General features: G+C 71.4%; 38 protein-coding genes and 3 tRNA genes. 29 read left to right on the top strand and 12 right to left on the bottom strand.

What is annotated here, in order from left to right:
• Window positions 1-43: 43 nt before the first annotated feature.
• The 8 genes from MHY49_RS03655 (at window position 44) to MHY49_RS03620 (ending at window position 9,750) form a co-directional block, all read left to right on the top strand.
• Window positions 44-814: a response regulator transcription factor gene (locus tag MHY49_RS03655; protein ID WP_239202663.1), complete on the top strand. Its 771-nt coding sequence runs from the start codon at window positions 44-46 to the stop codon at window positions 812-814.
• 261 nt (window positions 815-1,075) lie between these two features.
• A complete protein-coding gene (locus MHY49_RS03650) occupies window positions 1,076-2,833 on the top strand; it encodes an acetolactate synthase large subunit (protein ID WP_239202662.1) in 1,758 nt (585 codons plus the stop codon).
• 3 nt (window positions 2,834-2,836) lie between these two features.
• Window positions 2,837-3,418, top strand: a complete 582-nt coding sequence (ilvN, locus tag MHY49_RS03645) for an acetolactate synthase small subunit (protein WP_239202661.1) — start codon at window positions 2,837-2,839, stop codon at window positions 3,416-3,418.
• 120 nt (window positions 3,419-3,538) lie between these two features.
• Window positions 3,539-4,570, top strand: a complete 1,032-nt coding sequence (gene ilvC / locus MHY49_RS03640) for a ketol-acid reductoisomerase (RefSeq protein WP_239202660.1) — start codon at window positions 3,539-3,541, stop codon at window positions 4,568-4,570.
• Between the two features lie 220 nt (window positions 4,571-4,790).
• Entirely contained in the window at window positions 4,791-6,398 is a 1,608-nt protein-coding gene (gene serA / locus MHY49_RS03635) for a phosphoglycerate dehydrogenase (RefSeq protein WP_239202659.1), read from the top strand.
• Between the two features lie 76 nt (window positions 6,399-6,474).
• Window positions 6,475-7,545, top strand: a complete 1,071-nt coding sequence (locus MHY49_RS03630; RefSeq protein ID WP_239202658.1) for a 3-isopropylmalate dehydrogenase — start codon at window positions 6,475-6,477, stop codon at window positions 7,543-7,545.
• Between the two features lie 176 nt (window positions 7,546-7,721).
• Window positions 7,722-8,813 carry a branched-chain amino acid aminotransferase gene (locus MHY49_RS03625; RefSeq protein ID WP_239202657.1) on the top strand — a complete coding sequence of 364 codons (1,092 nt, stop codon included), beginning with the start codon at window positions 7,722-7,724 and terminating at the stop codon, window positions 8,811-8,813.
• A 40-nt stretch (window positions 8,814-8,853) separates the two neighbouring features.
• Window positions 8,854-9,750 (top strand): NAD-dependent epimerase/dehydratase family protein, encoded by an 897-nt coding sequence (locus MHY49_RS03620; RefSeq protein ID WP_239202656.1) that lies wholly within the window; start codon window positions 8,854-8,856, stop codon window positions 9,748-9,750.
• A gap of 28 nt (window positions 9,751-9,778) precedes the next feature.
• Here MHY49_RS03620 and MHY49_RS03615 read toward each other — a convergent pair whose 3' ends face one another.
• The 5 genes from MHY49_RS03615 to MHY49_RS03595 form a co-directional block, all read right to left on the bottom strand.
• A complete protein-coding gene (locus MHY49_RS03615; protein WP_239202655.1) occupies window positions 9,779-11,392 on the bottom strand; it encodes a cation:proton antiporter family protein in 1,614 nt (537 codons plus the stop codon).
• A 104-nt stretch (window positions 11,393-11,496) separates the two neighbouring features.
• On the bottom strand, window positions 11,497-12,414 hold the full coding sequence (locus MHY49_RS03610; RefSeq protein WP_239202653.1) for a patatin-like phospholipase family protein: 918 nt from the start codon (window positions 12,412-12,414) through the stop codon (window positions 11,497-11,499).
• An 89-nt stretch (window positions 12,415-12,503) separates the two neighbouring features.
• Window positions 12,504-13,151: a hypothetical protein gene (locus MHY49_RS03605; protein WP_239202651.1), complete on the bottom strand. Its 648-nt coding sequence runs from the start codon at window positions 13,149-13,151 to the stop codon at window positions 12,504-12,506.
• Window positions 13,148-14,248 (bottom strand): CPBP family intramembrane glutamic endopeptidase, encoded by a 1,101-nt coding sequence (locus MHY49_RS03600; protein ID WP_239202649.1) that lies wholly within the window; start codon window positions 14,246-14,248, stop codon window positions 13,148-13,150. The genes MHY49_RS03605 and MHY49_RS03600 overlap by 4 nt, the downstream gene beginning before the upstream one ends.
• A 93-nt stretch (window positions 14,249-14,341) precedes the next feature.
• Complete coding sequence (locus tag MHY49_RS03595) at window positions 14,342-15,289, bottom strand: GNAT family N-acetyltransferase (protein ID WP_239202648.1); 948 nt, start codon at window positions 15,287-15,289, stop codon at window positions 14,342-14,344.
• Window positions 15,290-15,401: 112 nt separating this feature from the next.
• Here MHY49_RS03595 and MHY49_RS03590 point away from each other — a divergent pair, with 112 nt between their 5' ends.
• Genes MHY49_RS03590 through MHY49_RS03575 form a run of 4 tightly spaced genes read left to right on the top strand, consistent with a single transcriptional unit; the run spans window position 15,402 to window position 18,527 of the window.
• Entirely contained in the window at window positions 15,402-16,214 is an 813-nt protein-coding gene (locus MHY49_RS03590) for a class I SAM-dependent methyltransferase (protein WP_239202647.1), read from the top strand.
• A gap of 40 nt (window positions 16,215-16,254) precedes the next feature.
• On the top strand, window positions 16,255-16,662 hold the full coding sequence (locus MHY49_RS03585) for a YciI family protein (RefSeq protein ID WP_239202646.1): 408 nt from the start codon (window positions 16,255-16,257) through the stop codon (window positions 16,660-16,662).
• A 40-nt stretch (window positions 16,663-16,702) separates the two neighbouring features.
• The gene (locus MHY49_RS03580) at window positions 16,703-17,935 is read left to right on the top strand and encodes an RNA polymerase sigma factor (RefSeq protein WP_370645963.1); all 1,233 of its coding nucleotides are present in this window, start codon (window positions 16,703-16,705) and stop codon (window positions 17,933-17,935) included.
• 10 nt (window positions 17,936-17,945) lie between these two features.
• Window positions 17,946-18,527: a glycine cleavage system protein R gene (locus MHY49_RS03575; protein ID WP_239202642.1), complete on the top strand. Its 582-nt coding sequence runs from the start codon at window positions 17,946-17,948 to the stop codon at window positions 18,525-18,527.
• Between the two features lie 47 nt (window positions 18,528-18,574).
• Here MHY49_RS03575 and MHY49_RS03570 read toward each other — a convergent pair whose 3' ends face one another.
• Window positions 18,575-18,823 (bottom strand): MoaD/ThiS family protein, encoded by a 249-nt coding sequence (locus MHY49_RS03570; protein ID WP_239202640.1) that lies wholly within the window; start codon window positions 18,821-18,823, stop codon window positions 18,575-18,577.
• A 119-nt stretch (window positions 18,824-18,942) separates the two neighbouring features.
• Between MHY49_RS03570 and MHY49_RS03565 the strand changes: the two genes are divergently transcribed.
• Complete coding sequence (locus MHY49_RS03565; RefSeq protein ID WP_239202638.1) at window positions 18,943-20,232, top strand: ThiF family adenylyltransferase; 1,290 nt, start codon at window positions 18,943-18,945, stop codon at window positions 20,230-20,232.
• Window positions 20,229-20,963 carry a molybdenum cofactor guanylyltransferase gene (locus tag MHY49_RS03560; protein ID WP_239202637.1) on the top strand — a complete coding sequence of 245 codons (735 nt, stop codon included), beginning with the start codon at window positions 20,229-20,231 and terminating at the stop codon, window positions 20,961-20,963. Before MHY49_RS03565 ends, MHY49_RS03560 begins: the two co-directional genes overlap by 4 nt.
• Before the next feature lie 22 nt (window positions 20,964-20,985).
• Here the strand turns inward: MHY49_RS03560 and MHY49_RS03555 are convergent, their stop codons facing one another.
• The 3 genes from MHY49_RS03555 to MHY49_RS03545 all read right to left on the bottom strand — a co-directional run bounded on the left by MHY49_RS03555 (window position 20,986) and on the right by MHY49_RS03545 (window position 25,093).
• On the bottom strand, window positions 20,986-23,541 hold the full coding sequence (locus MHY49_RS03555) for an RNA helicase (RefSeq protein ID WP_239202635.1): 2,556 nt from the start codon (window positions 23,539-23,541) through the stop codon (window positions 20,986-20,988).
• A 75-nt stretch (window positions 23,542-23,616) separates the two neighbouring features.
• Window positions 23,617-24,510, bottom strand: a complete 894-nt coding sequence (locus tag MHY49_RS03550) for a hypothetical protein (RefSeq protein ID WP_239202630.1) — start codon at window positions 24,508-24,510, stop codon at window positions 23,617-23,619.
• Complete coding sequence (locus MHY49_RS03545) at window positions 24,497-25,093, bottom strand: hypothetical protein (protein ID WP_239202628.1); 597 nt, start codon at window positions 25,091-25,093, stop codon at window positions 24,497-24,499. The genes MHY49_RS03550 and MHY49_RS03545 overlap by 14 nt, the downstream gene beginning before the upstream one ends.
• 190 nt (window positions 25,094-25,283) lie before the next feature.
• Between MHY49_RS03545 and MHY49_RS03540 the strand changes: the two genes are divergently transcribed.
• The 3 genes from MHY49_RS03540 to MHY49_RS03530 all read left to right on the top strand — a co-directional run bounded on the left by MHY49_RS03540 (window position 25,284) and on the right by MHY49_RS03530 (window position 27,808).
• Entirely contained in the window at window positions 25,284-26,288 is a 1,005-nt protein-coding gene (locus MHY49_RS03540; RefSeq protein ID WP_239202627.1) for a WXG100 family type VII secretion target, read from the top strand.
• Between the two features lie 102 nt (window positions 26,289-26,390).
• On the top strand, window positions 26,391-26,627 hold the full coding sequence (locus MHY49_RS03535; RefSeq protein ID WP_239202625.1) for a hypothetical protein: 237 nt from the start codon (window positions 26,391-26,393) through the stop codon (window positions 26,625-26,627).
• A 146-nt stretch (window positions 26,628-26,773) separates the two neighbouring features.
• A complete protein-coding gene (locus tag MHY49_RS03530) occupies window positions 26,774-27,808 on the top strand; it encodes a hypothetical protein (protein ID WP_239202623.1) in 1,035 nt (344 codons plus the stop codon).
• 148 nt (window positions 27,809-27,956) lie between these two features.
• Here MHY49_RS03530 and MHY49_RS03525 read toward each other — a convergent pair whose 3' ends face one another.
• Complete coding sequence (locus MHY49_RS03525; RefSeq protein WP_255719280.1) at window positions 27,957-28,901, bottom strand: 3-methyladenine DNA glycosylase; 945 nt, start codon at window positions 28,899-28,901, stop codon at window positions 27,957-27,959.
• A 227-nt stretch (window positions 28,902-29,128) separates the two neighbouring features.
• Here MHY49_RS03525 and MHY49_RS03520 point away from each other — a divergent pair, with 227 nt between their 5' ends.
• The 6 genes from MHY49_RS03520 (at window position 29,129) to MHY49_RS03495 (ending at window position 33,044) form a co-directional block, all read left to right on the top strand.
• Complete coding sequence (locus MHY49_RS03520) at window positions 29,129-29,905, top strand: fumarylacetoacetate hydrolase family protein (RefSeq protein WP_239202620.1); 777 nt, start codon at window positions 29,129-29,131, stop codon at window positions 29,903-29,905.
• 72 nt (window positions 29,906-29,977) lie between these two features.
• Window positions 29,978-31,507, top strand: coding sequence for a glutamate--tRNA ligase (gene gltX / locus MHY49_RS03515; RefSeq protein ID WP_370645962.1), 1,530 nt, complete (start codon window positions 29,978-29,980; stop codon window positions 31,505-31,507).
• 117 nt (window positions 31,508-31,624) lie between these two features.
• Window positions 31,625-32,584 carry an HAD family hydrolase gene (locus tag MHY49_RS03510; RefSeq protein ID WP_239202618.1) on the top strand — a complete coding sequence of 320 codons (960 nt, stop codon included), beginning with the start codon at window positions 31,625-31,627 and terminating at the stop codon, window positions 32,582-32,584.
• 62 nt (window positions 32,585-32,646) lie between these two features.
• A tRNA-Gln gene (locus MHY49_RS03505) sits at window positions 32,647-32,718 on the top strand.
• Between the two features lie 38 nt (window positions 32,719-32,756).
• Window positions 32,757-32,832, top strand: a tRNA-Glu gene (locus MHY49_RS03500).
• Window positions 32,833-32,971: 139 nt separating this feature from the next.
• Window positions 32,972-33,044: transfer RNA gene (locus tag MHY49_RS03495), tRNA-Glu, on the top strand.
• 327 nt (window positions 33,045-33,371) lie between these two features.
• Here the strand turns inward: MHY49_RS03495 and MHY49_RS03490 are convergent.
• Complete coding sequence (locus MHY49_RS03490) at window positions 33,372-34,106, bottom strand: IclR family transcriptional regulator (protein WP_152352762.1); 735 nt, start codon at window positions 34,104-34,106, stop codon at window positions 33,372-33,374.
• Between the two features lie 226 nt (window positions 34,107-34,332).
• On the opposite strand from MHY49_RS03490, the gene leuC reads away from it, so the two are divergent.
• From leuC to MHY49_RS03460, 6 genes are all read left to right on the top strand, one after another.
• Complete coding sequence (leuC, locus tag MHY49_RS03485; RefSeq protein WP_239202616.1) at window positions 34,333-35,805, top strand: 3-isopropylmalate dehydratase large subunit; 1,473 nt, start codon at window positions 34,333-34,335, stop codon at window positions 35,803-35,805.
• A 48-nt stretch (window positions 35,806-35,853) separates the two neighbouring features.
• Entirely contained in the window at window positions 35,854-36,459 is a 606-nt protein-coding gene (gene leuD, locus MHY49_RS03480) for a 3-isopropylmalate dehydratase small subunit (RefSeq protein WP_228358270.1), read from the top strand.
• Between the two features lie 101 nt (window positions 36,460-36,560).
• Window positions 36,561-37,877 (top strand): UDP-N-acetylglucosamine 1-carboxyvinyltransferase, encoded by a 1,317-nt coding sequence (gene murA / locus MHY49_RS03475; RefSeq protein WP_200500905.1) that lies wholly within the window; start codon window positions 36,561-36,563, stop codon window positions 37,875-37,877.
• An 8-nt stretch (window positions 37,878-37,885) separates the two neighbouring features.
• Window positions 37,886-38,533: a DUF2867 domain-containing protein gene (locus MHY49_RS03470; RefSeq protein ID WP_228358271.1), complete on the top strand. Its 648-nt coding sequence runs from the start codon at window positions 37,886-37,888 to the stop codon at window positions 38,531-38,533.
• The gene (locus MHY49_RS03465) at window positions 38,530-39,531 is read left to right on the top strand and encodes an NAD(P)H-dependent glycerol-3-phosphate dehydrogenase (RefSeq protein ID WP_239202614.1); all 1,002 of its coding nucleotides are present in this window, start codon (window positions 38,530-38,532) and stop codon (window positions 39,529-39,531) included. Before MHY49_RS03470 ends, MHY49_RS03465 begins: the two co-directional genes overlap by 4 nt.
• 14 nt (window positions 39,532-39,545) lie before the next feature.
• The gene (locus tag MHY49_RS03460) at window positions 39,546-40,661 is read left to right on the top strand and encodes a D-alanine--D-alanine ligase family protein (protein WP_239202612.1); all 1,116 of its coding nucleotides are present in this window, start codon (window positions 39,546-39,548) and stop codon (window positions 40,659-40,661) included.
• A 34-nt stretch (window positions 40,662-40,695) separates the two neighbouring features.
• Here MHY49_RS03460 and MHY49_RS03455 read toward each other — a convergent pair whose 3' ends face one another.
• The gene (locus tag MHY49_RS03455) at window positions 40,696-41,190 is read right to left on the bottom strand and encodes a DUF3515 family protein (RefSeq protein WP_239202610.1); all 495 of its coding nucleotides are present in this window, start codon (window positions 41,188-41,190) and stop codon (window positions 40,696-40,698) included.
• Window position 41,191 lies beyond the last annotated feature (1 nt).

Below are 41,191 nucleotides of genomic sequence, written 5' to 3'. Positions count from 1 at the left end.
CCTCCGCAGAGTCGACCCCCGCCCCGCCGCACCAGGAGCACCGATGAGCACCACGTCCAGCACCCCCGCGGCCGAGCGCCTGACCACTCTCATCGTCGACGACCATTCGATCTTCCGCTCCGGGCTCCGGGCGGAGCTGTCCGCGGACATCGACGTGCTGGGCGAGGCCGGAACGGTCGAGGAGGCGGTCGAGGCGATCCGGGAGCTTCGTCCGGTGACCGTGCTGCTGGACGTCCATCTGCCCGGTGGGCGCGGAGGCGGCGGCGCGGAGGTGATCGCCCGCACCACGGGCGTCGAGCGGTCGGCGCCCGGTGCGTCCCCCGCTCCCGGTGCGTCCGTCGCGCCCGGGGTGACTGCGGCGCCCGGGGCGGATCCGACGACGGCGGGACGCCCGCCGGTGTTCCTCGCCCTCAGCGTCTCCGACGCGGCCGACGACGTGGTGCGCGTGATCCGCGCCGGGGCGCGCGGGTACCTCACCAAGAGCACCTCGGGCGCCGAGGTCTCCACGGCCCTGCACCGGGTGGTGGCCGGCGACGCGGTGTTCTCGCCGCTGCTCGCGGGCTTCGTCCTCGACGCCTTCGGGGCCGCCGGGGGAGAGGAGGCCGCGAGCGACGAGGAGCTGGACCGTCTCACCCGTCGAGAGCAGGAGGTGATGCGTCTGATCGCCCAGGGGTACGCCTACAAGGAGGTCGCCTCCGAGCTGTTCATCTCCATCAAGACCGTGGAGACGCACGTGTCGAGCGTGCTGCGCAAGCTGCAGCTGTCCTCGCGGCACGAGCTCACGGCGTGGGCGCTCTCGCGGCGACTGCTCTGAGCGGCCGTCCCACAGGATGGACGGTTTGCCGCGCGGGTGTGGGGCGCACTACTGTCGCCAGCATGCAGACGATCATTCTCGTACTTCCAGAGCGCGGCTGACGCCACCGTTCGACGACGAGACGTCCCGCGCGCCCCTCGAGAGCCCCAGGCCGAGGGGCTTTTTGATGCCCACGCGGGGCCCAGTCCCCGCCATGGGTGGAGCGGGGGACATCGGCCGAGGATCTGCACAGCCCCATCCGCGAAGACCGAAGGAGTTCCGATGACAGGCACGAGAGTCACCGGCGCCGCATCACTGATCATGTCGCTCGAGCACGCGGGGGCCGACGTCGTCTTCGGCCTTCCCGGCGGGGCCATCCTGCCCACCTACGACCCGCTCATGGATGCGGAGACCCTGCAGCACATCCTGGTCCGCCACGAGCAGGGCGCGGGGCACGCGGCCAGCGGCTACGCGCACGCGACCGGGAAGGTCGGCGTGTGCATGGCGACCTCCGGTCCCGGCGCCACGAACCTCATCACGGCGATCGCCGACGCCCAGATGGACTCGATCCCGATGGTCGCGATCACCGGTCAGGTCGGCTCGATGTTCATCGGCACCGACGCCTTCCAGGAGGCGGACATCGTCGGCATGACGATGCCCGTCACCAAGCACAACTTCCTGGTCAAGGACCCCGCGGAGATCCCCCGCGTCATCAAGCAGGCCTTCCACATCGCCTCGACGGGCCGGCCCGGCGTCGTGCTCGTGGACGTCACCAAGGACGCCCAGCAGGGCATCACCGACTTCGTGTGGCCCGAGGACGAGGAGCTGCCCGGGTACCGCCCCCACACCGAGCCCTCCACGCGCTCGGTGCGCGAGGCGGCCGAGCTCATCATGGCCAGCGAGCGCCCCGCCTTCCTCGTGGGCGGCGGCGTGATCCGCGCCGGCGCGAGCGATGCCGTGCGCGAGCTCGTGGACGTCACCGACGGCCCGATCACCACCACCCTCATGGGTCGCGGCGCGCTGCCGGACTCCCATCCCCATCACCTGGGGATGCCCGGCATGCACGGCAGCGTCGCGGCGGTCTCCGCCCTGCAGCGCGCCGATCTCATCATCGCCATCGGCGCCCGCTTCGACGATCGCGTCACCGGGCGGCTGGACTCCTTCGCCCCGCGCGCCAAGGTCGTGCACATCGACATCGACCCCGCGGAGATCGACAAGAACCGCCACGCCGACGTCTCGATCATCGCGGACGCGGGCGCCGCGGCCACCGCGCTGACGGGAGAGCTGCGCGAGCGCATCGAGCGCGAGGGCCACCCGGACCTGGACGCCTGGTGGCGCGTGCTCGACAACCTGCGCGAGACCTACCCGCTGGGATGGACCGCGACCGACGACGGCTTCACCGCGCCGCAGAAGGTGATCTCCCGGATCGGCGAGATCTCCGGGCCGGAGTCGATCTTCGTCTCCGGCGTGGGACAGCACCAGATGTGGTCCAGCCAGTTCATCCACTATGAGCGCCCGAACTCCTGGATCAACTCCGGCGGCCTGGGCACCATGGGCTACTCGGTGCCCGCGGCGATGGGCGCGAAGGTCGGCGCGCCCGATCGCGTCGTGTGGGCGATCGACGGCGACGGCTGCTTCCAGATGACCAACCAGGAGCTCGCGACCTGCGTCATCAACGACATCCCGATCAAGGTCGCGATCATCAACAACAGCTCGCTGGGCATGGTGCGCCAGTGGCAGAACCTGTTCTACGACCGCCGCTACTCCAACACGGACCTGAACACGGGGCACGGCACGCGCCGCGTCCCGGACTTCGTGAAGCTCGCCGAGGCGTACGGGGCCGCGGGCCTGCGCTGCGAGCGGGACGAGGACATCGACGCGACCATCCAGCAGGCCATGGAGATCAACGACCGGCCCGTCGTCATCGACTTCACGGTCAGCGCGGACGCCATGGTGTGGCCGATGGTGCCCTCCGGCGTCTCCAACGACGAGATCCAGATCGCCCAGGGCATGAGCCCCGAGTGGGAGAGGGACATCTGAGCCATGGACACCACCACGAACGACACCCGTCCCGACAGCACGCAGAGCGGCTCCCGCGCGGACGCCGCGGCGCTGCACGACACCCAGACCCTCTCGGTGCTCGTCGAGAACAAGCCGGGCGTGCTCACCCGCGTCTCGGCGCTGTTCGCGCGCCGCGGGTTCAACATCTCCTCCCTCGCCGTCGGCCCGACGGAGCACCCGGAGATCTCCCGGATCACCGTGGTCGTCGACGTCGCCGAGCAGCCGCTCGAGCAGATCGTGCGCCAGCTCGACAAGCTCGTGAACGTGCTGCGCATCGTGCACCTCGAGCCCCGTCGCACCGTGCAGCGCGAGCTGGTGCTCGTGAAGGTCGGGGCCGACAACGCGACCCGCACCTCGGTCCTCGAGATCGTGCAGATGTTCCGCGCGAAGGTCGTCAACGCCGGCGCGGAGGCCGTGACCATCGAGGCCACCGGCACCGAGGACAAACTCGTCGCGCTGCTGGACATGCTCGAGCCCTTCGGGATCCGCGAGATCGTGAAGTCCGGCGCCGTCGCGATCAGCCGCGGGCCCGAGTCGCTCGTCGAGGAGTTCCTGCCCGACTGAGCGTCCGGACGGTCTCAGAATCCGAAGTCCACTTCTCAACACGTAAGACACGCCAGGCTGTCCCCGGACTACGATGAGAGCGTCGCCCGAACAGCCGACACACCAACGAAGGAGCACATTGTGGCCGAGATCTTCTACGACGACGACGCCGACCTGTCCATCATCCAGGGCAAGAAGGTCGCGATCGTCGGCTTCGGCTCCCAGGGGCACGCGCACGCCCTGAACCTCCGCGACAGCGGCGTCGAGGTCGTCATCGCCCTGCGTGACGGCTCGAGCTCGACCCAGAAGGCCCAGGAGCTCGGCTTCGAGGTCAAGAACGTCGCCGACGCGACCGCGTGGGCCGACGTCATCATGGTCCTGGCGCCCGACCAGACCCAGCGCTCCATCTACGCCGAGTCGATCGAGCCGAACCTGTCGGCGGGCAAGGCCCTCGCCTTCGCGCACGGCTTCAACATCCGCTACGACCTCATCAAGCCCCCGGCCGATGTGGACGTCATCCTCATCGCCCCCAAGGCTCCCGGCCACACCGTGCGCCGCGAGTTCGAGGGCGGCCGCGGCATCCCGGACATCGTCGGCGTCGAGCAGGATGCGACCGGCCAGGCCTGGGACCTCGCGCTCAGCTACGCCAAGGGCATCGGCGGCACCCGCGCGGGCGTCATCAAGACCTCCTTCACCGAGGAGACCGAGACCGACCTGTTCGGCGAGCAGTCCGTGCTCTGCGGCGGCGTGAGCCACCTGGTCCAGGCGGGCTTCGAGACGCTCACCGAGGCCGGCTACCAGCCGGAGATCGCCTACTTCGAGGTGCTCCACGAGCTCAAGCTGATCGTCGACCTCATGAACGAGGGCGGCATCACCAAGCAGCGCTGGTCCTGCTCGGACACCGCCGAGTACGGCGACTACGTCTCCGGTCCCCGCGTCGTCACCTCCGAGACCAAGCAGGCCATGAAGGACGTCCTCTCCGACATCCAGGACGGCGCCTTCGCCAAGCGCTTCATCGACGACCAGGACAAGGGCGCGCCCGAGTTCAAGGAGCTGCGCGAGAAGGAGGCCGCCCACCCGATCGAGAAGGTCGGCAAGGAGCTGCGCGGCATGTTCTCCTGGAACAACGACCAGCTGGACTCCGACTACGTCGAGGGCAGCGCGGCGCGCTGATCCCCGATGATCGGCTGATCCGCTGACGGCGGGCTCTCCCTGAGGGGAGGGCCCGCCGTTCGCACGTGTTGGCCGGGTGCCCGGAGCGATCGCGTGCCCGCCGGCCCGTCTCACCCGATGACCCTCCCGCCCGCATGGCGGACAGCGGTCTAGGCTGTCCCTGTACCCGTCGCTCTCGAGGATGCGTGCGACGACCGCCATCCGCACCGGAGGAGATTCCGTGACGCGTCCCGTCGTGCTCATCGCAGAGGAGCTGTCGCCCGCGACCCTCGAGGTCCTGGGGTCCGACGTCGAGATCCAGACCGTGGACGGCACCGACCGTCCCTCGCTGCTGTCGGCCGTCAAGGACGCCGACGCGATCCTGGTGCGCTCGGCCACCCAGGTCGACGCCGAGGTGTTCGCCGCCGCCGACCACCTCAAGGTCGTCGCCCGTGCGGGCGTGGGCCTGGACAACGTGGACGTGCCCGCCGCGACCGCCGCCGGTGTCATGGTCATCAACGCCCCCACCTCGAACATCGTCTCCGCCGCCGAGCTCGCGATCACCCTGATCCTCGCCTCGCTGCGCAACCTCGGCCGTGCCGACGCCTCCGTGAAGGCCGGCACGTGGGAGCGCAAGCAGCTCACCGGCGTCGAGCTCCTCGAGAAGACCGTCGGCATCGTCGGCTTCGGGCGCATCGGCCAGCTCGTCGCCGAGCGCCTGCGCCCCTTCGGCGTGAACCTGCTCGCCTACGACCCGTACATCAACCACGCGCGTGCGGCCGACCTCGGCGCCCGCGTCGTCGAGCTCGACGAGCTCATGCGCACGGCGGACGTCGTCACCGTGCACATGCCGCGCACCCCGGAGACCGTCGGCCTCATCGGCGCCGAGCAGTTCGCGATCGCCAAGCCCAACCTCCACGTCGTCAACGCCGCCCGCGGCGGCCTCATCGACGAGGAGGCGCTCTTCGACGCCCTGAGCACCGGCCGGATCGCCGGCGCCGGCCTCGACGTCTACTCGAGCGAGCCCCCGGCCTCGTCCGAGACCGCCGCGAAGCTGCTCGGCCTCCCGAACATCACCCTCACCCCGCACCTGGGAGCCTCCACCGCAGAGGCCCAGGAGAAGGCCGGCGTCGCCGTCGCCCGCTCCGTGCGGCTGGCGCTGGCCGGGGAGCTCGTGCCCGACGCCGTGAACGTCGCCGGCGGCGCGATCGACGACCTCGTGCGGCCCGGCATCGCCCTCGCCGACCGCCTGGGCCAGCTGTTCACCGCGATCGCCGCCGAGGGCCCCGAGCTGCTCGAGGTCGTGGTGCGCGGGGAGATCGCCACCCGCGACGTCACCGCACTCAAGCTCTCCGCCCTGCGCGGCGTGTTCCGCCAGGTCGTCACCGAGCAGGTCAGCTACGTCAACGCGCCGGTCCTCGCCGAGGAGCGCGGCATCCGCGTGGACCTCGTGACCAGCGAGGACTCCGAGCGCTTCCGCAACGTGGTGCAGATCCGCGGAACCCTGCGCGACGGCCGCGTGGTCTCGGTCTCCGGCACGCTCTCGGGCACCGAGCAGTCGCAGAAGCTCACCGAGGTCGACGGGCTCGAGCTCGACGTCCAGCTCAGCGACCACCTCCTGCTCATCACCTATCAGGACCGTCCCGGCCTCGTGGGCGCCTACGGCGCGCTCCTGGGCGACGCCGACGTGAACATCGCCGGCATGCAGGTCTCCCGCCGCGGCGAGGAGCGCGGGGGAGAGGTCCTCGTGGTCCTCAACCTCGACCAGAGCGTCGACCAGGGCCTCGCCGACCGCATCGGCGAGGCCGTCGGCGCGAGCGCCTCGCTCGCGGTCGACATCACCTACTGAACCCGCCCGGCGGGGCGTCGAGCGCCGACGCCCCGCCGGCACCACCGCAGATCCGACGAAGGAGAACGCAGGAGCCATGAGCAGCACGAAGAGCATCCGACTCGCCGTCATCGAGGGCGACGGGATCGGCCACGAGGTCGTCCCCGAGGGGCTCAAGGTGCTGCGCGCCGCCCTCGCGCCCGAGGGCGTCGAGGTCGAGACCACCGACTTCGACCTCGGCGCGGGCCGCTGGCACCGCACCGGTGAGACCCTCACCGACGAGGACATGGAGCAGCTCGCCCAGCACGACGCGATCCTGCTGGGAGCCGTCGGCGATCCCGACATCCCCTCCGGGATCCTCGAGCGCGGGATGCTGCTGAAGCTCCGCTTCGGCTTCGACCACTTCGTGAACCTGCGCCCCACGCGCCTCGCTCCCGGCGTCACCTCGCCGCTCGCCGACCCCGGCGACGTCGACTTCGTCGTGGTGCGCGAGGGCACCGAGGGCCCGTACGTGGGCAACGGCGGCACCATGCGCGAGGGCACGGACCTCGAGGTCGCCACCGAGGTCTCGCTGAACACCGCCGTGGGCGTCGAGCGCGTGGTCCGCTTCGCCTTCGACCAGGCCGAGGCGCGCCGCCAGAAGCTCACCCTCGTCCACAAGCACAACGTGCTCGTGAACGCCGGGCACCTGTGGCGCCGGATCGTCGAGAAGGTCGGCGCCGAGCACCCCGATGTGGCCGTCGACTACCTGCACGTGGACGCCGCGACGATCTTCCTGGTCACCGACCCCGCGCGCTTCGACGTGATCGTCACCGACAACCTCTTCGGCGACATCCTCACCGACCTCGCCGGCGCGATCAGCGGCGGCATCGGGCTCGCCGCGAGCGGCAACATCAACCCCACGGGCGCCTTCCCCTCGATGTTCGAGCCCGTGCACGGCTCCGCGCCGGACATCGCCGGTCAGCAGAAGGCCGACCCCACGGCGACGGTGCTCTCCGTCGCCCTCCTGCTCGAGCAGCAGGGATACGCCGACGCCGCCGCCCGCGTGCGCGCAGCCGTCGACGAGGACCTCTCCCGCCGCGCCGAGCTCGGCGCGCGCACGACCACGCAGATCGGCGATGCCCTGGTCGCGGGCGTATCCGGCGACGCGGCCGTACGCGAGGGCTGACGAGGGCACCCGCCCCCGTCGGCCCGCCCCGTCGGCCACCTCGGTGTCGTCGGCCAGCCGGCCGTCGACCCGTCGCCCGCCGGCCGCACCCGTGCCGCCCGCGCATCGGCCGCACCCGCGCCGCATCGCCCCCGCCTCGCCGTATCCTGCACACGTCGCCCCGAAGGAGTCCTTCCATGTCCCATCTCGAGTTCCCGCTCACCGAGACCACCCGCAGCCAGTCCGCCGAGGACCGCGCGACGGTCCTCGCCAAGCCCGGCTTCGGCGAGCACTTCACCGACTTCATGACCCACGCGCGCTGGACGGCCGGGGACGGCTGGACCGGCGGCGAGGTCGTGCCCTTCGGCCCGCTCACGCTGAGCCCGGCCGCGGCCGTCTTCCACTACGCCCAGGAGATCTTCGAGGGCCTCAAGGCGTTCCGTCACGCCGACGGCTCCGTGTGGACCTTCCGTCCCGAGAAGAACGCCGAGCGCATGCAGCGCTCCGCCCGCCGCCTCGCCCTGCCCGAGCTGCCCACCGAGGACTTCCTCGCGTCGCTCACGGCCCAGGTCTCGGCCGACGAGCCGTGGGTGCCCGCCGCCGGCGGCGAGGACTCGCTGTACATCCGGCCGTTCATGTTCGCCTCCGAGGCGTTCCTGGGCGTGCGCGCCGCGCAGCAGGTCGACTACTACGTGATCACCTCTCCCGCGGGCGCCTACTTCCCGCGCGGCGTGCAGCCCCTCGTGGTCTGGGTCTCCGACACCTACGCCCGCGCGGGCGCCGGCGGCACCGGCGACGCCAAGTGCGGCGGCAACTACGCCTCCTCGCTGCTGGGCAAGAAGGAGGCCGCCGAGCACGGGTCCGACGAGGTCCTGTTCCTGGACTCCGAGACCCACACGACCATCGACGAGCTCTCCGGCATGAACGTCATGGCGATCACGAACGACGGGCGCATCCTCACGCCCGAGCTCACCGGCTCGATCCTGGAGGGCGTCACCCGTGACTCGATCCTGCAGCTCGCTCGTGACCGCGGCCTCGAGCCCGCCGAGCAGAAGATGAGCATGGACTGGGTGACGGACAGGATCGCCAGCGGCGAGATCGTCGAGATGTTCGCCTGCGGCACCGCGGCGGTGATCAACCCGATCGGCGAGTTCCGCTCCCCGCAGGGGTCGTGGACCGTCGGTGACGGCGGCTCCGGTGAGATCACCCTGTCCCTGCGCGAGGAGCTCACCGGCATCCAGACGGGCACGGTCGAGGACCGCCACGGCTGGCTGCACCGCCTGGCGTGACGACGACGCGCCGAGCGTGGGGCACTCAGAAACAGTCGGCATGAAGGTCCTGGTCACCGGCGGCACCGGGTTCATCGGAGCCGCCGTGGTGCACGAGCTGCGCGAGGCCGGGCACCAGGTGCTCGGCCTCGCGCACTCGCAGCGCTCGGCCGACGCCCTCGCGGCCGCCGGGGCTGAGCCGGTGCGGGGGAGCCTCGAGGATCCGGCCGCCCTGCACGCGGCCGCGGGGCGGGCCGACGCCGCGATCCATACGGCCTTCGACAACGCGAGCCCGCTGCGCATGCGCCGCGCCGCACGCGCCGAGCGCACGGCGCTCGAGGCGATCGCCGCCGCGTTCTCCGGGAGCCGGCGCCCCCTCGTCGCGGCGGGCGGCTTCGCGCCCGTGCGGCCCGTCGGCCCCGTGATCACCGAGGACGACAGCGTCGCCGACCGAGCGGGTCTGCTGGGCAGGAACGTCGAGCGCACGCTCATGTGCCTCGCCGCGGCCGGGACGAACGCCTCCGTGGTGCGGCTGCCGTGCGTGCACGGCGAGGGCGACCGCTTCACGCTGCCGCATCTCATCGCGCTCGCCCGCCGACACGGGCGCTCGTCCTTCGCGTGCGACGGCGCGAACCGGATCCCCGCTGTGCACCACGTCGATGCCGCGCGGGTCTTCGTCGGCGCCGTCGAGCGCGCCGTCCCCGGCTCGCGCTACGACGCCGTCGCCGAGGAGGGCGTTCCCTTCCGCGCCATCGCGGAGGCCATCGGCGCCGGGCTGGACGTCCCGACCGTGAGCACGCGGGGCCTGGACACGCTGCGGGCCTTCGGTGCGTATACGCCCTATGCGACTGGGGACCGGCCGGCCTCCAGCGCGATCACCCGGGAGCGGCTGGGCTGGGAACCGGCGGGGCCCGGGGTGCTCGAGGACCTGGCGCGGCCGGAGTACTTCACGAGCTGACGGGATGCTGGGGGACAGAGGCCCGCGCTCACCCGTCGGACCTCGGCATGCCGTCGGACCATTCCGCCCGCGCCTCGGCGGCGCGGTCGGCGAGGGTCTCCCCGGCGCCCGCGTAGAGGTGGACGACGGTCGAGAGGCCCGCGCGCTCGAACTCGTCGACGTCCTCCGTGTACTTCGCGATGGCCGCGATCACGCGACCCGGTCGTTCGCCGCCCACCAGGCGCAGTTCGCCGAGCGCCCCGAGGTTCGCGGTCTGCGTGGGCATCGCGAGGACCACCACGACCACGCCGGCGTCCTCCCGCACCCGCAGCCAGAAGTCGCGGTCCGTCGCATCGCCCTCGACCACACGGAAGCCGTGGGAACGCAGCGTGGTCACGAGCGCCGCGTCGTGCTCGACGCCGAGCACTCGGTAGCCGTGCACATCGCGCAGCTGGAGGTAGGCCATCCGGCCCACCCGCCCCATGCCGAGCACCACGGCCTCCGCGTTGGCCAGATCGATCGGCCGGTCGTCCCGGTGGAGACGCTCGGGGGCGTGCTTGGGCAGGCGCATCGCCAGGCGCGTGCCGAACGTGGTGGCCAGCGGGTTGCTCAGCGAGGACAGGATGAATCCACCGGTCACCGCGACCACCAGGGCATTGAGCCACTGCGTGGAGAGCCACCCGGCCTGCACGCCGACCGCGGCGAGGATCAGCGCGAACTCGGAGTAGTTCGCCAGCAGCAGCGACGCGAGCACGCTCGTGCGATTGCGCAGCCCCAGCAGCCACAGCAGCAGCCAGTACATGGCCGCCTGCACGGGCAGCAGGAGCAGCAGGGAGAGCCCGTCGATCACGTCCCGCAGCGTCGGCACGCCCTCGAAGCCGATCTCCACGAAGAAGCAGACCAGTAGCAGCTCCTTGAGCGTGAACATGGTGCGGGCGAGCTTGTCGGCGCCCGTGTGCTTGGAGAGGATCACGCCCATCAGCAGCGATCCCAGCCCGCCGGAGAGCCCCAGGTACTCGAAGAGGGCGTACCCGGGCACGAGCGCCATGGCGAGTCCGAACAGCGCCCCCAGATCGCCGTCGCCCAGGCGGTGCCAGCGTCTGGTGACGACCACCAGCGCCGGCACGACCACGAGCAGACCCAGCGACCACGGGCTCGGCGCGCTGCCGGTGGACACGGCGATCAGCACCACGGCGATCACGTCCTGCATGATCAGCACGCCGATGCAGATGCGCCCGTACAGAGACTGCTCGTCGTCGCGGTCGGCGAGGACCTTCAGCACCATGATCGTGGAGGAGAAGGAGAGCACCAGCGCGAGCTCGAGCAGCTTGTGCAGGGGCTCCGGGCCGGCGAGGCCGACGAGGCCCAGGACGGCGAGGAACACGGCGCCGATCACGGTCATGGCGAGCATGTGCGCGCCCGCCGTCAGCCACACCTCGATGCGTAGCAGCACGCGCAGGTCCAGGTGGAGTCCGATCGCGAACAGCATGAGGGCGACGCCCAGGTCCGCGAGCATCGGCAGTGCGGAGAGCTCGGCGACGCCGATCGCATGCAGCAGGAAGCCCGCGCCGAGGTATCCGATGAGGGGCGGGAGCCGCAGCAGGCGTGCCAGCAGGCCGAGTCCGAAGACCACGACCAGGTAGGTCACCAGCAGCTCGCCCATGCCTCCATCTTCCCTTACGCGAGCGCTCCGCAGGAGACGAACCGCACACCGATCTCAGGGCGCAGGCACGGCGGCCACGAGGTGGGGACGGCGGCGGATCCCCGTCATCCGGCGTGCTGCAGCCCCGTGCGGTGACCGGCGCGCGCCGTCTCCGAACGCTTGGAGAGATCCATGGCGCCCGCCCCGATGAGGGGCTGCGTCCGGGGATCAGGCACGATCACCTGCACCTCGGCTCCGGCCGCGCGCAGCTCCTCGACCTGTGCCGAGAGCTGCATGTTCCAGGCGAGGGGATGGCGGGTGCGCCCGCCGAAGGGGGAGAGCACCAGCACGCGCTCCATGCCGCGGGCGAGGTCGGCGTTCTCGTTGCGCCGGTAGCCGCCGTCGAGGAACCAGCGGTCCCCGATCCGGTAGGGGAGTCCGCTCGAGCAGCTCGCCGCGACCGCATCCACGAGCGGGACGCCCGCTTCGCGATCGAAGACGGCGCCCTCGCCGGTCTCGGCGTCGAGCGCCGTGATCCGCAGTGGGATCTCCGGCCATCGGGACGTGGGCAGCCGCCCGCCGACGATGCTCCGCCAGCGCTCGGTCCAGGCGTCGGAGCGAGCCTCCGGGAGGTCCAGCGCCGCGGCGCCCAGGAGTCGCCGCATGTGCGGGGCGTCCTCGGCGGCATCGATGATCCGCTGCGTGCGGGTCAGGTGGTCCACGGGCGGAGCAGCCCGCGGCGCATCCGGCGCGCCGTCGGCGCGTGGGGACGCGGCGCGCGGGCCGGCGGCAGGTGCAGCGGGCGGCGCCTCGAGGGCGGCCGCATAGAGCGCGGCGAGATCTCCGGAAGCCGCTTGAGCCGCGGCCGTCGCTCCTGCGGAGGTGCCGACGAGGAGGTCGGCGTCGGCCGCGTCGAGGCCGCCGTCGCGCAGGCCCGCGAGGAGGCCGATCAGCCAGGCGTTGCCCGTGGCGCCTCCGCCGCCGAGCACGACGGCCCAGCCGCTCGCTGCCGAGTGATGGGGGAGGGAGGACTCGGGTGCCATCTGATGCTCCTTCGGATCGTCGCCGTCCCTGCCGGGGCCGGACCGACGGCACATGCGTCGTCCCGTGCCTGCGCTCCGAGCGCCCCGGCTCAGGGCTCCGGGACGACGTCGAGGGTATCCGGCTCGGCGACGTCGTAGTACAGGCCGAGCAGTCGGCCCTCGGCGGTGAGGCTGACACGGACCATGGCGTCGGCGCGCTCCCGATGCTCCCGCGCGCTGACCAGCGTGACCTGTGCGATCACGCGTGCCTCCGGCCTCCCACGGCCGAGGCAGGCGCCGAAGACCGGCTCGACGCCCGCCAGCACCGGAGCGGCACCGGCCTCGCCCAGCGCGCGACGCATGCGAGGACTCGCGATCGCATCGAGGAGGTCGGCCTCGCCCGCCGCCGCGTGCTCCATCACCTCGACGGCGCGCGACACCAGCGCGGGGTCGGGGCTCTCCGCCTCGGCGAGCACCCGCTGGGGCGGGGAGGAGAAGCGCTTCTGCGCGGCCTGTCGGGAGATGCCCAGGACGCTGCCGATGTGCGCCCACGAGATCCCCTCGGCTCGCGCGGCGGCGACGAACCGGTGCAGGGTGCGGTCGGCGGAGGAGACCAGCTGCGCAGCGGCTGCGAGGGACTCCTCCCCGCCCATCTCCCCGCTCCCCAGGGCGCTCGTGCACAGAGACGCGGAGAAGCGCAGCTCCTCGAGGAGCTGCGCCTCCGCATCGGCCCGTCGGCCCGGTCTCTCGGTGCTCACCCCTCGATCCTGCCGGATCCGGGCGCCGACGGGGCGGGGGCCGACGCGAGGGGCGCGGAATCGGAGACGCCCGACGGGACGGGCGCGGACGGCAGCCCGCGCACGATCGGCCGCCGCGCCCTCCACGGGACCAGGACTGCAGCGGCGATCAGCAGCAGCACGACCCCGACGATCCCGGCCTGCGTGTCGATCAGCGGATTCAGGGCGGCGCCGGTCGCCATGGTGCTGACGATGCCGATGAGCGTGGAGCCGAGCGAGTTCACCGCCGAGTGCGCCCAGGCCGAGGGGATGGGGCTGCCGCCCGCGCGGTCGGCCAGGCCGCAGAACAGCAGCGACATCGCGATGCACGGGAGGATGAAGAACGGGATCGCGATGAAGCGGGCGACGCCCGGGTAGTTGTACCCGATCGCCATCACCGGCGTGTGCCAGAGCGCCCAGATCACGCCCATCACGAGCGCACCGCGCACCCGCCCCAGCGGGCGCAGGGCCGGCCACAGCCAGCCCCTCCAGCCGATCTCCTCACCGAGCGCGGCGACGGCCGTGATGACCAGGCCGAAGACCAGGTTGACCGCCATGATCAGGACGAAGGCGATCGGAGGGATGTCGGTGCCCGTGAGGTCGGAGATCTGCTGGGTGCCGACGGTCAGCCAGGTGCCGCCGGTGAGATCGCCCGGGACGCCGCGCAGCACCATGACCACCGAGGACAGCAGGATCACGGCCGCGATGGCGACGACGCCGATCACCGACCACGCGAGGATCCCGCGCCAGCGTCCGCGGAAGCGCAGACCCACTCGGGTGCGCCAGTTCGTCCTCTCCACGCCTTTCGCCATGATGATCGAGGCGAGCGCGGGCGCCCACATGCCCACCGCGATGACCAGGGTGAAGAACGGGTTCGCGATGCCGCCGGGCAGGAACCAGAAGGGCGCGGCGAACACGGCGAAGATGACATAGGCGAGCAGGACGAACAGGCCCACGCGCTTCCACGGCACGCGGTCGAGGACGACCGGCGGGACGATCCGCGGCGCCGGACGCTGCGGCGCTGCGGAGCTCGGAGGGACGGGATGCTCGGGTGCGGGGTTCTGGGCTGCGGTGCTCATGTCCTCGAGGCTCCGCCGCCGTCGACGGGGTGTCAACGTTTGGTGGACGCCTCTGGCCGATGGTCGGCGCGGGTCGAGACCAAAGACGGAGGGTCAGCTCTCGCCGGCCTGCCCCAGATCCCGCACCCGCCACACGGTGTCCTGCGCAACGTCGCCCGACGGGTGCGGCTCGATGTGGTCTTCGACGAATCCCTCTCGCGCATAGAAGGCGGCGGCGCGGGTGTTGCCGGCGAAGTGCTCCGTGAGGAGGCGCTCGGTGCCCACCGGCAGTTGCTCGATGATGCTGTCGACGAGGCGGGGTCCGAGCCCGTGGCCGCGGGCCTCGGGTGCGAGATAGAGCTTGTAGAGCACATGGTCCCTGCCGTGACGGCCGCGCTCGGCGACGCCCACGATCCGGCCGGCGGCGATCGCGACCACGTGATGCCCCTGGAAGACCGATCGCTCGATGGCATCGCGCGTCCACCAGCGGTCGACCTGGCCCTGCGCGGCGTCCTCGCCGATGATCGGTCCGTAATGGGCGGGGATCACGTCGGCCCCGAAATCGCGGATCGCCTCGACATCGCCTGGAGACGCGGGGCGGATCTCGATCCGATCGGTGGCGACTCCGTCGTGGACGCGTGCGGACCCTGCATCGTGTCCGGCCTCCCCCTGGGGAGGGGTCGCGTCGAGGGAACCGGGCGACGGGGTGATCGGGTGCGAGAAGTCGAGGGTGACTCCGGGGAGCGCCGTGAGGGCGACCGAGGCGGAGCGCTCGCCGAAGTCCATGTCCTGTGGGGCTCGCACCGCTCGCGCCCCGCGGTCGACGGCGGCGGTGAAGGCCCGGTCGACGTCGTCGGGCGTGAGGTGCAGGACGATGCCCGAGGATGTCGCTTCGCCGTCCGCGGGAGCGTTGAGCCACAGCGGTATCCCCGTGGCGGGCGTGAGGGACGCGAACGTGCCGAAGTCGGCCTCGATCTCCCAGTCGAGAATCGAGTGCAGTGCGGCGGCTGCGGCCGAGGGGTCGGTGACGATCAGGGTCAGGGCGCGGATGTCATCGGCCATGGGGTCGCTCTCTGTCTCGTCTGCGGGGTCTCTGATCGGATGCTAGCAATCTATAAGACCGACCGGAAGGAAACCCGTGGCGCCGCCGCCCCGTCGGCCCTAGCGTTGCGCCATGACCACTTCGTTCGACGAGCTGCTGCGGATCGGCGCGGAGGCCGACGTCTCCGGCTGGGACTTCTCCTGGCTCGACGGCCGCGCGACCGAGGAGCGCCCTCCATGGGGTTACGCACGACGGCTCGGCGAGCGCCTCGAGAGGGCGTCGGCCTCGCTCGACATCCAGACCGGCGGGGGAGAGGTGCTCGCCGGCGCATCGAGGTTCCCGCCGCTCGCGGTCGCCACGGAGTCCTGGCCGCCGAACATCGCGCGCGCCACCGCGCTGCTGCATCCGCGCGGGGTCGCCGTGGTCGCCGACCCCGATGAACCGCCGCTGCCCTTCGCCGACAGAGCCTTCGACCTGGTCACCAGCCGCCACCCGGCCACGATCCACTGGGACGAGATCGCCCGCGTGCTGCGACCCGGAGGGAGCTACTTCGCCCAGCACGTCGGCCCCGCGAGCGCCTTCGAGCTCATCGAGTTCTTCCTCGGCCCCCTGCCGGAGCAGCGCCGCGGGCGCGATCCCCAGGTCGAGGCCGACCAGGCCCGAGCCGCCGGTCTCGAGGTCGTCGACCTGCGCACCGCGCGGCTGCGCATCGAGATCTTCGACGTCGCCGCCGTCGTCTATCTGCTGCGCAAGGTGATCTGGTGGGTCCCGGGCTTCACCGTCGACGCCCACCGCGACCGCCTGCGCGATCTGCACGAGCAGATCCGGTCCGACGGCCCCTTCATCGCCCACTCGAGTCGTCACCTCATCGAGGCCCGGAAGCCCTCGCGATCCTCCTCGGAGGTTGATGTCGAGAACCGCCCGGCGGCTCCGACCCACGCATGACGACGGCGGCAGCCCGCCGCCCCGCACAAGGAGGAACCTCATGGCCCGATACCTGCTCCTCAAGCACTACCGCGGCGCTCCCCGGGGCGTGAACGACCATCCGATGGACACGTGGACGCCCGACGAGGTCACGGCGCACGTGCGCTACATGGAGGACTTCATGGACCGGCTGCGCGAGAGCGGCGAGTTCGTCGCCACCGGGGCGCTCGCCGAGGAGGGACTGTGGGTCCGCTACGGCGGCGAGGGGAAGCCGCCCGTCACCGACGGCCCCTTCCCCGAGTCCAAGGACCTCATCGCCGGGGGCATGGTCATCGACGTCGAGAGCCGCGAGCGCGCCATCGAACTCGCCGCCGAGCTCTCGGCCGAGCCCGGCAAGGACGGGCTGCCGATCCACGAATGGCTCGAGGTGCGTCCCTTCCTCGGCGAGGGCATGCCCTCCGAGGATTGAAGCATCCGCCGTGGGTCCCGAGGGAGGGACGCGCCCGCCGATCGACGACCGGCGAGTCCGAGAGCTGGTCCCCGCGACGATCGCAGCGATGCGTCGTCGCGGGGCCGACTTCGCCGACGCCGAGGACGCCGTCCAGGAGGCACTCGTCCAGGCGCTCGAGCGCTGGCCACGGGAACCGCCGCGCGACCCTGCCGCTTGGCTCGTCACCGTCGCGTGGCGACGCCATGTGGACGCCGTGCGCTCCGCCTCCTCCCGCCGCAGGAGGGAGGAGGCGGACCACGCGCTCAGCACGAGGCAGGCGGAGGACCGAGCGCACACGTATCCCGGTGTGACGACGCCCGGTGCCCAGGGCCTCGACGACACCCTCGAGCTCTTCTTCCTGTGCGCCCACCGAGCGCTCAGTCCGTCCGCCGCCGCCGCACTCACCCTCCGCGCGGTCGGCGGACTGACCACGAGACAGATCGCTGCCGCCCACATGGTTCCCGAAGCCACGATGGCCCAGCGCATCAGCCGCGCCAAGCGCACGATCGCCGGACGTCGCCTCGTTGAGCCCGGCGACGTCGCCACCGTGGCGCAGGTGCTGTACCTGATCTTCAACGAGGGATACCGGGGAGAGGTCGACCTCGCGTCGGAGGCGATCCGTCTGGCCCGCCAGCTGCATCGCGCCGTGGACCATCCCGAGGCGGCCGGACTGCTTGCGCTCATGCTCCTGCACCATGCGCGGCGTCCCGCCCGGTTCGCCGCGGACGGGGCCCTCGTCCCGCTCGCGGACCAGGACCGCTCGCTGTGGGACGCCCACGGCATCGCCGAGGGCGTGGAAATCCTCCAGTGCGCCCTCTCGCTCGGCTCGCTGGGGCCGTTCCAGGCCCAGGCGGCCATCGCCGCGCTGCACGCGGACGCCCGCACCGTCGAGGAGACCGACTGGGTGCAGATCGTCGGCTGGTACGACGACCTGCTGGCACTCACCGAGAGCCCCGTGGTGGCGCTGAACCGCGCGATCGCCGTGGGGGAGGCCGATGGCGCGCTCGCCGGCCTGGCCGCACTCGCCGAGGTCGCCGAGGACGTGCCCCGCCGCACGGCCGCCGCCGCATACCTGCACGAGAAGGCGGGGCGGACCGAGCTCGCCGCAGAGCTCTACGCTCGTGCCGCGCGGAATGCGGGCAGCCTGCCTGAGCGCGAGCACCTGCTGCGCCAGGCCGCCCGCCTCGGCGGCGGTGATGCTCGGGCGATGTCCGACCGACGCACCGCGACGCGCCCTGACGGCGTCGTCTAGGCTCGGCCGCATGACGCAACTCGTGCTGACCGCGATCGGTGAGGATCGCGAAGGACTCGTCTCCGCCCTGGCCCGCGTGGTCGAGACACAGGGAGGGAACTGGCTCGACAGCCAGTTCGCCCGTCTCGCCGGAACCTTCGCGGGCATCGTCCTCGTGGAGATCCAGGAGGAGCGCGCCACGGCGCTCGAGGCCGCCGTGGCGGACCTGCTCTCCGAGGTCGGTTGGAGCATCGAGGTGACCCGCGCGCCGGAGGGCGCGGACGGTGCACGTGATCGTGCGCCCGGTTCCGCCATGCCCCACGAGCAGCCGCTGCGCGTCCACCTCCTCGGTCAGGACCGACCCGGGATGGTCCATCAGGTCAGCCGCGCGCTGGCCGAGCAGGGCGTGAGCATCGAATCCTTCCGCTCCTGGACGCTGGACGCCCCTGAAGGCGGCGGGGTGCTGTTCGAGGCCGAGGCGCTCGTCCGCCTGCCGGGCGCCGACGGGGAGGCGGGCGACATCGAGATGGTGCGCCGCGTGCTCGAGCCGATCGCGAACGACCTCATGGTCGACCTGGATCTCGAGGACGCCGCCGCGCCGACGGGCACCTGACCTCGGCGTCGCGCCAGCCGCCCACTCGCGTCAGACGCCCGCTCGCGTCAGCCGCCCGCGAAGGGCGGCAGCACGTCCACGCGATCGCCGTCCACGGGGCCGTCGTCCCGTCGCACCACGCCGTCGACGAGGAACGACCCGGTGGCGAGCACGCGCCGCATGGGCTCACCGAAGCGCTCGACCAGCCGGGTGCGCAGAGCACCCAGCGTGGGGGCATCGCCCGGATCCCAGGTCTCCTGCTCGGTGCCGGCGGCGTCGGCCGCGGCGGCGAAGAAGCGAACGGTGAGCGTGGACATGCGCCCAGTCTAGGAGCCCGAGGGAGAGCAGACGGCGGCCCTCGGCAGCGGACCCGACCGGACACACCTCCTGCACCCGCGCGACCTCCGCGCATCCCTCGCGCCTACCATGGGCAGCTATGGACCCTCTCGCTCATCCTGCTGTGGAGCCGCTGGTCGCGCCGGGGCCGCCGCTCACCGCCGAGCAGGCCGAGCGCGCCCGACGCCAGCTCTCGCTGCCGGGCTTCGACGAGACCGCGCAGCGTCGCCTCGCCGCGGCCCGTGTGCTCGTGATCGGCGCGGGAGGGCTCGGCAGCGCGAGCGTCCCCTACCTCGTGGGCGCAGGCGTCGGCACGATCGGCATCGTCGACGACGACGTCGTGGACCTCGTGAACCTGCATCGGCAGGTCGCCCATCGCACGGCGGACGTCGGCCGACCCAAGACCGCGTCGCTCGCCGACGCCGCGCACGCCCTGGATCCGGCGGTGAGAGTCCACGAGCATCGTGTGCGGCTCACCGCCCTCAACGCGCTCGAGGTGCTCTCCGGCTACGACCTCGTGCTCGACGGGAGCGACAACTATCCCACGCGCTATCTCGTCGATGATGCCGCGCGGCTGAGCGGCATCCCGCTCGTGTGGGGAGCGATCCTCCAGCACCACGGGCAGGTCTCCGTCGCCTGGCACGAGCAGGGCCCCGGATACCGCGACCTGTTCCCCGCGCCCCCTGCTCCCGAGGACGTGGTCAGCTGCAGCACGGGCGGCGTGCTGCCCGGCCTGTGCGGCACCGTCGGGACGCTGATGGCGACCGAGGCGCTCAAGCTGATCTGCGGGGTGGGCCGTCCCCTGATCGGCCGCGTCCTCGTCTACGACGCGCTCAGTGCCCGCACCCGCGAGATCCCCTTCGCCCGTGATCCGCAGGCCGAGCCGGTGACCGGACTCGTCGACTACGAACTGTTCTGCGCCGGCCCCGACGCGCCGCCCTCGATCGGGGCCGAGGAGCTCGCCGCGCTGCTACGCGATATGCGGGATGCCCAGGGCGCGGGAGGCGACGCGTCCGAGGACGGCGACCGGGCCGCCGCGGCGCCGCTGATCCTCGACGTGCGCGATCCCGAGGAGGCGGCCCGCCTGCGGATCCCCGGTGCCCGACTGCTGCCGCTCGCCGAGCTCGAGGCCCGCGCCGAGGGCAAATCCGAGGGCGACCTCCTGGCGGGCCTCGCCCCGGCCCCGGGCGCGCGGCGGTCGCTCATCGTGCACTGCGAGCGCGACCCGCGCTCGGTGCGCGCTGCGCGCCTGCTCTCCGCTCACGGGGCCGACGACGTCCGCTACGTGCGCGGCGGCATCCAGGAGCTCGCGCGCCTCGCCCCCGAGGTGCTCGAAGGCACCTCGTCGGTCACGAGCGCCTCCTCGGTCCTCGAAGGCGACAGGACATGAGGACTGCGGCGGCGATGATCGTGCTCGGCGGCGGCGAGGGCCGGCGTCTGGGCGGCGTCTCCAAGCCCGATCTCGTGCTCGGCGGCCGACGACTCCTGGACCTGGTGCTCGACGCGGGCTCCGGCTGCGCGCCACGGGTGGTCGTCGCCCCGGACAGCGTGGAGGTGCCGAGCGGCGTGCTGCGCACCCTGGAGGACCCGCCCGCCGGAGGCCCCGTCGCAGGCATCGCCGCCGGACTGGCGCTGCTGCGCGCCCACGAGGAGGAGCAGTCCGGTCGCGATCCCGAGGCCGGCGAGCCCGAGGACGGCGCCGCCGACGGACCGAACGACGTGCTCGTCGTCGCGTGCGATCTTCCCGGTGCCGCGGGTTTCATCGGCCCGCTGCAGGCTGCGCGGGCCGAGCAGGTCGGGCATCGGAACCCCGGCGGACCGGACGGGCCGACCGGATCGGAAGAAGCGGCTGGTGAGGCAGGGGCGGACGTGCGGACCGATGCGCACGCCGCCTGCGACGGGGTGATCGCCGCGCACGCCGATGGCCGCCGCGAGCTGCTCGCGGTCCTCGCCGATCGCGCCGCGCTCGACGCGTCGATCCGCGAGGGAGGCGCCCGCGACCGGTCGGTGCGCTCGCTGCTCGCCCCGCTCTCGCTCGAGCCCGTCGTGGTCCCGGAGGTCGCGATGGAGGACGTGGACACCTGGGAGCAGCACGCCGCGTGGGAGCGCCGGGCGCTCTAGGACGCAGGGGAGCGGGGCGCCCTCAGACCGGCTCGGCCCCGAACTCGCCGACGTGGGTGATTGCGAGGACGGGCTCGCCGGCCTCGTCGGTCGCCTCGAGATCGAGCTCGGCCTCGATGCCCCAGTCGTGGTTGCCGTCGGGATCGTCGATCACCTGACGGATGGTCCAGCGCTTGGACTCCTCGCGGATCTGCAGGAGCTGCGGGGAGCGTGCGGGAGCGTCGATGCCCACGTGGTCGTAGGTGTCGTAGTACTCGTCCAGGGCGTTCGCCCATGCCCTGCGATCCCAGCCGGAGGCGCCGTCGAGCTCGCCCAGGCGCTCCTCGCGCTCGAAGGCGAAGTGCTCCACACGCTGCCAGAGGGCGGCGCGGACCATCTGGCGCAGCACCTTGGTCTGGGCGGAGAGACCCCGCGGGGACGTCGGCCGCACCTCGCTCGCGGCATCGGCCTCGTCCTCGGGATGGGTGAGCGCCTCCCACTCGTCGAGCAGGGAGGAGTCGATGCCGCGTACGAGCACGCCCAGCCACTCGATGACGTCCTCGAGCTCGTCGGTGCGGAGGTCCTGGGGGATCGTGCGGCTGAGGGCCCGGAAGGCGTCGGAGAGGTAGCGCAGCACGATGCCCTCGGAGCGCTGCAGGCCGTAGCGCTGCACGAACTCGCTGAAGGTCTGGCCCGTCTCGTACATCTCGCGCACGATCGACTTCGGCGAGAGGTCGCCCTCGCGCACCCACGGCCGGTTCTTCCGGTAGATCTCGAGCGCGGCCTCGAGGTCCTCCTCGAGTGGCTTGGGCCAGGTGACCTCGTCCAGCAGGGCCATGCGCTCGGTGTATTCGACGCCGTCGGCCTTGAGCTCGGCGAGCAGCTCCCCGCGGGCCGCGTTCTGCTGTGCCAGCAGGATCTGCATCGGGTCCTCCAGGATCGCCTCGATGATCGAGACGGTGTCCATCGTGAGGGACTCGGAGTCCTCGTCGAGCGAGTCGATGACGGCGATCGCGAAGGGCGCGAGCGGCTGGGTCATCGTGAAGTCCAGCTGCAGGTCCTCGACGAGCGCGATGCGCCGGCCCAGGTGGTCGTCCTTCTCGAGCGTCTCGATGATCTCCGCCTCCCGCAGGCCGCGGAAGATGTCGGCCGCCTGCTTGACCAGTCGCAGCTTCTGGTTGCTCGTCTGATGGGACTCCATGATCAGGTGCCGTGCCGAGGCGACCGCGCTGCCGGGACGGGCGATGAGCGCGAGCTCCATCGACGGGGTGATCTGCAAGTGCGGGCGCAGCGTCTCGGGCGGGGACTCGATCAGCTTGGTCATGTTCTGCTCGGTCCAGTTGATCGCACCGTCGGGGATCCGCGGCTTGGGCTCCTTCTTGCGCTTCTTCGCGCTGTTGGGCGCTTTGCCGGCCTCCTCCCGCGCCTTCACGCGCGCCTGCTCCTTCGCGAACTCCACGGCCCACTCGGGCGCCTGCACCACGACGTGGCCGACGGTGTCGTAGCCCGCGCGGCCCGCGCGCCCGGCGATCTGGTGGAACTCGCGCGCATTGAGCAGGCGCATGCGCTTGCCGTCGAACTTCGCGAGGCCCGTGAGCAGCACGGTGCGGATCGGCACGTTGATGCCGACCCCCAGGGTGTCGGTGCCGCAGATGATCTTCAGCAGACCCGACTGGGCGAGGCGCTCGACGAGCCGGCGGTACTTCGGGAGCATGCCGGCGTGGTGGACGCCGATGCCCTGGCGCACGAGCTTCGAGAGGGTCTGCCCGAAGCCCTTGGAGAAGCGGAAGTCGCCGATGAGCTCGCGGATCCGCTCCTTCTCGTCGGTGCTCAGGATCTTCGTGCCCATCAGCGCGGTCGCCTGGTCCAGGGCGTCCTTCTGCGTGAAGTTCACGATGTACACCGGGGCGTCGCGGTCCTCGAGGACGGTCTGGATCGTGTCCGGCAGCGCATCGAGCGACCAGCGGAAATCCAGCGGCACGGGCCTGGGGGCGTCGTCGACGACGGTGACCTCCCGGGCCGTGCGCGCCTCGAGGTCCTCGACGAAGAAGGAGACGTCGCCCAGGGTCGCGCTCATGAGCACGAACTGGCACGCGGGCAGCTCGATGAGCGGCACCTGCCAGGCCCAGCCGCGCTGGGAATCCCCGTAGTAGTGGAACTCGTCCATGACGGCCACGCGCATGTCGGACGTCGGCCCGTCGCGCAGCGCATGGTTCGCGAGGATCTCCGCGGTGCACACGATGATCGGGGCGTCATGGTTCACCGAGGAATCGCCGGTCATCATGCCCACGTTCTCGGCCCCGAACATCGCGACGAGATCGAAGAACTTCTCCGAGACGAGCGCCTTGATCGGCGCCGTGTAGTACGCCTTCTCGCCGCGGGCCATCGCGGCGAAGACCGCCGCGTACGCGATCGTCGTCTTCCCCGATCCCGTGGGCGTCGCCGCGATCACGTGATCGCCGGCGGCGATCGCCAGCAGCGCCTCCTCCTGGTGCGGATACAGAGAGCGTCCCGAGGCCTCCTGGGAGGCGATGAATCCGTCGACGATCTGCTCCTGATCGGCGGGCGCAGGCGGGAGGAAGGAGGTCAGCGAGGGCATGGGGACAGTCTGCCAGGGGAGGGGGACGGCCCGGAGCGCGAGGCACATTGCACGGTGTGCCCGAACGAGAGACCCTCACGGCTCCGATCGGAACTCGGTCACAGAGTCCACAAGCCGCCGGATGTCGCTTCGTGTCGCGGTCCCTGCCCGGAGCTTTGCGGACGGATCCGAGGCCCCACCATCAGCCGTCGACGTTTGAGCATCGACGACGACCGCCGCGCCGTCGTCCGAGAAAACGACGAGGGCTGAGTCGGTCGCTCCGTCTGGGCGGTGCACGGTCGAGATTCGCGATCGTGTCGTCGGGGCCGCTAACAGGGGGCCCACCTCGGAGTCCGAGAGTAGACCATCCCAATCACTCTCGACCACAGTCCGAACAGTGCGCGGCGAACCTGCTTCACGCTCATCTCCCGGAGCAGGTGCCGAGAACTTCGTCAGCCGTTCCTGAAGGAGCTCACGAGCCCGGTCGCGAGAGCACATGAGGAACTGATGCAGTCCATCGGGCGAGACCCGTTCGATAAGCGTGGACTCATCGGTGTCGACGTAGCAGTTCACGATCTCCGCCCCGTCCTTCAGGGGCGCGTCGACTCGCACGAGCAAAGGGCTGAGCACGACACGCCCTTGGATACCCGCGAGCAACGCATTGGGAGTGACACTGTCCGGCGAGGCGACCACGGGGCGTCCCTCGACGCGCGCGAGCACGGAATCGGGTGCGAGGAGTCCTCGGGCGACCATCGAACGCGTGGCGCTGAGTCGGGCCTCCCGCCGTGAGAATCCGGAGCCGTTGCGCTCTCGGGCCGAGATCCACGGTAGGTCCAGTCCAACAGGCTCGGTCGAATCATGGAGGACCAGGAGCTCTTCGTCGGTCAGGGTGATCAATACCCTCAACGGTTGCACTTGAGGATCGAACTGGGCGCGCAAGGCCCCAGCGGCGACTACGGTGCGTTCTGGAATGCCGTCACGAGTGAGCATCGCGTCCTCTTGCGTGGGATGCCTGGTCAGGTTGCACATCACGCAACTTTGCATCGTGCTGCAGTGCGGAGGCGATGAACGTGCGGTGGGCGTCGATCGCGGCTCGCACAGGACGCGCAGGTGCGAGGAGATCTCGACCATGGTCGAGTGGTGATTCGCCCCGCCACAGGGCGAATCGCGCGGCCGTCAGGGGGACGCGGATCCGTCGGCCATCGTTCAGTACGACCATGGTGGCGCCACGGGTCATGAACGATCGATCGACCTCGACGATCCGCACTCGTTCCCAAGGGATACGGCGCGTGCGGAGCGTCCCGACGATCACGAGGCCTTTGGAGGTCACGGTGAACGACTGGCGAAGTCCCAAGCCGAAGAGGATCGAGGGCACCCCGACGAGCCCGACACCCACCACGAGCGAGAGAGGCACCAGGGATCCTGTGAGGTGCACGCCGTGGACATTCACCGCGACCGCAATGAGCAGCATGCAGGCGACCAGGAGCACGTAGAGAGCAACGACCCATCCCGCACTCCGGGCCCTGTAGAGCACCCGAGGAGAGGTAGCGGGTGAAGCGGCGAGCACGGCCATGTGTGCGGATGCTCCTTCACTTCCGTCTGAGTCCACTGGTCGCATGTGGATCAGTGCATCGTGGTCTACAGACTATCGAGAGTGCTGACGTAGTCGATGGGGAGTTCTCCCCATGGCCGCACCTGCGCCGTCGACATAACGTGTCGGCGATAACGTCGGCGAACGCCCGGCGGAACAGGACGGGTGTGCAATGGTCTTCATCGGCGCGGACACTGTCGGACTTCGGTCCACTTCGGCGGAGGTGGAGAAGCGAGCCTCGCAGCTGGAGGGACTCTGCCAGGAACTGGAGCGCTTGGTCTCCGCCGTGCACTGGCAAGGGGCCGATGGTGAGGCTTTCCGTCGCTCGTGGCACGGGGTGGTCCGAACACGATTCGGTGAGGCCGCCGAAATGCTCCATGCGCGGGCTCGACTTCTGGAGCAGAATGCCGACGAGCAGGATGAGGCGAGCGACAGCGACGCAGGAAGCGGCGGGTCGAATGACGACGGGTGGGGCGAGGACCGAAAAGGAGGCTCCAGTCGGGCAGTGGAGAGCGAGTCGGGTCATGAATCCGATGGCTTCTTCGGTGATCTCCTGGGTGGTCCGCAAGCCGCGCTCTGGGGCAACCTGGGGTGGAACTCCGTCAGTTTCGGACTCGATGCGTGGGGCATGGTCCCCGGCCAGGTCGCGACCGCGGTCGGTTTGCCCTTCGATCTCGCGAGCACTGGCATCGGCCTCTACGACGCAGCGCAATCGTTCCAGGACGGAGAACTGTACGGGACCGTGGACGGTCTCGTGTCAGCAGGTGTCAATGGCGCGGACTCCGCGTTCGGCGTGCTGAGCCTCATCCCCGAGCCCCACGTGGCGGTGGTCGGCGAAGTCGGAGGAATCTTCACGGGGGCACTCGACATGGCGTGGTCTGGCGCAACCGCCGCAGCACAGGTCGACGCCATGGAGGGAGGAGACCACGGGGGATCCACCTCCCGGTTCCTCGCGGAGCAAATGGGTGTGCCCGATTCTGCGTTGGACGGTGCCGAAGACCTGTACGGCACAGCGACCGAGTACGTTCGAGACAAGGTTCCTGTGCTCGATCCGATGATCGATGCCTCGCAGAGCGTCGTGGAGAACGCCGTCCCGAGTGACGTGCAGTCCTCGATCGAAGATTGGTCTGGGGGTGCGTCTGACTGGGTGGATGACCACGTCCCCTGGTGGCACTGAAGGCGCTCCCAGCAAGCGCGGAGCTGACGGAAGTGGGCAAATCTGCTGATGGAAGGGAAAGCTCCACGCGCCACCCGAACGCCCCCACGGAAGGACTCACGCATGACCCCCAAGCGATCCGACGACCCCGCCGCCCGCGAGCGCGAGGAGCACGCGCCCGCCCCCTCCGACTACTGGGACGAGGAGCGACGACACGCCGCGATCCCCGCCGAGATCCGCATCGATCCGACCTCTCGGAGAACGGATTCCGAGGAATCCGAGAGCGACTGCGACGCCTCCGAGGAATCGCCCGAGCCCTCCAGGGGAAATGCTGATACCGGTCGCGGAGGATCGCTCTGAGGAAACGGGTTTCGGTTCCCGGCGATGCGTCCCGCCTTGTCCGGATCGGACCGGTTGGCGTGACTTTTGTGTGACGCGTCACATGGTCTACGGTGGCGCCCGCGGCCCTCCCGGGCCCGTCCCGATCCCACCCGAAAGGACCTCCGGTGATCATTCCTCGCACCGTTTCCGAATCCTCCTCGCGGCCCGGCTCCTCGCGTCTGCGCCGCTGCCTCCACCTCGCCGGCGGCGGTCTTTTCGCTGCAGGGCTCGTCATGGGCAGTGCATCGTTCGCCGGCGCCGACCCGGGCGACAACGACTGGGGCGGCGAGAGCCACGCCCCGTCGGTCACCGAGCAGAAGGCGGCCGCGGACTACTGGACCCCCGAGCGCATGGAGAACGCGAAGTCGGCCGACTCGCTCGTCGCCGACAAGGACGTCCCGAGCGGGGACGTCGCCTCCTCGGACCCCAGCACCGTGCCCTCCCAGAAGGCCGACCCGGCCGTCCAGAAGTCCGTGCAGAAGCAGGCTGCGACGGACGGGGCCGAGACCGCCGCCGCAGGCGGCACCGACCACATCGGCAAGGTGTTCTTCACGCAGGGCGGCACGGACTACGTGTGCTCCGGCAATGCCGTCTCCTCGGGCAACAAGTCCACCGTCGCGACCGCCGGCCACTGCACCAACGAGGACGGCGCCTGGGCCACGAACTGGACCTTCGTGCCCGGCTACGACCACGGTGACGCCCCCTACGGCAAGTGGACGGCCTCCGACCTCTACTCCACGCAGCAGTGGATCAGCAGCGAGGACATGAACTACGACGCGGCCTTCGCGGTCGTCTCGCCCGAGAGCGGATCGGCGAGCCTCACCGACACCGTGGGCGGCTCGGCCGTGGCCTTCAACGCGGAGCGCGGCCAGCAGTACACCTCGTACGGCTACCCGGCCGCCGCGCCGTTCGACGGCGAGAGCCTCGAGAACTGCCAGGGCACCGCGTTCGACGACACCCTCGGCGACACCGACGACCAGGGCATCGACTGCGACATGACCGGCGGGTCGTCCGGCGGTCCCTGGTTCCTGGGCGGCGACGCCTCGGGCGCGCAGAACTCGGTGAACAGCTTCGGCTACACCAGCCAGGCGAACGTGATGTACGGGCCGTACTTCGGCGACGTCATCCAGTCCACCTACCAGCAGGCCGCGAGCTCCTGATCCAGGCCTTCGCGCAGTTCCCCACGGACGGGTCGGCACCTGCGGGTGCCGGCCCGTTCTGCGTGCAGCGGCCGGGAGCGCGGCGATCGGGTGTGCGGCGTCCGCGTCGCGCTCATCGACCCGGCGGGTCTCGTCCTCGCGTGCGCCGTCAGCGGGCCGCGGGCAGCAGCGCGGCGAGCGGCTCGACGTGCGCGAGGATCCGCTCGCGCAGCTCGTCGGCGCCCGCGGCGAGCTCCCGCTGGCGCCGCTGGTACTCGGCCTTGCCGTCGGCCGTCTCGATCGGGACGGTCCCGTAGCCGAGCGGGCGCACGTCGTACGGGCTCGCCTCCATATCCAGCACGCGGGTCGCGCGGGCGTGCTCGAAGCAGTCGAGGACCAGGTCGGAGGGCACGAGGGGCACGAGCTTCATCGCCCACTTGTACAGGTCCATGCCCACGTGCAGGCAGGCGGGGTTGTCGCGGCGCACCTGCGTCTCGCGCGTGGGCGCGATCGCGTTGCGCGGCGCGGCCTCGGGCGTGAAGAAGCGGAACGCGTCCACGTGGGAGCACACGAGGCGCTCGCGCTCGACGACCGCATCGGTCTGCTCCCGCCCCAGTCGCAGCGGCAGGTCCTCGTGGCGCTGCGCCCCCTCGGGCAGGCGGTAGACCATCGCCCACTCGTGCAGCCCGAAGCACGCGAGGTTCGGCCGGCGCTCGCGCAGCGAGGACGAGCGGAGCAGACGGGCCATGAATCCCAGCGCGTCGGCCCTCTCGGCGAGATAGCGGTCGACGTCGGCTCGGCGCAGCATCGAGGGGCCGCGGTGCGGGGCCCCGGTGCGCGACGCCGAGTCCGTGGGTGCCGTGCCGCCGGACCGGTCGAGATACCACGAGCGCACCCCGTCATGGACGTCGCCCACCGTCCCGTCGCCCGGCCCCGGATCCGCCGCCGCGTCGTAGGCGACCTCCCAGCCGGGATGCCAGCGCCGCAGGCGTGCGGGGGAGAACGGGTAGTAGGTGAACAGGAAGTCCTCGACGGGGTGCTTCTCGCCGCGTCGGCGACGCTCCCGGTGCTCCGCGGTCAGGGCGTCCGCCCGCTCCTCGTGCGCGCGGCGCAGCCTCCTCGCCTCGTCGGCCGAGAGGACGGCGCGCGGGGCAGGGACGGGGGCCGGGACCGGGGCCGGGACATCCGCGCTCGCGGCGGGGACGTCGCCGGGTGCGGCGGGGGAGTCGGAGGGCGGAAGAGGCACCCGGCCAGTCTGGCATCCGCCGTTCGCGCCACCCCGCCCCATGTGCCCGGGATCGCGGCGGACCCGCCCGCCCCGTCGGCCCTAGACTGGGAGCCATGCGCATCGCCCGATACACCACCGGTGACGACCCCAGCTTCGGCATCGTCCAGGAGAAGGACGGCACGGAGTACGTCTACGGCATCACCGGAGACCCCCTGTACACCGAGATCCGCCCCAGCGGGAAGCGGCACCCGCTCGCGGACGTGCGCCTGCTGGCCCCGGTGATCCCGCGCTCGAAGGTGGTGTGCGTCGGCAAGAACTACGCCGCGCACGCCGCGGAGATGGGCACCGAGGTCCCGGAGCAGGCGCTCTACTTCCTCAAGCCCAACACTGCCGTCATCGGCCCCGACGAGCCCATCGTCCTGCCCGCCTACAGCACCGAGGTCAGCCTCGAGGCGGAGCTCGCCGTCGTCATCCAGCGCATGGCCAAGGACGTCGACGCCGAGCAGGCGTCCGGCGTGATCCTGGGATACACCTGCGCGAACGACCTCACCGCCCGGGATGCCCAGCGCGCCGAGAACCAGTGGTTCCGCGCGAAGGCCTTCGACACCTCCTGCCCGCTCGGACCCTGGATCGAGACCGACGTCGACCCGTCGGCCCTCGCGATCGGCTCGACGGTCGACGGGGACCTCGCGCAGGACGGCACCACCGCCGACATGCTCCGCGGCGTCCCGGAGCTCGTCGCGGAGATCTCCCGCGTGACCACCCTGCTCCCCGGCGACGTCATCCTCACCGGCACGCCCGCCGGCGTGCGCTCGGTCGGCGCCGACAGCGTCATCGACGTGACCATCGAGGGCGTCGGCACGCTCACGAACCCCGTCGTCCGCCGCTGAGGTCACGGGCCGCCGCCCGCACCTCTCATCACCAGCCCGCCGCTCCGCGGCATCCCGAAGGAGACCTCCCGCGTGACCCACGCCCCCGCCACCGCACCGACCACCGAGGCCACCGGCGCCGACATCCGCGTGCGCTTCTGCCCGAGCCCCACCGGCACCCCGCACGTGGGCATGGTCCGCACCGCCCTGTACAACTGGGCGCACGCGCGGCGCCACGGCGGCACGCTCATCTTCCGCATCGAGGACACCGACGCCGCGCGCGACAGCGAGGAGTCCTACCACCAGCTGCTCGACGCCATGCGCTGGCTCGGCATCGACTGGGACGAGGGCGTCGAGGTGGGCGGGCCCGACGGTCCCTACCGCCAGTCCCAGCGCGGCGAGATCTACGCCGACGTGATCGCGAAGCTCAAGGACGCCGGCGTCATCTACGAGTCCTTCTCCACGCCCGAGGAGATCACCGAGCGCCATCGCGCCGCCGGTCGCGACCCGCAGCTCGGCTACGACGGCTTCGACCGCGACCTCACCGAGGAGCAGAAGGCCGCTTTCCGCGCCGAGGGGCGCCTGCCGGTGTGGCGCCTGCGCATGCCCGACGACGACATCACCTTCGAGGACATGGTGCGCGGCGAGATCACCTTCAAGGCGGGCTCGACCCCGGACTTCGTGGTGGTCCGCGGCAACGGTCAGCCGCTGTACACGCTGGTCAACCCCGTGGACGACGCGCTCATGGGCGTCACCCACGTGCTGCGCGGCGAGGACCTGCTCTCCTCGACGCCCCGTCAGATCGCCCTGTACCGCGCGCTCATCGAAGTGGGCGTCGCGACCGCGATCCCGCGCTTCGGCCACCTGCCGTACGTGCTCGGCGAGGGCAACAAGAAGCTCTCCAAGCGCGACCCGGAGTCCAACCTCTTCAACTACCGCGACCAGGGCTTCCTGCCCGAGGGCATGGTCAACTACCTGGCGCTCTTGGGCTGGGGCTACAGCGCCGACCAGGACGTCTTCACGCGCGAGCAGATGGTCGAGCGCTTCGACGCGGGCGACGTGAACCCGAACCCCGCGCACGTGGACTTCAAGAAGGCCACCGCCATCAACGCCGACCACATGCGCCTGCTGGATCCGGTCGAGTTCACCGAGCGCATGGTCCCGTACCTGCAGAAGGCCGGTGTCGTGTCCGACCCGATCACCGAGCACGAGCACGCCCTGCTCGCCGCGGCGACCCCGCTCGTCCAGCCGCGCATGAACCTGCTGGGCGAGGCCCCGGACATGCTCCGCTTCCTCTTCATCGACGACGCGGACCTGACCATCGCCGAGGACGCCCTGAAGAAGATGGGGGAGGACCCCGCCGCGGTCGTGGACCGTGCGATCACGGAGGTCGAGGCGATCTCCGAGGACGACTTCGCCGCCGCCCGCCTCGAGGAGGCGCTGCGCGCCGCGATCGTCGAGGACATGGGCATCAAGCCGCGCCTCGCCTTCGGCCCCCTGCGCTCGGCGATCTCCGGCCGCCGCATCTCGCCGCCGCTGTTCGAGTCCATGGAGCTGCTCGGCCGCGACTCCTCCCTCGCGCGCCTTCGCGCGGGTCGTGAGGTCTTCGCGGGACTGGCCTGAGCGTCAGGATCCGGGAGCGTCAGGATCCGGGAGCGCCGGGATCCCGGAGTGTCAGGATCCGGCAGCGCCGGGATCGGGAGTGCCAGGATCGGGAGAGTCGAGGACACCTGATGCGGCATGTGCGTCGTGGTCGATGACGGCGAGGGTTCGGTGAGCGAGGCGGGGCGGAGTCCGTCGTCCGACGGGACGGCGCGCCGCCCGGCCGAGCTCGCCGAGCACCTGGCAGGGGTCGAGGCCGTGCTCCTGGACATCGACCACACGCTCGTCGACACGGCGTCCGCCTTCGCCCGCGCCCTCGGCCGTTCTCTGATCCCGATGCTGAGGGAGCGGCGCGGCGCGTCCACGCAGGCCGGGAGCGAGGAGCTCGCCTCGAGCCCCGACGACCGGGTCAGGAGCGCCGACGGCCAGGCGACGGGCGCCGACGAGAGGGCTGCGGGCGTCGACGACCGGGAGATCATCGCGCGCTGGTCGGCCGATCCGGGGGATCATTACCGCTCGTACACGCGCGGTGAGGTCCCCTACGCCGTCCAGCGCCACGCCCGCATCGACGAGATCGCGCACTGGCTGGGTCTCGCCGCCTTCACGGACGCCGAGTACGAGACGTTCGCCCGCGCCTTCGACGCGGAGTTCGCGCCCGCGTGCGCGGCCTTCGAGGACGCCCGACCCGCGGTGCTCGCACTGCGCGAGGCCGGGGTGGCGGTGGGAGCGGTGTCGAACGCATCCCGCTCCCTGCAGGAGCGCAAGCTCGAGTGCGCGGGACTCGCGGACGTCGTCCCGCTGCTCGTGACCGTCGAGACCTTCGGCGTGGGCAAGCCCGATCCGCGTGTGTTCCGCGAGGGCGCCCGCCTGCTCGGCGCCGACCCCGCGCGCACCGCGTACGTGGGCGACGAGCCCGATGTGGACGCGCAGGCCGCGGCGCTCGCGGGGCTTCGTGGCGTGCTTCTCAGGCGCCCCGGCGACGAACGGTCCCTCGAGCACCGAGAACCGGCGTCTGACCAGCGCAGATACTGCGAGGTGGGAGACCTCACAGGGGTCGCGGCCGCGATCGCTTTGCCGACGGGCACGGGGACCGGGTAATGTTCTATCTCGTTGCGGCACCCGCACCGCGGACCCAGGTCCTCGGAAAGGTGCTCTGACCTTGGGGTATGGTGTAATCGGCAACACGACGGTTTCTGGTACCGTTATTCTAGGTTCGAGTCCTGGTACCCCAGCGCTTCACCCTCGCTCACGCGGGGAGTTCGAAGTCCGCGCCCCGTTCGTCTAGCGGCCTAGGACGTCGCCCTCTCACGGCGGTAACACCGGTTCAAATCCGGTACGGGGTACCAGCAGGTCCTCGATCTGCGGCAGGTCGAGCACCTGCATCGCGGTCCACGGGACCGCACCTCGGAAACATGGCCTGCATGGCAGGTCATCGCTCCGGATCGTCGGTCCTCGGATCGGCAGCCGGTCGTCTGATCGGCACAGGCCCCGTTCGTCTAGCGGCCTAGGACGTCGCCCTCTCACGGCGGTAACACCGGTTCAAATCCGGTACGGGGTACGAGCAGCACAGAAGGAGCCGGCATCCGCGCGGATGCCGGCTCCTTCTGCGTGCGGGGCAGTTGCTTGCCGGCTCCTCCTGCGTGCGGGGCAGGCGGTTGTGTTGTGGAGCGGCATATACGGGACATCTCTGCCATATCTGGCAGAGATGTCCCGTATGCGCCGCCCCGTGACACTGCCGTCAGAGTCGCCACTCCTGCCCGGCGACAGTGCCGCCAGAGTCGCCACTGCTGCCCGGCGACAGTGCCGCCCCGTGGCTGCGCCGCTCCGCGGCAACGAGCACCGCCCCGCGACAGGACCACACCGCCCGCACCAGCTCCGCCCCAGCTCAGCCGCCGGCGCGGCGCAGGACCTCGCTGAGGTGGTTGGCGGAGCTGATCACCGCGGCGGCGTGCAGGCGCCCGGGCTGTCGGGTGATGCGCTCGAGCGGCCCCGAGACGCTGAGGGCCGCGATCACGCGCCCGCCCGGACCGCGCACCGGTGCCGAGACGGAGCCGACGCCCGCCTCGCGCTCACCGATGGACTGGGCCCAGCCGCGGCGCCTGACGGCGGAGAGCATGGTGGCGGTGAAGCGGGCGCCGTGGAGGCCGCGGTGCAGGCGGTCCGGCTCCTCCCACGCGAGCAGGATCTGGGCGGCGGAGCCGGCCTTCATCGTCAGGGTGGACCCCAGCGGCACGGAGTCGCGCAGGCCGATGGGCGGCTCGGCGCTCGCCACGCAGATGCGGTGGTCGCCCTGACGGCGGTAGAGCTGGGCGGACTCGCCCGTGTGATCTCGCAGCGCGGTGAGGACGGGACCCGCGGCGGCGAGCAGGCGGTCCTCGCCGGCGGCGGCGGAGAGCTCCCCGAGCCGGGGACCCAGGATGAAACGACCCTGCATGTCGCGCGCCACCAGGCGATGATGCTCCAGGGCCACCGCGAGGCGATGGGCCGTGGGGCGGGCCAGTCCTGTGGACTGGACGAGCTGGGCGAGGGTCGCAGGGCCTGCTTCGAGGGCTCCGAGGACGGTTGCGGCCTTGTCGAGCACGCCGACGCCGCTCCCGCCCTCCTCCGTGGTGGTGTCCATGCTCCGATATTGCCGTCTTATTTGTTGAGACGCAAGTGCGCAGCGCGATTTCCCTGGCGACGATTGCAGTGTTCCGGCCGAGCGCCGGTGCGCGTGACGTCCTCGTCGGCCCGGGCCGACGGGCCTGTCGGCCCCGCACCGAGCCCGCGCCGGAGGCCGACCCGGCATCGTGCCGGACCTCATCCGGCGCGGACGCCGGGTGATCACGAGGGAAGGAAGAGGAGCCATGGCGAGCACGCTCGCGGAGAAGGTGTGGAAGGACCATGTGGTGCGCCGGGGAGAGAACGGCGAGCCCGACCTGCTCTACATCGACCTCCAGCTCCTCCACGAGGTGACCAGCCCCCAGGCCTTCGACGGGCTGCGCCAGGAGGGCCGCGACCTGCGCCGCGTCGACCAGACGATCGCGACCGAGGACCACAACACCCCCACGGTCGACATCGACAAGCCGATCGCGGACATCACTTCCCGCACCCAGATCGACACCCTGCGCCGCAACGCCGAGGAGTTCGGCGTGCGCATCCACTCCCTGGGCGACAGGGAGCAGGGCATCGTGCACGTCGTCGGCCCGCAGCTGGGGCTCACCATGCCGGGCATCACCGTGGTCTGCGGCGACTCGCACACCTCCACCCACGGCGCCTTCGGGGCGCTCGCCTTCGGCATCGGCACCAGCGAGGTGGAGCACGTGATGGCGACCCAGACGCTGCCGCTCGCCCCCTTCAAGACCATGGCGATCACCGTGGACGGCACGCTCAAGCCGGGTGTGAGCGCGAAGGACATCATCCTCGCGGTGATCGCCAAGATCGGCACCGGCGGCGGCGCGGGCTACGTGCTCGAGTACCGCGGCGAGGCCATCCGCAGCCTCTCCATGGAGGGCCGGATGACGATCTGCAACATGTCGATCGAGGCCGGCGCCCGCGCGGGCATGGTCGCCCCCGACGAGACCACCTTCGAGTACGTCAAGGGCCGCCCCCACGCTCCGGAGGGCGAGCTGTGGGACGAGGCCGTCGAGTACTGGCGGTCGCTGCGCACCGACGAGGGCGCGACCTTCGACGCGGAGGTCGTCATCGACGCCGACGAGCTCGAGCCGTTCGTCACCTGGGGCACGAATCCCGGGCAGGGCCTGCCGCTGTCGGCCGCGGTCCCCGCACCGGAGGACTTCACGGACGACACCTCGCGCGCGAGCACCGAGAGCGCCCTGAAGTACATGGACCTGGTGCCCGGCACCCCGCTCAAGGACATCCGCGTGGACACCGTGTTCATGGGCTCGTGCACGAACTCGCGCATCGAGGACCTGCGAGCCTTCGTGGGCGTGATCCGCGGGCGCAGCAAGGACCCGGACGTGCGGGTGATGGTGGTGCCCGGCTCGGCGCGCGTGAAGCTGCAGGCCGAGCAGGAGGGCCTGGACCGCGAGATCCTCGCCTTCGGCGCCGAATGGCGCCAGGCCGGCTGCTCCATGTGCCTGGGCATGAACCCCGACCAGCTCGCGCCGGGGGAGCGCTGCGCGTCGACCTCGAACCGCAACTTCGAGGGCCGGCAGGGCAAGGGAGGGCGCACCCACCTGGTCTCCCCGGTGGTCGCCGCGGCGACCGCGCTGCGCGGCACGCTGAGCTCCCCGTCGGACCTCGAGCCCGTCGACCCCGCGGCCGAGCCGCCCCGCGCCGAGCGCGTGCCGCTCCCGGGCGGACTGCGCATCGCCTGAGCGCGAGCACGCACCGGCCGACGACCCACGAGCGAGGAAGCACAGACCATGGAGAAGTTCACCACCCACAGCGGCGTCGGCGTCCCCCTGCGCCGCAGCAACGTCGACACCGACCAGATCATCCCCGCCGTCTACCTCAAGCGGGTCACCAAGACCGGCTTCGACGACGGCCTCTTCGTCAACTGGCGCAAGGACCCCGACTTCATCCTGAACCAGGAGCCCTACTCCCACGGCTCGGTGCTCGTGGCCGGCTCCGACTTCGGCACCGGGTCCTCCCGCGAGCACGCCGTCTGGGCGCTGCGCGACTACGGCTTCAAGGCCGTGCTCTCGAGCCGCTTCGCCGAGATCTTCCGCGGCAACGCCGGCAAGCAGGGCCTGGTCGCCGCCAAGCTCTCCCAGGACGACATCGAGCAGCTGTGGAAGATCCTCGAGGAGGCGCCGGGCACCGAGATCACCGTCGACCTCGAGAACCAGCAGGTCCATGCGGCCGACGCGACCTTCCGCTTCGACATCGACCAGTACACCCGCTGGCGCCTCATGGAGGGCCTGGACGACGTGGGCCTGACCCTGCGTCACGAGGCCGACATCTCCGCGTTCGAGGCGAAGCGTCCGCGCTGGATGCCCAAGACGCTGCCCGCGCGCGCCGCGGACTGAGCGGCGGCCGACGTCCAGCCCCGCCACATCGCCCTCCGGTACTCTGTCGGGATCGGAGGACGGACCCCGCCCGGGGGTCCCCGGAACGCTTCAAGGACGATATGACCTCGACATTCCACGTGCGCGGAGGGCGCCCGCTGAACGGTGACATCACCGTGCGCGGCGCCAAGAACCTCGTCTCCAAGGCGATGGTGGCGGCGCTGCTGGGCGAGGAGCCCAGCCTGCTGCGCTCCGTGCCCGACATCCGCGACGTGCAGATCGTCGCGGATCTGCTCAGGGTCCACGGCGTGAAGATCGAGCGGGACGTCCAGGCGGGCCTGATCCGCATGGACCCCTCGAACGTCGAGCGCGCGCACGCCACCGAGATCGACGCGCACGCGGGCAGCTCGCGGATCCCGATCCTGTTCTGCGGTCCGCTGCTGCACCGCCTGGGCGAGGCGATCATCCCGGACCTGGGCGGCTGCCGCATCGGCGACCGGCCCATCAACTACCACCTCGACGTGCTGCGCGAGTTCGGCGCCCACGTGGACAAGCGCGAGCTGGGCATCCACATCACCGCGCCGAACGGCCTCAAGGGCACGAAGATCCATCTCGAGTACCCGAGCGTCGGCGCGACCGAGCAGGTGCTGCTCACCGCCGTGCGCGCCGAGGGCCTCACCGAGCTCACCAACGCCGCCGTCGAGCCGGAGATCGAGGACCTCATCGCCGTGCTGCAGAAGATGGGCGCGCTGATCACCCTGCAGACGGACCGCACCATCACGATCGAGGGCGTCGAGCGCCTCGGCGGCTACGAGCACGTGGCGATCCCCGACCGCATCGAGGCCGCGAGCTGGGCCTGCGCGGCGCTCGTGACCAAGGGCGACGTCTTCGTGCGGGGTGCCCAGCAGAAGCCCATGTCCACGTTCCTCAACGTGTTCCGCCGGATCGGCGGCGGCCTCGACATCACCGAGGAGGGCATCCGCTTCTTCCGGCCCGACGAGCCGCTGCGCTCGATCGCCATGGAGACCGACGTCCACCCCGGCTTCATGACCGACTGGCAGCAGCCGCTCGTCGTCGCGCTCACGCAGGCCGAGGGCATCTCCATCGTCCACGAGACCGTCTACGAGAACCGCCTCGGGTTCACCCGGGCCCTCAACGACATGGGCGCGCGCATCCAGGTCTACCGCGAATGCCTGGGTGGCTCGAGCTGCCGCTTCGGCTGGCGCAACTTCAACCACTCGGCCGTCATCTCCGGGCCGAAGGAGCTGCACGGGGCCGACATCACCGTGCCCGACCTGCGCGGCGGGTTCTCGTACCTCATCGCCGCGCTCGGCGCCGAGGGCGTCAGCTCGATCCACGGCATCGACCTCATCGACCGCGGCTACGAGGCCTTCCGCGAGAAGCTCACGGCGCTCGGCGCCGAGTACTGGGAGGACTGAGAGGACGCATGAGCGAGCAGCACGACGACATCCTCGAGGGCACGACCGTCGACCGCGGGTCCGCGGATCGCTCGACGGTCGACCGCGGGTCCGATGACCGCGGCGACGGGGTGACGAGCGCGGCCGCGAGCTCGCTCGCGCTGCGTGACATCCCCGTGCCCGACTACTGCGACGTGGTGATCGTCCCCACCCGCGGGGTCGACGTCGAGGACCCGCGCGTGTGGGCGGAGGCGATCTTCTCCCACGAGAACACACCGCTGGGCACGCGCGGTCTGCGCGCGCTGCGCGACGAGGCGGTGCGCCTGTTCGACATGGTCCCGCCGCCCGAGAAGCAGTACGTGACCGACGAGGTCCGCGGCAGCGAGGCGCTCATCAAGGACGACGACCAGAACCTCTCGGTGCGCATCGGCGTGGCGATCCTGCCCGGCGGCGAGCTGCTGCAGGTCACCACGGCCGTGAAGTACCGCTCGGTGCGCGGGCGCATCGCCTTCGCGCCGCGGCGCATGATGCACGCGGCGGCCGTGAACGCGCTCGCCCGGCGCGCGCCCGCGACCGTGCGCCGCCGTGCGCTCGGCCCGCGCACCACCGGCCCGCGCACCGTCACCGACCGCGCGCCCCGTCGGGCCCTCGGCCGCGGCAGGTTCCTCGGCCGATGACCCGCATCGCCGTGCTCGGCGCCGGCAGCTGGGGCAGCACCTTCTCGCTCGTGCTCGCCGACGCCGGCTGCGAGGTCGTCCTCTGGGCACGGCGCGAGGAGACCGCCCGCGAGATCCGCGAGCACGGCGCCAACCCCGCCTATCTCGGGGACGTCCGCCTGCCAGGGCAGGTCACCGCGACTTCGGAGGTGGGGGAGGCGCTCGACGGGGCCGACGGGGTGGTCCTCGCCCTGCCGGCCCAGAGCCTCCGCGAGAACCTCTCCGCCTGGCGCGCGGCGGGCCTCACGCTGCCCGAGGTCCCCGTGCTCTCGCTCGCCAAAGGCATCGAGCGGGGCACCGACCTGCGCATGAGCCAGGTGATCGTCGAGGCAGCAGGGGTCGAACCGCAGCGCGTCGCCGTGCTCTCCGGTCCGAACCTCGCCGTCGAGATCGCTCGGCGCCAGCCCTGCGCGAGCGTCATCGCCGCGCACGACGAACAGCTGGCGCGCACGGTCGCCGCCTGGTGCGCCGCCCCCTCCTTCCGCCCGTACACCTCGCAGGACGTCATCAGCGTCGAGGTCGCCGGAGCGGTCAAGAACGTCATCGCGATCGCCGTCGGCGCCGCCGCGGGACTCGGCTACGGCGACAACGCCCGCGCGAGCCTCATCACCCGCGGACTCGCCGAGATCACCCGTCTGGGCGTCGCCGTGGGCGGGCAGGCGGGGACCTTCGCCGGGCTCGCGGGGATGGGCGATCTCGTCGCCACCTGCGCGTCTCCGCTCTCGCGCAACCACCGCCTGGGCCACGCGCTGGGACGGGGGCTCGACGTCGGGGCGGCCGCCGCCGAGGTGGGCCAGACCGCCGAGGGCGTCGCCACCGCCCGCGCCGTGGACGAGACCGCTCACCGGCTCGGGATCGACATGCCGATCACCCGTGGGGTCGTCGACGTCGTCGATCACGGCGTGCCGATCGAGCAGGTCACCACGGCGTTGCTCGCACGCTCCGTACGACCCGAGTGACTACTCTCGACCCCATGACCTCCACCATCGCGCTCCTCTTCGGCGGCCGCTCCGGCGAGCACGGCATCTCCTGCGTGACAGCGGGCGGGATCCTCGGCGCGATCGACCGCGAGCGGTACGACGTCGTCGCGATCGGCATCACCCGCCAGGGCCGCTGGCTGCACGTGAGCGACGACCCCGCCGACTGGCAGCTGCAGGGGGCGACCCCTCCCGAGGTCCCGTCCGACGGGGACGAGGTGCTCCTGCCCACGGGCACGAAGACCCCCGGCGCTCCCGTGCCGCTGCGCGTGGTCCGGGACGGCCGCATCGAGCCGCTCGCGGAGGTCGACGCGGTGCTCCCGCTGCTGCACGGCCCCTACGGCGAGGACGGCACGGTGCAGGGAGCCCTCGACCTGCTCGACATCCCCTACGTGGGCAGCGGGGTCCTCGCCTCCGCCACGTGCATGGACAAGACGTCAACGAAGGCCGCCCTCGCCGCCGCCGGGATCGCGTCGGCCCCGTCGATCAGCGTCCACGAGGACGAGTGGGCCCAGCGCGCCGAGGAGGTCGGCGCGAGCGTGCGCGAGCGCCTCGCCGCCCCGTGGTTCGTCAAGCCCGCCCGCGCCGGCTCGAGCCTGGGCGTCTCCAAGGTGACCGATCCCGCGGAGCTCGAGCACGCGGTGAAGACCGCCTTCGCCGAGGATCCGCTGATCCTCATCGAGCAGGGCGTCGTGGGCCGCGAGGTCGAGTGCGGGGTGCTCCAGGGCCGAGGCGGCGACGCCCCGCGCACCACCGAGCCGGGCGAGGTCATCGTGGGCGACGACCTGGACTTCTACGACTACGAGTCGAAGTACTTCGGCAAGGGGACCGTGAGCATCCAGGTCCCCGCGGCCCTGCCGGACGGCGCTGCGGAGCGCGTGCGCGAGGTCGCCGCAGGCGCCTTCACCGCGCTGCGCCTCGAGGGCCTGGGCCGGGTGGACGTCTTCGTGACCGAGACCGGCGAGGTCGTCGTCAACGAGGTCAACACGATGCCCGGCTTCACCCCGTCCTCGATGTTCCCCGTGCTCTGGGAGAACATGGGCATGGACTACACGAGCCTGATCACCGACCTGCTCGAGCAGGCGCGCACCCGCCGCATCGGCCTGCGCTGAGGGTCGCGGGCACCGACGGGCCGAGACGCCCGCTTCACTGCACGTCGTCGATGTCGAGGCAGTGGCGCTCGGCGGGGATCGACGTCACCAGGTCGGTGAGATCCAGCGCCGCGGCGGAGGCCTGGTCGCCGACGACCTCGCGCGGCACCGTGAGGTCGATCGCCGGGGTGCGCCCGTAGGTCGTGAAGCGCACGATCCCGTCCGACGAGCCGTCCTCGTCGATGATCCAGTCCACATCGGTGCCGTCGGCGTCGGTGAGGGTCGTGCACATCTGCGTGGTCGGGCCCGGGGGAGTGACGCCGCAGCGCAGCACGATCGCCTCGTCGCCGCTGCCCCACGCGAGAGTGCCCTGGCTGCTCGTCGCGTGCCGCGACTGCCCCTCGAGCTGCTCCGGCGCGTCCTGCACGACCTGCGCGCACGCCGGGTCCGCGGCGTCCTCGCCCGCGGGGACGCGCACCGTGGCGCACGCCGTGCAGCCGAGCAGCAGGGCGCCGGCGAGGAGCACGGGACGGGGCAGAGCGCGGCGCATG

Source organism: Brachybacterium sp. ACRRE, from assembly GCF_022346485.1.
In the GTDB taxonomy this organism is placed as follows: domain Bacteria; phylum Actinomycetota; class Actinomycetes; order Actinomycetales; family Dermabacteraceae; genus Brachybacterium; species Brachybacterium halotolerans.
The sequence above is the reverse complement of the archived record's forward strand: the minus strand, read 5'-3'. Positions and strand labels throughout refer to the sequence as shown.

What these genes read in the sequence shown, in the direction of transcription:
- MHY49_RS03655 (WP_239202663.1), top strand. Translation starts at nt 44, where the DNA reads ATGAGCACCACGTCCAGCACCCCCGCGGCCGAGCGCCTGACCACTCTC.
- MHY49_RS03650 (WP_239202662.1), top strand. Translation starts at nt 1,076, where the DNA reads ATGACAGGCACGAGAGTCACCGGCGCCGCATCACTGATCATGTCGCTC.
- ilvN (WP_239202661.1), top strand. Translation starts at nt 2,837, where the DNA reads ATGGACACCACCACGAACGACACCCGTCCCGACAGCACGCAGAGCGGC.
- MHY49_RS03630 (WP_239202658.1), top strand. Translation starts at nt 6,475, where the DNA reads ATGAGCAGCACGAAGAGCATCCGACTCGCCGTCATCGAGGGCGACGGG.
- MHY49_RS03625 (WP_239202657.1), top strand. Translation starts at nt 7,722, where the DNA reads ATGTCCCATCTCGAGTTCCCGCTCACCGAGACCACCCGCAGCCAGTCC.
- MHY49_RS03620 (WP_239202656.1), top strand. Translation starts at nt 8,854, where the DNA reads ATGAAGGTCCTGGTCACCGGCGGCACCGGGTTCATCGGAGCCGCCGTG.
- MHY49_RS03615 (WP_239202655.1), bottom strand. Translation starts at nt 11,392, where the DNA reads ATGGGCGAGCTGCTGGTGACCTACCTGGTCGTGGTCTTCGGACTCGGC.
- MHY49_RS03610 (WP_239202653.1), bottom strand. Translation starts at nt 12,414, where the DNA reads ATGGCACCCGAGTCCTCCCTCCCCCATCACTCGGCAGCGAGCGGCTGG.
- MHY49_RS03600 (WP_239202649.1), bottom strand. Translation starts at nt 14,248, where the DNA reads ATGAGCACCGCAGCCCAGAACCCCGCACCCGAGCATCCCGTCCCTCCG.
- MHY49_RS03595 (WP_239202648.1), bottom strand. Translation starts at nt 15,289, where the DNA reads ATGGCCGATGACATCCGCGCCCTGACCCTGATCGTCACCGACCCCTCG.
- MHY49_RS03590 (WP_239202647.1), top strand. Translation starts at nt 15,402, where the DNA reads ATGACCACTTCGTTCGACGAGCTGCTGCGGATCGGCGCGGAGGCCGAC.
- MHY49_RS03585 (WP_239202646.1), top strand. Translation starts at nt 16,255, where the DNA reads ATGGCCCGATACCTGCTCCTCAAGCACTACCGCGGCGCTCCCCGGGGC.
- MHY49_RS03575 (WP_239202642.1), top strand. Translation starts at nt 17,946, where the DNA reads ATGACGCAACTCGTGCTGACCGCGATCGGTGAGGATCGCGAAGGACTC.
- MHY49_RS03570 (WP_239202640.1), bottom strand. Translation starts at nt 18,823, where the DNA reads ATGTCCACGCTCACCGTTCGCTTCTTCGCCGCCGCGGCCGACGCCGCC.
- MHY49_RS03565 (WP_239202638.1), top strand. Translation starts at nt 18,943, where the DNA reads ATGGACCCTCTCGCTCATCCTGCTGTGGAGCCGCTGGTCGCGCCGGGG.
- MHY49_RS03560 (WP_239202637.1), top strand. Translation starts at nt 20,229, where the DNA reads ATGAGGACTGCGGCGGCGATGATCGTGCTCGGCGGCGGCGAGGGCCGG.
- MHY49_RS03555 (WP_239202635.1), bottom strand. Translation starts at nt 23,541, where the DNA reads ATGCCCTCGCTGACCTCCTTCCTCCCGCCTGCGCCCGCCGATCAGGAG.
- MHY49_RS03550 (WP_239202630.1), bottom strand. Translation starts at nt 24,510, where the DNA reads ATGCTCACTCGTGACGGCATTCCAGAACGCACCGTAGTCGCCGCTGGG.
- MHY49_RS03545 (WP_239202628.1), bottom strand. Translation starts at nt 25,093, where the DNA reads ATGGCCGTGCTCGCCGCTTCACCCGCTACCTCTCCTCGGGTGCTCTAC.
- MHY49_RS03540 (WP_239202627.1), top strand. Translation starts at nt 25,284, where the DNA reads ATGGTCTTCATCGGCGCGGACACTGTCGGACTTCGGTCCACTTCGGCG.
- MHY49_RS03535 (WP_239202625.1), top strand. Translation starts at nt 26,391, where the DNA reads ATGACCCCCAAGCGATCCGACGACCCCGCCGCCCGCGAGCGCGAGGAG.
- MHY49_RS03520 (WP_239202620.1), top strand. Translation starts at nt 29,129, where the DNA reads ATGCGCATCGCCCGATACACCACCGGTGACGACCCCAGCTTCGGCATC.
- MHY49_RS03510 (WP_239202618.1), top strand. Translation starts at nt 31,625, where the DNA reads ATGTGCGTCGTGGTCGATGACGGCGAGGGTTCGGTGAGCGAGGCGGGG.
- MHY49_RS03490 (WP_152352762.1), bottom strand. Translation starts at nt 34,106, where the DNA reads ATGGACACCACCACGGAGGAGGGCGGGAGCGGCGTCGGCGTGCTCGAC.
- leuC (WP_239202616.1), top strand. Translation starts at nt 34,333, where the DNA reads ATGGCGAGCACGCTCGCGGAGAAGGTGTGGAAGGACCATGTGGTGCGC.
- leuD (WP_228358270.1), top strand. Translation starts at nt 35,854, where the DNA reads ATGGAGAAGTTCACCACCCACAGCGGCGTCGGCGTCCCCCTGCGCCGC.
- murA (WP_200500905.1), top strand. Translation starts at nt 36,561, where the DNA reads ATGACCTCGACATTCCACGTGCGCGGAGGGCGCCCGCTGAACGGTGAC.
- MHY49_RS03470 (WP_228358271.1), top strand. Translation starts at nt 37,886, where the DNA reads ATGAGCGAGCAGCACGACGACATCCTCGAGGGCACGACCGTCGACCGC.
- MHY49_RS03465 (WP_239202614.1), top strand. Translation starts at nt 38,530, where the DNA reads ATGACCCGCATCGCCGTGCTCGGCGCCGGCAGCTGGGGCAGCACCTTC.
- MHY49_RS03460 (WP_239202612.1), top strand. Translation starts at nt 39,546, where the DNA reads ATGACCTCCACCATCGCGCTCCTCTTCGGCGGCCGCTCCGGCGAGCAC.
- MHY49_RS03455 (WP_239202610.1), bottom strand. Translation starts at nt 41,190, where the DNA reads ATGCGCCGCGCTCTGCCCCGTCCCGTGCTCCTCGCCGGCGCCCTGCTG.